This window comes from Sphaerisporangium sp. NPDC004334 (assembly GCF_053602655.1).
The window spans coordinates 280,847-338,517 of sequence record NZ_JBSGDZ010000001.1 but is presented as its reverse complement, the minus strand read 5'-3'; the positions used below and the strand labels follow the sequence as shown (position 1 = coordinate 338,517).

48 protein-coding genes and 1 pseudogene (2 of these 49 running past the window's edge) are annotated in these 57,671 nt (G+C 69.3%); 18 read left to right on the top strand and 31 right to left on the bottom strand.

What is annotated here, in order from left to right; all coding sequences use genetic code 11:
• The 3 genes from ACWEN6_RS01435 to ACWEN6_RS01425 all read left to right on the top strand — a co-directional run.
• On the top strand, window positions 1-599 hold the 3' portion of the coding sequence (locus tag ACWEN6_RS01435) for an ATP-grasp domain-containing protein (protein WP_452568411.1). It extends 652 nt beyond the left edge of the window; only the last 599 of its 1,251 coding nucleotides appear in the window; the start codon falls outside the window, past its left edge; it ends in the stop codon at window positions 597-599.
• Between the two features lie 79 nt (window positions 600-678).
• A complete protein-coding gene (locus tag ACWEN6_RS01430; protein ID WP_452568410.1) occupies window positions 679-1,221 on the top strand; it encodes a hypothetical protein in 543 nt (180 codons plus the stop codon).
• Between the two features lie 196 nt (window positions 1,222-1,417).
• On the top strand, window positions 1,418-2,773 hold the full coding sequence (locus ACWEN6_RS01425; RefSeq protein WP_452568409.1) for a PepSY-associated TM helix domain-containing protein: 1,356 nt from the start codon (window positions 1,418-1,420) through the stop codon (window positions 2,771-2,773).
• A gap of 107 nt (window positions 2,774-2,880) precedes the next feature.
• On the opposite strand, the gene ACWEN6_RS01420 is transcribed toward ACWEN6_RS01425, so the two are convergent.
• The 5 genes from ACWEN6_RS01420 to ACWEN6_RS01400 are packed head-to-tail and all read right to left on the bottom strand — an operon-like array spanning window position 2,881 to window position 7,936.
• Complete coding sequence (locus ACWEN6_RS01420; RefSeq protein ID WP_452568408.1) at window positions 2,881-3,540, bottom strand: ABC transporter ATP-binding protein; 660 nt, start codon at window positions 3,538-3,540, stop codon at window positions 2,881-2,883.
• Complete coding sequence (locus ACWEN6_RS01415) at window positions 3,527-4,495, bottom strand: ABC transporter ATP-binding protein (RefSeq protein ID WP_452568407.1); 969 nt, start codon at window positions 4,493-4,495, stop codon at window positions 3,527-3,529. The genes ACWEN6_RS01420 and ACWEN6_RS01415 overlap by 14 nt, the downstream gene beginning before the upstream one ends.
• Entirely contained in the window at window positions 4,492-5,376 is an 885-nt protein-coding gene (locus ACWEN6_RS01410; RefSeq protein ID WP_452568406.1) for an ABC transporter permease, read from the bottom strand. The genes ACWEN6_RS01415 and ACWEN6_RS01410 overlap by 4 nt, the downstream gene beginning before the upstream one ends.
• Window positions 5,376-6,374, bottom strand: coding sequence for an ABC transporter permease (locus ACWEN6_RS01405; protein WP_452568405.1), 999 nt, complete (start codon window positions 6,372-6,374; stop codon window positions 5,376-5,378). Before ACWEN6_RS01405 ends, ACWEN6_RS01410 begins: the two co-directional genes overlap by 1 nt.
• Window positions 6,356-7,936, bottom strand: a complete 1,581-nt coding sequence (locus ACWEN6_RS01400; RefSeq protein WP_452568404.1) for an ABC transporter substrate-binding protein — start codon at window positions 7,934-7,936, stop codon at window positions 6,356-6,358. Before ACWEN6_RS01400 ends, ACWEN6_RS01405 begins: the two co-directional genes overlap by 19 nt.
• A 153-nt stretch (window positions 7,937-8,089) precedes the next feature.
• On the opposite strand from ACWEN6_RS01400, the gene ACWEN6_RS01395 reads away from it, so the two are divergent.
• The 3 genes from ACWEN6_RS01395 (at window position 8,090) to ACWEN6_RS01385 (ending at window position 10,171) form a co-directional block, all read left to right on the top strand.
• Window positions 8,090-8,566, top strand: coding sequence for an N-acetyltransferase family protein (locus tag ACWEN6_RS01395; RefSeq protein WP_452568403.1), 477 nt, complete (start codon window positions 8,090-8,092; stop codon window positions 8,564-8,566).
• A 108-nt stretch (window positions 8,567-8,674) separates the two neighbouring features.
• Complete coding sequence (locus ACWEN6_RS01390) at window positions 8,675-9,250, top strand: hypothetical protein (protein ID WP_452568402.1); 576 nt, start codon at window positions 8,675-8,677, stop codon at window positions 9,248-9,250.
• 228 nt (window positions 9,251-9,478) lie between these two features.
• Complete coding sequence (locus tag ACWEN6_RS01385) at window positions 9,479-10,171, top strand: haloacid dehalogenase type II (RefSeq protein ID WP_452568401.1); 693 nt, start codon at window positions 9,479-9,481, stop codon at window positions 10,169-10,171.
• A gap of 10 nt (window positions 10,172-10,181) precedes the next feature.
• On the opposite strand, the gene ACWEN6_RS01380 is transcribed toward ACWEN6_RS01385, so the two are convergent.
• The 6 genes from ACWEN6_RS01380 to ACWEN6_RS01355 all read right to left on the bottom strand — a co-directional run bounded on the left by ACWEN6_RS01380 (window position 10,182) and on the right by ACWEN6_RS01355 (window position 16,819).
• Complete coding sequence (locus ACWEN6_RS01380) at window positions 10,182-12,479, bottom strand: SpoIIE family protein phosphatase (protein ID WP_452568400.1); 2,298 nt, start codon at window positions 12,477-12,479, stop codon at window positions 10,182-10,184.
• Window positions 12,480-12,834: 355 nt separating this feature from the next.
• Window positions 12,835-14,004, bottom strand: coding sequence for a zinc-dependent alcohol dehydrogenase (locus ACWEN6_RS01375; RefSeq protein WP_452568399.1), 1,170 nt, complete (start codon window positions 14,002-14,004; stop codon window positions 12,835-12,837).
• Window positions 14,001-14,894, bottom strand: coding sequence for an SRPBCC family protein (locus ACWEN6_RS01370; RefSeq protein WP_452568398.1), 894 nt, complete (start codon window positions 14,892-14,894; stop codon window positions 14,001-14,003). Before ACWEN6_RS01370 ends, ACWEN6_RS01375 begins: the two co-directional genes overlap by 4 nt.
• Window positions 14,895-15,190: 296 nt before the next feature.
• A complete protein-coding gene (locus tag ACWEN6_RS01365) occupies window positions 15,191-16,171 on the bottom strand; it encodes a cyclic nucleotide-binding domain-containing protein (protein WP_452568397.1) in 981 nt (326 codons plus the stop codon).
• Complete coding sequence (gene trxA, locus ACWEN6_RS01360; protein WP_452568396.1) at window positions 16,155-16,604, bottom strand: thioredoxin; 450 nt, start codon at window positions 16,602-16,604, stop codon at window positions 16,155-16,157. Before trxA ends, ACWEN6_RS01365 begins: the two co-directional genes overlap by 17 nt.
• 2 nt (window positions 16,605-16,606) lie before the next feature.
• The gene (locus tag ACWEN6_RS01355; RefSeq protein WP_452568395.1) at window positions 16,607-16,819 is read right to left on the bottom strand and encodes a hypothetical protein; all 213 of its coding nucleotides are present in this window, start codon (window positions 16,817-16,819) and stop codon (window positions 16,607-16,609) included.
• A 267-nt stretch (window positions 16,820-17,086) separates the two neighbouring features.
• On the opposite strand from ACWEN6_RS01355, the gene ACWEN6_RS01350 reads away from it, so the two are divergent.
• The gene (locus tag ACWEN6_RS01350; protein ID WP_452568394.1) at window positions 17,087-18,100 is read left to right on the top strand and encodes an aldehyde dehydrogenase family protein; all 1,014 of its coding nucleotides are present in this window, start codon (window positions 17,087-17,089) and stop codon (window positions 18,098-18,100) included.
• Between the two features lie 237 nt (window positions 18,101-18,337).
• On the opposite strand, the gene ACWEN6_RS01345 is transcribed toward ACWEN6_RS01350, so the two are convergent.
• The 3 genes from ACWEN6_RS01345 to ACWEN6_RS01335 all read right to left on the bottom strand — a co-directional run bounded on the left by ACWEN6_RS01345 (window position 18,338) and on the right by ACWEN6_RS01335 (window position 23,953).
• Window positions 18,338-20,392, bottom strand: coding sequence for a cellulose binding domain-containing protein (locus ACWEN6_RS01345; RefSeq protein WP_452568393.1), 2,055 nt, complete (start codon window positions 20,390-20,392; stop codon window positions 18,338-18,340).
• 87 nt (window positions 20,393-20,479) lie between these two features.
• Complete coding sequence (locus ACWEN6_RS01340) at window positions 20,480-22,519, bottom strand: lectin (protein WP_452568392.1); 2,040 nt, start codon at window positions 22,517-22,519, stop codon at window positions 20,480-20,482.
• Window positions 22,520-22,903: 384 nt separating this feature from the next.
• Window positions 22,904-23,953 (bottom strand): LacI family DNA-binding transcriptional regulator, encoded by a 1,050-nt coding sequence (locus tag ACWEN6_RS01335; RefSeq protein ID WP_452568391.1) that lies wholly within the window; start codon window positions 23,951-23,953, stop codon window positions 22,904-22,906.
• A gap of 500 nt (window positions 23,954-24,453) precedes the next feature.
• Between ACWEN6_RS01335 and ACWEN6_RS01330 the strand changes: the two are divergent.
• From ACWEN6_RS01330 to ACWEN6_RS01315, 4 genes and pseudogenes are all read left to right on the top strand, one after another.
• Window positions 24,454-24,810, top strand: a pseudogene (locus ACWEN6_RS01330) (cellulose binding domain-containing protein); the annotation flags it as partial.
• Window positions 24,811-25,026: 216 nt separating this feature from the next.
• Window positions 25,027-26,607 carry a cellulase family glycosylhydrolase gene (locus ACWEN6_RS01325; protein WP_452568520.1) on the top strand — a complete coding sequence of 527 codons (1,581 nt, stop codon included), beginning with the start codon at window positions 25,027-25,029 and terminating at the stop codon, window positions 26,605-26,607.
• Window positions 26,608-26,732: 125 nt separating this feature from the next.
• Entirely contained in the window at window positions 26,733-27,518 is a 786-nt protein-coding gene (locus ACWEN6_RS01320; protein ID WP_452568390.1) for a beta-L-arabinofuranosidase domain-containing protein, read from the top strand.
• A 534-nt stretch (window positions 27,519-28,052) separates the two neighbouring features.
• The gene (locus ACWEN6_RS01315) at window positions 28,053-29,504 is read left to right on the top strand and encodes an endo-1,4-beta-xylanase (protein WP_452568389.1); all 1,452 of its coding nucleotides are present in this window, start codon (window positions 28,053-28,055) and stop codon (window positions 29,502-29,504) included.
• Window positions 29,505-29,544: 40 nt separating this feature from the next.
• Here ACWEN6_RS01315 and ACWEN6_RS01310 read toward each other — a convergent pair whose 3' ends face one another.
• Both ACWEN6_RS01310 and ACWEN6_RS01305 read right to left on the bottom strand, forming a co-directional pair.
• Entirely contained in the window at window positions 29,545-29,856 is a 312-nt protein-coding gene (locus ACWEN6_RS01310) for a hypothetical protein (RefSeq protein ID WP_354852443.1), read from the bottom strand.
• A complete protein-coding gene (locus tag ACWEN6_RS01305; RefSeq protein WP_452568388.1) occupies window positions 29,853-30,668 on the bottom strand; it encodes a phytanoyl-CoA dioxygenase family protein in 816 nt (271 codons plus the stop codon). The genes ACWEN6_RS01310 and ACWEN6_RS01305 overlap by 4 nt, the downstream gene beginning before the upstream one ends.
• 60 nt (window positions 30,669-30,728) lie before the next feature.
• Here ACWEN6_RS01305 and ACWEN6_RS01300 point away from each other — a divergent pair, with 60 nt between their 5' ends.
• The gene (locus ACWEN6_RS01300; protein ID WP_452568387.1) at window positions 30,729-31,574 is read left to right on the top strand and encodes a helix-turn-helix transcriptional regulator; all 846 of its coding nucleotides are present in this window, start codon (window positions 30,729-30,731) and stop codon (window positions 31,572-31,574) included.
• Between the two features lie 55 nt (window positions 31,575-31,629).
• Here ACWEN6_RS01300 and ACWEN6_RS01295 read toward each other — a convergent pair whose 3' ends face one another.
• The 9 genes from ACWEN6_RS01295 to ACWEN6_RS01255 form a co-directional block, all read right to left on the bottom strand.
• Window positions 31,630-32,673: a LacI family DNA-binding transcriptional regulator gene (locus ACWEN6_RS01295; protein WP_452568386.1), complete on the bottom strand. Its 1,044-nt coding sequence runs from the start codon at window positions 32,671-32,673 to the stop codon at window positions 31,630-31,632.
• Between the two features lie 394 nt (window positions 32,674-33,067).
• Window positions 33,068-34,537: a glycoside hydrolase family 43 protein gene (locus tag ACWEN6_RS01290; RefSeq protein ID WP_452568385.1), complete on the bottom strand. Its 1,470-nt coding sequence runs from the start codon at window positions 34,535-34,537 to the stop codon at window positions 33,068-33,070.
• 55 nt (window positions 34,538-34,592) lie between these two features.
• Complete coding sequence (locus tag ACWEN6_RS01285; protein WP_452568384.1) at window positions 34,593-36,602, bottom strand: beta-galactosidase; 2,010 nt, start codon at window positions 36,600-36,602, stop codon at window positions 34,593-34,595.
• A 116-nt stretch (window positions 36,603-36,718) separates the two neighbouring features.
• Window positions 36,719-37,750 (bottom strand): LacI family DNA-binding transcriptional regulator, encoded by a 1,032-nt coding sequence (locus ACWEN6_RS01280; protein WP_452568383.1) that lies wholly within the window; start codon window positions 37,748-37,750, stop codon window positions 36,719-36,721.
• An 8-nt stretch (window positions 37,751-37,758) separates the two neighbouring features.
• Entirely contained in the window at window positions 37,759-38,721 is a 963-nt protein-coding gene (locus tag ACWEN6_RS01275) for a carbohydrate ABC transporter permease (RefSeq protein WP_452568382.1), read from the bottom strand.
• Window positions 38,718-39,617: an ABC transporter permease gene (locus ACWEN6_RS01270; RefSeq protein ID WP_452568381.1), complete on the bottom strand. Its 900-nt coding sequence runs from the start codon at window positions 39,615-39,617 to the stop codon at window positions 38,718-38,720. Before ACWEN6_RS01270 ends, ACWEN6_RS01275 begins: the two co-directional genes overlap by 4 nt.
• Before the next feature lie 32 nt (window positions 39,618-39,649).
• On the bottom strand, window positions 39,650-41,257 hold the full coding sequence (locus ACWEN6_RS01265; RefSeq protein WP_452568380.1) for an ABC transporter substrate-binding protein: 1,608 nt from the start codon (window positions 41,255-41,257) through the stop codon (window positions 39,650-39,652).
• An 899-nt stretch (window positions 41,258-42,156) separates the two neighbouring features.
• On the bottom strand, window positions 42,157-43,608 hold the full coding sequence (locus ACWEN6_RS01260) for an arabinofuranosidase catalytic domain-containing protein (RefSeq protein ID WP_452568379.1): 1,452 nt from the start codon (window positions 43,606-43,608) through the stop codon (window positions 42,157-42,159).
• Between the two features lie 425 nt (window positions 43,609-44,033).
• Entirely contained in the window at window positions 44,034-45,944 is a 1,911-nt protein-coding gene (locus ACWEN6_RS01255) for a cellulose binding domain-containing protein (protein WP_452568378.1), read from the bottom strand.
• 470 nt (window positions 45,945-46,414) lie between these two features.
• Here ACWEN6_RS01255 and ACWEN6_RS01250 point away from each other — a divergent pair, with 470 nt between their 5' ends.
• Entirely contained in the window at window positions 46,415-46,834 is a 420-nt protein-coding gene (locus ACWEN6_RS01250) for a cellulose binding domain-containing protein (RefSeq protein WP_452568377.1), read from the top strand.
• 308 nt (window positions 46,835-47,142) lie between these two features.
• On the opposite strand, the gene ACWEN6_RS01245 is transcribed toward ACWEN6_RS01250, so the two are convergent.
• Together ACWEN6_RS01245 and ACWEN6_RS01240 are read right to left on the bottom strand one after the other, a co-directional pair.
• Window positions 47,143-47,598, bottom strand: a complete 456-nt coding sequence (locus tag ACWEN6_RS01245) for a hypothetical protein (protein WP_452568376.1) — start codon at window positions 47,596-47,598, stop codon at window positions 47,143-47,145.
• Between the two features lie 237 nt (window positions 47,599-47,835).
• Window positions 47,836-48,159 carry a putative quinol monooxygenase gene (locus ACWEN6_RS01240; protein ID WP_452568375.1) on the bottom strand — a complete coding sequence of 108 codons (324 nt, stop codon included), beginning with the start codon at window positions 48,157-48,159 and terminating at the stop codon, window positions 47,836-47,838.
• A gap of 93 nt (window positions 48,160-48,252) precedes the next feature.
• On the opposite strand from ACWEN6_RS01240, the gene ACWEN6_RS01235 reads away from it, so the two are divergent.
• Together ACWEN6_RS01235 and ACWEN6_RS01230 are read left to right on the top strand one after the other, a co-directional pair.
• On the top strand, window positions 48,253-49,059 hold the full coding sequence (locus ACWEN6_RS01235; protein WP_452568374.1) for a TetR/AcrR family transcriptional regulator: 807 nt from the start codon (window positions 48,253-48,255) through the stop codon (window positions 49,057-49,059).
• Window positions 49,060-49,655: 596 nt separating this feature from the next.
• On the top strand, window positions 49,656-49,865 hold the full coding sequence (locus tag ACWEN6_RS01230; protein ID WP_452568373.1) for a hypothetical protein: 210 nt from the start codon (window positions 49,656-49,658) through the stop codon (window positions 49,863-49,865).
• 246 nt (window positions 49,866-50,111) lie between these two features.
• Here ACWEN6_RS01230 and ACWEN6_RS01225 read toward each other — a convergent pair whose 3' ends face one another.
• Entirely contained in the window at window positions 50,112-51,752 is a 1,641-nt protein-coding gene (locus tag ACWEN6_RS01225) for a discoidin domain-containing protein (RefSeq protein ID WP_452568372.1), read from the bottom strand.
• A 43-nt stretch (window positions 51,753-51,795) separates the two neighbouring features.
• Between ACWEN6_RS01225 and ACWEN6_RS01220 the strand changes: the two genes are divergently transcribed.
• The 3 genes from ACWEN6_RS01220 to ACWEN6_RS01210 all read left to right on the top strand — a co-directional run bounded on the left by ACWEN6_RS01220 (window position 51,796) and on the right by ACWEN6_RS01210 (window position 55,045).
• Window positions 51,796-52,749 carry an SGNH/GDSL hydrolase family protein gene (locus ACWEN6_RS01220; protein WP_452568371.1) on the top strand — a complete coding sequence of 318 codons (954 nt, stop codon included), beginning with the start codon at window positions 51,796-51,798 and terminating at the stop codon, window positions 52,747-52,749.
• A gap of 99 nt (window positions 52,750-52,848) precedes the next feature.
• Window positions 52,849-54,501: a glucuronyl esterase domain-containing protein gene (locus ACWEN6_RS01215; protein ID WP_452568370.1), complete on the top strand. Its 1,653-nt coding sequence runs from the start codon at window positions 52,849-52,851 to the stop codon at window positions 54,499-54,501.
• A gap of 331 nt (window positions 54,502-54,832) precedes the next feature.
• Window positions 54,833-55,045 carry a hypothetical protein gene (locus tag ACWEN6_RS01210; RefSeq protein WP_452568369.1) on the top strand — a complete coding sequence of 71 codons (213 nt, stop codon included), beginning with the start codon at window positions 54,833-54,835 and terminating at the stop codon, window positions 55,043-55,045.
• 994 nt (window positions 55,046-56,039) lie between these two features.
• Here ACWEN6_RS01210 and ACWEN6_RS01205 read toward each other — a convergent pair.
• The 3 genes from ACWEN6_RS01205 to ACWEN6_RS01195 all read right to left on the bottom strand — a co-directional run.
• The gene (locus tag ACWEN6_RS01205) at window positions 56,040-56,630 is read right to left on the bottom strand and encodes a substrate-binding domain-containing protein (RefSeq protein ID WP_452568368.1); all 591 of its coding nucleotides are present in this window, start codon (window positions 56,628-56,630) and stop codon (window positions 56,040-56,042) included.
• On the bottom strand, window positions 56,608-57,105 hold the full coding sequence (locus ACWEN6_RS01200; protein ID WP_452568367.1) for a LacI family DNA-binding transcriptional regulator: 498 nt from the start codon (window positions 57,103-57,105) through the stop codon (window positions 56,608-56,610). The genes ACWEN6_RS01205 and ACWEN6_RS01200 overlap by 23 nt, the downstream gene beginning before the upstream one ends.
• Before the next feature lie 343 nt (window positions 57,106-57,448).
• Window positions 57,449-57,671: the end of a family 43 glycosylhydrolase gene (locus ACWEN6_RS01195; protein WP_452568366.1), read on the bottom strand. 1,196 nt of this gene lie beyond the right edge of the window; 223 of the gene's 1,419 nt are visible here — the last part of the coding sequence; its start codon lies off the right edge, out of view — the gene reads right to left on this strand; the stop codon is at window positions 57,449-57,451.

Here is a 57,671-nt window from a genome sequence, read left to right as displayed (position 1 = left end):
CGCGCTGGTTCGGCCGTGAGGAATTGCTGTCGTTCCCCGCGATGCTGCCCGAGCCCGATCTGGCGGGCGTCGAGCAGTGGGTGGCGCAGGTACTCGATCTGGTGGGGCACACGCGAGGGTTCGCGCACGTCGAGTTCGTCTGGACGGTGAAAGGGCCCGAGCTGGTCGAGATCAACGGCCGGATCGGCGAGTGCCTCACGGGCGAGGCGATGTGCCGCTCCCTCGGGGTCAACGTCTATGAGGCGATGGTCGACATGGCCTTGGGCCGTGCACCCGCGCTGCTCGACGCCGTTTCGGACCTGGGCGCCATCTCGGCGCGGGGAGGCGGAACGGGGGCGACGGCGACCGTGCTCGTCTACCCCGACCGGCCCGGAACCTTGCGGAGGGTGGACGGACTGGAGGAGCTGGCCTCGCATCCCGGCTCACCGGAGTGGTATCCGACCATGACGATCGGGACGAGAGTGACGGATCTCGGCGACCAGCGGGCGTGCACGGGTCTGCTGCTGGCCGAAGGGCCGACGACCGAGCTGGCGGTGTACAACGCGATCAGCGCCGCCCACGCCGTCCGGCCGGTCATGGCGTCCGCCGGCACGCCATGACCGGGTCCCTACCGGATGCGGCGGCGACAAAGGCTTCAGCCACTCGGCATGATCATGGATTTCTGTCACGATGAGGGGCATGCCCGTTCTGCGCCTGTTGCGCGCCACCGTGTTCGCGGTGGTGTGCGTGGCGGTGTCGCTGGGCATGCATGCGCTGGCCGGCGGCGCCGCCATCGACGTGGCGGTCTTCGTCGGGGCGACGGCGCTGGTGACGGGTGGCGCCTACGTGCTCTCCCGGCGGCAGCGGGGCCTGGGCGCCCTGCTCACCGCGGCGTTCGTCACCCAATACGGACTGCACCACCTGTTCTCCGCGGCGATGCGGCCGCCACCGGTTCACGGTCACGGGCACGGCGGCCTGGCCGTGGGTGTGGCGATGCTGCTGGCGCACACCGTGACCGCGCTGCTGTCGGCTCACTGGCTGGAACGCGGGGAGACGGCGCTGGCCACGCTGCTGCGCCTGCTCGTCGCGGCCGTGGTGACCCTGCTGGTGCGGATGGCCACGCCGTCCGCACCACGCCTCGTGCCACGGCGCCGCGGAGACGGCGCGTCCTTGTTCCTCACCCGGCTGCTCGCCTCGGCCGTCTCCCGGCGCGGGCCGCCGGCGGGGGTCGTCGTCATCTGATCCGGGCCACGTGCCCGTGAGACCTTCACCGGCGCGGGCCGTCCCGGCCGGTGTCCGGTCGTCGCCTGCTCCGCGCCGCGTGCCGGCCGCCACCACGGCGGCCGTGCTCGCGGGCCAGGGCGCCGCGACGTCCCCATGACGAACCCCGCCGAGGCGCGCGTCCACCTGTGCGCGCCTCCGTGAACGGAGACCTTCCATGACCTCTGACGTGCGCGAGCTTCAGCCTGCTCCCGAACGCTCTCGTTCCACCGCCTGGCCGGCCACGCGAGCGCTGCTGCTGCGCCTGCACTTCTACGCCGGCATCCTCGTGGCGCCCTTCCTGCTGGTGGCCGCCACCACCGGCCTGCTGTACGCCTCCTCCTTCCAGCTGGAGAAGGTCGTGCACGCCCACGAACTCACCGCTCCGCTTCCGCCCGCCGGCCAGGCGCCGCTCCCCCTGGCGCGGCAGATCGCCGCCGCCCGGCAGGCGCACGCGCAGGGGGCGATCGGCGCCGTGCGGCCCGCCTCCGAACCGGGAGAGACCACCCGCGTCCTGCTCAACGCGGAGGGCCTGCCGGAGAGCACCCAGCTGGCGGTCTTCGTCGACCCGTACACCGGCCAGGTCCGCGGCGCGCTGCCGAGCTACGGCTCCTCCGGGGCGCTGCCCGTGCGCGCCTGGATCTCGAACCTGCACCGCCATCTGCACCTGGGCGAGCCCGGACGCGTGTACAGCGAGTTGGCGGCGAGCTGGTTGTGGGTCGTCGCGCTCGGCGGGGTCGTGCTGTGGCTGACCCACCGTCGCCGCACCCTGCGGCCCGACCGCAAGGCGAGGGGCCTGCGGCGGACCCTGTCCTGGCACGGCTCGGTGGGCCTGTGGATCACCATCGGCCTGCTGTTCCTGTCCGCGACCGGCCTGACCTGGTCGAAGTACGCGGGAGCGAACGTCGACAAGCTCCAGACCGCGCTCAGCTGGTCCACCCCGTCCCTGCCCGCCACCGCCCCGGGGCACGCCGGCCATTCCGGGCACGGCGACGGGCCCGCCACCGAGGCCGACGCCGACCGCATCGTGCGGGCCGCGGCGGGCGCCGGGCTGTCGGGGCCGCTGGAGATCGCCTGGCCCGCCAAGGCGGGCGGCGCCTTCACGGTCAAGGAGATGGACCGCCAGTGGCCTCAGCGCAACGACCAGGTCGCGGTCGACCCGGCGAGCGGCCAGGTGACCGGCGAGCTGCGTTTCGCCGACTACCCCCTGGCCGCCAAGCTGACCCGCTGGGGCATCGACGGGCACATGGGCGTGCTGTTCGGCCTGGCCAATCAGATCGTCCTGGCCGCACTCGCCCTCGCGCTGATCTCCATGATCATCTTGGGATATCGGATGTGGTGGCAACGGCGGCCCACCCGAGGCTTCGCCGCCCCTTACGCGCGCGGCGGCTGGCGCGCGGCGCCCGTGCCCGTACTGCCGGCCATAGGCGTGGTCGCGATCGCGGTGGGCGTGTTCATCCCCCTGCTCGGCATCTCGCTACTGGCCTTCCTGGCCATCGACGTCGTCCTCGGCCTGGTCAAGCGCTCCACCTGACCCACGCACCGCGACCACGCCCGGTCCGGCGGGGACACCATGACGTCCCCGCCGGACCACGCCGCTCGGAACCGCGGTCATCTACCGCGCGGCCCCGCCGGTCGGTCTCACCCGGCGGGCCGGACGGCCTGTGGAAGGTGGACGATGCCGCTGTGGCCGCTCCATCGGGCCAGGAGTTCCAGGTCGTGGCTGATGGCCAGGATCGCGGCGCCGGTGTCCAGGCGGTAGGCCTCCAGCCTGGCGACCAGGTGCGCCTGGGTGGAGGCGTCGAGCATCGTGGTCATCTCATCGCAGATGACGTAACCGGGACGCAGCGCCAGGGCGCGGGCGACGCAGGCGCGTTGCAGCTGGCCGTCGGACACCTCGTGCGGCCGGCGGGACAGCAGTTCGGGGGTCAGGCCCATCTCCTCGGCCAGTTCGCCGGCGCGTCCGGGGCCGCGGCCGGTGGCTCGCAGGGGTTCGGCGATGACCTCTCGCAGGGTGAAGCGGGGATCGACCGCCAGGCGAGGCTGCTGGAAGATCAGCGCGACGCGGACGCGCAGGTCGCGAGGGGCGCGGTTGCGCCAGCGGCGCACTTCGGCGCCGTCGATGGCGACCCGGCCGGTCGCGGGTCTCTGGACCAGGCCGAGGACGCGGGCGAAGGTCGACTTGCCGCAGCCGCTGGGCCCGGCGAGCCCGGTGACGGACCCCGGCGCCAGCGTGAGCTCGGCGTCGTGGAGGACGGCCCGGCGGCCGTAGGTGACGGTGACGCCTTCAGCGCGCAGCATGGCTCTCCACGGGATGGTGGCAGGCGACCCGGCTGTGCCCCGCGGACATCTCCGGCACCAGCTCGCACGCGGCGCCGGCCCGGGTGCAGCGGGGCCGGAAGGCGCACCCTCGCGGCAGGTTGGTGAGCTCGGGAGGCTGGCCGGGGATGGCGGTGAAACGCCGGGACGGCAGCGCGTCGAGCAGGCCCACGGCGTACGGGTGGCGCGGGGCGGCGAAGAACTCCTTCGCCGGGGCGAGCGACACGACGCGTCCGGCGTACATGACGGCGACGTGGTCGGCCACCTGCTCGGCGGCGCGCAGGTCGTGGGTGATGAGCAGGACGGCGCGGCCCTCATCGGCCAGGCGTCGCAGCTCGGCCATGGTGGCGTCGACCAGCGGGCGGTCCAGTCCGCTGGTCGGTTCGTCGGCGATGACGAGCCAGGGGTCTCCGGCGAGGGCGATCGCGTTGACCACGCGCTGGGCCATCCCTCCGGAAAGCTGGTGCGGGTACAGGTCCAGGTCGGCCGGGCGCAGTCCCGCGCGCGCGGCCAGTTCGTCCGCCGTCACGGAGCTTCCCAGTTCGCGCAGGGCCTCGGTGATCTGGGAGCGCGCGGTGCGGACGGGGGTGAGGTGCGCGGCCGGGCTCTGTGGGATGAGGCCGATGCGGCGCCCGCGCACGGTGCGGGCCAGCAGCCTTTCCGGGGCGCCGATCAGCTCGACCGGGGACGCGGCGCCGGTCTCCAGGCGCGCGGACCCGGTGACCGTGGCGTTGCCGGGAAGCAGTCCCATCAGGGCGTGTGCCATCACGGACTTGCCGCAGCCGGACTCGCCGACCAGGGTCAGGCACGCGCCTTGCGTCACCTCGAAGTGCGCGTCGGTGATGGCGTGCACGGTGGCGTCCGGGAGGTGGAAGCGGACCGACATGCCTTCGACGCGCAGCCGGGATCCCGCGGGCGCCGGGGATGCGGTGGTCACAGGTTGAGCTCCGATCGCCGGCGGGGGTCGACGCGATCGCGCCAGTACTGGGCGAGCGCGGAGATCGCCAGCGTGGGAAGCAGGATGAACAGGCCGGGAAACAGGGAGGCCCACCAGTTGCCGGCGAGCAGTGACCGCGCCCCGTCGTTAATCATGTTGCCGAGCGAGGCGAGGTGGGCGGGCAGCCCGAGGCCGAGGAAGCTGAGCGCGGTCTCGTGCCAGATCGCGTGCGGGACCATCAGGACCGCGGCCAGCGCGATGTGCGGCATCAGATGCGGCAGCAGGTGCCGGCGGACGATCCGTATCCTGCTCGATCCGCCGGAGATGGCCGCGTCCACGAACGGGCGGGCGCGCAGGGTCAGCACCTCCGAGCGGACGATGCGGGCGGCGGTCATCCAGTGGGTGAGCGCCACCGAGACCACCACGGCCGTGGCGCTGGGTGAGAACAGCGCCACGATGAAGATGCCGAACAGCAGGTGCGGCACGGAGTTGAAGCCGTCCACGACCCGCATGAGCACCCGGTCGGCCACCCCGCCGAGCGTCCCCGCGGCCAGCCCGGCCAGCGTGCCGATCGTGACGGACACCATCGCCGCCACCAGGCCGACGAGCAGGGACACCCGCAGGCCGTAGACGGCGCGCAGCAGCACGTCGCGTCCCACCTCGTCGGTGCCGAAGGGATGGGCGAGCGAGGGAGGCGACGAGGCCAGCCGCAGGTCCACCAGTTGCTCGTCCAGCCGGACGACGACCGGGACGATCAGCACGGCCAGGCCGAGCAGCACGAGGACGGCGAGGGCGAGCCGGTGGGAACGGCGCCGGGCGCGTCCCCGGCGGAGCCCGCCCGGCCGAGGCCGGGCGCCGGTCGCCTTCGGCCGGGTGAGCATCAGCTCACCCCCAGAACGCGCACCCGCGGATCGGCGATGACGTAGGCGGTGTCGGCCAGCAGGTTGCCGGCGACCACGGCCAGCGTGGCCAGCAGCGTGAGCGCCGCCAGCAGCGGGAAGTCGGCCGCGAGGGCCGCCTGGACGGACGCCGAGGCGACGCCGGGCCAGGAGAACACCGTCTCGACCAGGATCGCCCCGGTGACCAGTTCGGGGACCCGCGCGCCCAGCAGCGTGATGAACGGCAGCAGCGCCGATCGCAGGGCATGCCGGACGATCACCGTCCGCTCGCGCAGGCCACGGGCGCGGGCGCCGATGACGTAGTCCTCCCGCAGGGATGCGATGAGCGACTCGCGGACGAACAGCAGCAACCAGGACGACTGCGAGAACGCCAGGACGGCGACGGGCAGGATCATGTGGCGCAGCACGTCCCCGGGCTCCACCGTCCCGGCCGCCGCGTCGGTCAGCCCTCCCGCGGGCAGCCAGTGCAGCTTCACCGCGAACACCCAGATCACGATGAGCGCGGTCCAGAACACCGGGGCCGCCTCGTTGGCGTAGGCGGTGCCGGTGACCAGCCGGTCGGTCCAGGAGTCACGCCGCCAGGCGGCCACGGCCCCCACGACCAGACTGCCGGCGAGCATGAGCACCAGGGCGCAGCCCACCGCGAGCAGCGTCCAGCCGAACCGTTCGCCGATCACCTCGGCGACCGGCCGATGCATGCTGCGTGACTCGCCGAGGTCGCCGCGCAGTAGGTTGCCGAGCCAAGTCAGGTACTGCTCGGTGACCGGGCGGTCGAGCCCCCACGCCTGACGGATCTGACGTGCGATCTCCGGACTGGTGGTCAGCGCGCGGTCCCCGAGGTACTGGCGTACCGGGTCGAACGGGGAGGCCTTGGCCAGGGCGAACATGCCCAAGGTGACGACCAGGAGCAGCGGGGCGGTGAACGCCAGGCGCCAGGCCGCCATCCTGGCCAGGGCGCGCGTCACGAGCCGGGCTTCCATTCGGCCAGGTTGCGGAACAGTCCTCCGGTGGCGTGGTCGTGCGCCTCGACGCCCGGCGTGATGCCGGTCCATGTCCCCCGGATCACGTACACGTGCTTGAGGTACACCAGGTAGGCCCACACGGCGTCGTCATGGACGCGTCGCTGGAAGGCGTCGTAGGCATTTTTGCGCACGGCCGGGTCGGACTCCTCGCGCCCCTTCTCCAGCAGTGCGTCGACCTGCGGCACCTTGTAGTGGCCGGGGTTGAAGTACCCCTGGCCGGAGAAGCTCGAGTGGAACAGCTCGAAGTTGGTGTAGTCGGGGTCGAACGGAGTGCCCCATCCCATGATCAGGGCATCTTCGTCCATCCGGGTGTGGATGGCGTCCCAGTCCAGGCCGGCCAGCCGGATGTCGATGCCGAGCTTCTTGGCGTCGGAGGTGAACGCGAGGGCGAGTTCCTTGCGCAGGGAATCCCCCGCCGGGTACATCAGCGTGAAGCTCGCGGGCGTGCCGCCCTTGTGGCGGATACCGTCAGGCCCGCTCTTCCAGCCGGCCTCCTCCAGCAGGCGCACGGCCCGAGCCGAGTCGGGTGCGGGCGAGCCGTCGACGGCCGGGTTGTGCCAGGTGGTGTCGGGGGCGACGGGCCCGAACGCGGGTCGTCCGGCTCCGGCCAGGATCGTGTTCACCATCGCCTCGCGGTCGGCGCCGAGGCTCAGCGCCTGCCGGATCGCGTTGTCCCCGGTCACGGGCGCGTCCAGGGGGAACATCACGCCGCGGTAGTCGGCGCGGTGGACGGTCATGCCGGCTTGGCCGTCGAAGCGTGAGGCGGCCTTGGGCGGCAGCTCCGTGGCGTCGAACTCGCCCGCGGCCATGCGGGTCGCGCGCACGTTGTCGTCGACGGCGTACGCCATCACCAGGCGCTTGATCGCCGGGACGCCGCCCCAGTAGGACGGGTTGGCCTCCAGCACCACCTTGTCCCCCGGCGTCCAGGAGACGAACCGGTACGGCCCCGTGCCGACGGGCCTGGTGTTGAACGGCGCCTTCTCCAGGTTCTGCCCCTCGAGCATCCGCCGCGGCACGATGCCCAAGGTCGCGCGCTGCAGGAACGGCGCGTAGGGGTACTTCAGGTGGAACACCACCGTGGCCGGGTCCTTGGCCTCGACCGACGCGATGGCGGTGTAGTCCCCGCGTATCGTCGAGTTGTTGTTCGCGTCGAGCACGGCCTGATAGGTGTAGGCGACGTCCGCGCTGGTCAGAGGCGTCCCGTCGTGGAACATCACTCCCTGGCGCAGGGTGAAGGTGACGGAGGTGCCCGTCGCCTTGGGCAGGCGCTCGGCCAGCGCCGGCTTCAACGACAGGTCCGCGTTCCGGGTGACCAGCCCGTCGAACATCAGCGACCCGCCGTCGGGCGCGTATCCGAGTACGGGGTTCAGCGTGTCGGGCTCCGAGCCCAGGCCGAGGACGAACGTGCCCCGGGCGCCGCTCTCTTCCGTTGTGGAAGCGGGCGATCCTCCACCGGCGGAGCAGCCGAGCGTCACGAGAAGTAAGGCGAGCGCCACGAGGCCGAGCCGGGTGAGCTGCATGGGGCGAACGTAGAACGAATAATTCGCTGTTGCAATAGTTTGGCAATTGGGTCGGCGAGGAAGACTGCATGTGTGACCGCGGCGCCCGATGAAGCATCCTTGCAGCGCTATCCAGCCGGGCGATCGGGCGCCGCGCCTCCGCACATTCGTCTGGTGAGCGGGTCACAGGCCACGACCTACCAATCGATGGTGGCCGAAGTGGGCGGCCGGGTGTTCACCGGAGCACCCTGGCGTGAACCGCACAGCTTCGCCCGCAGCGTAGCGGTCCGCATGCTGGTCGACCTGCACCAACCGGGCTTCGTGCTCGCCCTCGCCGTGGACGGCGAACAGGTGTGCGGCTTCGCCTACGGGCACCTGGCCTCCCGCCTCGCCGCCCTGGCGGGGCATCCGAGCGCGGACGACTTCACCCTCAAGGAGCTGGCCGTACTGCCCGAGACGCGAGGACAGGGCATCGGCACCCGTCTGCACGACTCCCTGCTGGCGGTCGCGTGCGGCGGACCACGCTGGCTGGCCACCCATCCGGCCGCCACGGCGGCCCTCGGCCTCTGCCGGAAAAGGGGATGGCGAGAGGTGGCCTACCTCCCCGAGCGCGCCATGACCCCGCTCATCATGCGGAAGACACGCGAGTGAGCGCCACACGTGACGACGGCGACGACCGGGCGGCCGCATGCTGGCGTCCATGTCTGATGAACATTCCGGTCGAGGGTTCCTGCGGCGGCCCCGGCTACGCAAGGCGTGTTGCTCGTGCACGTCGCCGTCTCCGTCGGTTGGCTCGGCATCGCCGCCGCCATGATCATCCTGGGAATCGTGCTGCGGAACACCGAGGATCCGGCCATCACCAGGGGCGGCTACCAGATGATGACCGTGCTCGACGACGGGGTCGTCATCCCGGCCGCGCTGCTCACCTTGGTCAGCGGCATCGTCGGCGGGCTGTCCAGCAATTGGGGCGTGCTGAGGTACCACTGGGTCGTCGCCAAGCTCGGTCTGGTCTTGCTGGCCATGGCCAACGGCTTCTTCTTCCTGCACGAGTGGACCGGCCAGGCCCTCGTCCACGCCGCCGACGCTCACCCGGTCCGCGAGCTGCTCATCGCCGGCGACCTCGCCGCTTTCGCCCTGCTGGCCGCGGCGACCGTCCTATCGATCTACAAACCATGGGGAAGAACGCCCCGCGGCCGTCGGCAGGCCGTTCTCCGCCGGCGCCCCCAGGCCGCCCGCAGCCGGCAGCGCCTCTTCGAAGGGACATGGTGTCGATGCGCCGGACCGGCTTGCGGATGGCGTCGCAGGGCTGCCGCCGGTGTTGTCATCGGCGCGTGAGGTTTCCGCGCTGTTCCTGTCTCTAGTCTGGTCGCATGATCCCGACCCGCGGAGCCCGCGTGGCGATCGTCGCCCTGGCAGCGGCGTTGCCGGTGTCCGCGTGTGGCGGCCTCAACGGGAGTCGGGCATCCGACCAGTGGACGCCTCCCTGCCGGCGCGCCGCCGTCACGGCCGCGCTCGCTCTGCTACGCGCGTGACCACGTCGTCTTCGACCTTCGAGGAGAGATCATGACCGAGCCGTCCGTGACCAGGCCACAGGCAGTGATCTTCGATGTGAACGAGACCCTCACCGACATGGAGCCGCTGCGCGACCGGTTCGAGGAGGCCGGCCTTCCCCGTGATTCGATGGACACCTGGTTCGCGAGCGTGCTGCGCGACGGATTCGCGCTCACCGTGGCCGGGGGATACGCCGACTTCGCCGCCATCGCCGCCGAGGTGCTCAAGGAACTGCTCGTGAGCAGGGGTGCCGCGGACGGCGACGTCGACCCCGGCGCGGCGGTCGATCACGTGCTCGGCGCGTTCAGGCGGTTGCGGGTGCATCCCGACATCCCTGAGGGGATGCGCCTGCTGCACGAGAGCGGCATCCGGCTGTTCACCATGACCAACGGCGCCGCGGCGATGACCGAGGGCGTCCTCGCCCGCGAGGGGCTGCTCGACCTGGTGGAGGCGCGACTGGACGTCAGCGCTCCCCGCGCCTGGAAGCCGGCCCGGGCCGCGTACGAGTACGCGGTCGGCGCGACCGGCGTCCGGCCGGACCAGGCGGCCCTGATCGCCGTGCACCCCTGGGACATCGACGGCGCCCAGCGCGCCGGCCTGACCGGGGCGTGGCTGAACCGGCGCGGTCTGCCCTATCCGGGCATGATGACCACCCCGCGGGTGACCGCGCCCGATCTCGTGACCCTCGCGGGCCGGTGGGCTTAGGATCCGCCCGTCACGAGGCCGGGATGGCGATCTCCAGCCAGACCGTCTTACCGCGCCCGCTCGGCGAGCTGTTCCACGCGCCGGCCAGCGCGTCCACCAGGAACAGGCCGCGTCCGTGCTCCGCCTCAGCGCTGCCTTCCTCGGACAGGGAGAAGGGGGAAGGCACCGGTGGATCGCTGTCGGAGTCACGTACTTCGAGGCGGACGCGATCGGCGAACGCGCGCAGCCGCACGTCGACGTCGGTGCCCGCGTGGATGAGCGCGTTGGTGACGACCTCGGAGGTGACGAGCTGCAGGTCCTCCGACACCTCCGTCAGGCCCCACCGGCACAGCAGGTCATGCACGAGGCCCCGCACCTCCTTTGCCCCCCGCAGGTCGCGTGCCTCGATGTGCAGGTGACCTGTGCGGGGCACGTCTTCGGCGCCTTCGTAGCGGGCCAGGAGCAGTGCCGCGTCGTCGCGGCGGCGCCGCGGATCGGGTGCCTCGGCGAGGAGGCGGTCGGCCAGCTTCTCGAGATCGGCGCCCGCATCGAGGGCGGCGGAACGGAACGTCGCGGCCGCACCGTCACCGGGATCCTCGACGCGCGGGTCGACCAGCCCGTCCGAGTACAGCATGAGCACCGACCCCGCCGCCAGCGTGTGCTCCCGCGCACGGTACGGAGTCGGCGCGGCCACTCCGAGCGGCACGTTGGCCGGGGCCTCCAGGGTGTGGACGACCCCGTCGGAGCAGCGCAGGAGCGGTGCCGGATGGCCGGCGAGCGCCACCTCGGCGTGGCCGTCCGCCGTGTCCAGGGCGACGACGCAGCAGGTGGCGAGGAGGTCGGTGCCCAGCCGGGAGAGAAGCGCGCCGGTCCGCTCGAGGAGCGCCGCCGGCCCGTGGCCCTCCGTCGCGTACGCCGCCACCGCGCTGCGCAGCTGGCCCATGACCGCGGCGCTCTCCAAGGTGTGGCCTTCCACGTCACCGATGACCAGCACGACGCGCTCGTCCGGCGATTCGATCAGGTCGTACCAGTCGCCACCCACCTCGGAAGTGGCGGCGGCGGGCTGGTAGCGGGCCGTGGTGGTGAGTCTCGGCACGTCCGGCAGTACGGGCGGGAGCAGCCTCTTCTGCAGGCACTCGGCGTACGCCTGCCGCTTCCTGGTCAGTTCGATGCGTTCGACGGCCGAGCCCAGCCGCCCGGCCATCATGGTGAGGACGGCCCTCTCCTCGGGTGCGAAGCGCCGAGGTCCGCCGAAGGACAGGCAGCAGACGCCGACCACGTGGTCGCTCCCGGTGAACGGCACGTCGATGACATGTCTGCTCCCGATGAGCGGAAGGTAGGCGGCGGTGCACATCCCGTCACCGAGGCCGTCGGCGACGGCGACCGGCCGGTCCGGGTCACCCGAGACGAAGAGCGCGCGTCCCGCGACCGCCTGGGCGGCGGGCGTGTGCCCGTGCAGCCCTGAGCCGTGGAGCTCGTGCACGAGGTCGGAGGAGTCACCGCTGTGCCCGATGACCCACAGGCGCCCGTCGCCCACCGAGGCCAGCACCATGGCTCGGGCGTGGAACGGCGACATGACGCAGAACCGTGCCGCTCCGACGACGTGATCCATGGTGGTCGCCCGGTTCAGCATGTCGGCCAGCCGCTGCAGCGGATACATGAGGCTCAGGCCGGCCGATCCGGGGACCCCCGGCACTCCCCAGACGGCGAGGCCGGCCGATCCGGCCGGCGACTCGGCGCCCGGGGCGGCCTCACTGGCGTTCGCCGGATACGGCTGGGCCCTCGCCGCGTCGAACACGGGGACGAGCACGGGCAGGTGCCCGGGTGTGATCGGCACGCGACGGGCGTCGAGGGCGTCGAGGACGACGGCGAGCCGGTCGCCGATCGTCTTGAGCGCCGCGCGATCTTCGTCGGCGTAGCCGCCTCTGTCCTCGGGCCGGAGAACCGTCAGGGTGCCGAAGCGGTGCTCTCCTGCCCAGAGGGGGGCCGCTGCCACGGTGTACGGATAGGGCGTGACCCCCGGACGGTCCTCGGCCCGCGGATCCGGATCGGCCAGGACCGCCACCGTCCCGTCGGACAGGGCCCGTGCGGAGGCGTAAGGAGCGTCGAGCGCCATGCGGCCCGGGAGCGTGAAGATCGACGGGGGGCTGCCGCCGATCATCGCGGCCTTGAGTTCGGCGCCGTCGGCCGTCAGGAGGTAGACGGCCGCCGCGACGGCCTTCAGCCGGTCGGCGGCCTCGCACACGGCAGGATGCAGTGCCGCCGCCAGATCGCCCGGGATCTCAACGGGCCCGTCCTCGCGGGCGTCTCGCACGACCATCCCGCTCATCCGCAGGCCTCCGTCACGTCCTGCCGGCGTCTCCGACAACGGCGATCGTGTGCTTTCCTCCAGCCACCCCGGGGACGCCTGTCATCGCGCCGACTCGCGGTCGGCCGACCCCGTTGCGCATGGCCGGCTTCGCCAGGGGCTCTCACACCGCCTTCCGCCTTGACGGCGGGACACGCGTCCGTCGAGGTCAGGCGCCTGCGAGTCGTGCTCCCATACGTTCCATGCTACGACGCCGCCCACCGGCGGCCCGGAGGAGATGCCCGGAGTCCGTCAGAGCCTTTTTCCGCCCCCTCCGATGGCCTCCTGACCCCGGCGGCGATCGAATGGAAGTGGCTCTGGGCGACGAATTCATGCGCTACGGAGTGAGGACCACCTTGTTGCACTCGTCCTGCTTGTTCTTGAACAGCTCGAACGCGCGTGGCGCCTCGCTGAGCGGCATCCGGTGCGAGATGACGAAGCTCGGGTCGATCTCGCCCACGCGGATCCGGTCCAGCAGCGGCTTTGTGTGGCGCTGCACGTGGCACTGGCCGGTGCGGATGGTCAGGGACCGGTTCATGACGGCGCCCATCGGGAACTTGTCCACGAACCCGCCGTAGACGCCGATGACGGAGACCACGCCGCCGTTGCGGCAGGCCATGATGGCCTCGCGCAGCGCGTAGGGGCGCTCGGTCTCCATCCGGGCGGCCTGCTTGCCGCGGTCGTAGGCGTACATGGCCGGGGTCGGGTGGTGGGCCTCCATGCCGACGGCGTCGATGCAGGCGTCCGGGCCACGCCCGCCCGTCATGTCGCGCAGCGCGTCCAGCACGTTCACCTTCTCGTAGTCGAGGATCTCGGCGCCGGTCTGCTGGGCCCGCCTGAGCCGGTACGGGAACCGGTCGATGACGATGACCCGGTCCGCGCCGAGCAGGAACGCGCTGGCCGCGGCGAGCTGCCCGACCGGCCCCGCGCCCCAGATCGCGATCGTCTGGCCCGGCTTGATGTCGCACATCTCCGCGCCCATGAAGCCCGTCGGGAAGATGTCCGACAGGAACAGGACCTTCTCGTCCGGCAAGCCGTCCTCGATCTTGACGGGACCGACGTCGGCGAACGGGACGCGGGCGTACTCGGCCTGCCCGCCGGGGAAGCCGCCCAGCATGTGGGAGTAACCGAAGATGCCCGCGGGCGCGTGACCCATCAGCTTCTCGGCCATCCCGGCGTTGGGATTGGAGTTCTCGCACACGGAGTAGAGGCCGTCCTCACAGGCGAAGCAGGCGCCGCAGGCGATCGGGAACGGCACCACGACGCGATCGCCGGGGCGCAGGTCCCTCACGCCGGAGCCGACCTCGACGACCTCGCCCATGAACTCGTGGCCGAGCACGTCGCCCTTCTTGACGGTCGGGATGTACCCGTCCACGAGGTGCAGGTCGGAGCCGCAGATCGCGGTGGAGGTGACGCGGACGATCGCGTCGCGCGCGTTGAGGATCTGCGGGTCGGGGACGTCGCGGACCTCCAGGTGGTTACGGCCCGCCCACACGTTGGCCTTCATGCCCGTCCTCCGATCGGCTGTGCGGGACGCTGGCGGAGCTGGCGCAGGGCGCGGTGGCCCTCGGGGCTGCCCTCGGAGCGGACCACCTCGCCGGTCTCCATGACCTGCTTGAAGCGGCGCAGGTCGTCGCGGATCTGCTGCTCGGGGTGCTCGCCGCACATCCGGGCGACGGCGGCGGCGAGCTTGCGCCCGTGCATGCCGTACTCCAGCGAGACGTCCACGACGGTGCCGCGCCCGCCGGGCCCGTCGGTGAAGCTCACCAGGCCGGCGGTGGAGACGCCGGTGCCGGGCACGGACCGCCAGGCGATGAGGTCGCCGGCCCGCTCGTCGATGATCTCGGACTCCCACTCCAGGTCGACCACCGGGCCCTTGGCCCTCCAGCGGGAGCGGCGCTGGTCGAGGGAGCGCACCGAGTCCAGGTGGACCATGAAGGAGGGCAGGTTCTCCAGCTCCCGCCAGAAGCGGTAGACCTCCTCGCGCGGCTTGTTGATGGTGATGGAGGCGTGCACCTTCAGCGGGCCCTTGGCCTTGGCGGTTCCGCGCCGGGCGCAGACGGCGTCGACAGCGGAGATCCCGGCGACCGCGCCGAGCGCGCACAGCGCGCGGGTGCGGCGAGTGCCCGTGCGGTTGGCGGCGGCCCTGCCGAGGACGCCGAGGTCCATCGTGTCGCCGGCGACCCTGGTCCACGCCCACTGGGCGGGGTTCTTGGCGCCGAGCAGCAGCGCGGCGTGCAGGAGCTCGCGCCCGCCGACGAGCCTGGCGACGGTCGTGGCCCCGGGCGCGTCGTCGACGCCGCACAGGCGGGTCACGGCCCTGGGCGCCACTAGTTGCGCCGTACCGAGCGCGAGGCTGGCCCACCCCAGCGCACGGGCGAGTTCGTCGGTCATCATGAGTCCTGACACAGGTGCCGGTGGTACGTGGACACGCCGCGGGCGGCCCCTCGGCCTGCTGACGCCCCCGCCTTGTCTGTCCCGTACCCCTGACAAAACCGATGACACCAGCGGATCCAGGCACGAAATCGCACGTCACCTGGATGACCGTCCACGACGGGCCGTACATCCCGCGCCCTGCCCCGCCCTCGCGGCAGGCGGCACGGAACCGGCGACGGACCACCGTCAGCGGAGTGACCGACGGATGCCAGCAGACCGCCCGACAGCCACGCCGAACGGGTGGCGACATCGAATTCTCAGTCGCCGGGCGACGGCCGTCCCTCGCCCGCGGATGATGAGCGATCATTGAAGACGAGTTCGCCACCAAGCTGGCTGAACTTGCCGGCCTGGATCGCCGCCCGCTCCGCCAGCTCACCGCCGTAGATCCCGGACGGGAAGCCGAGGTAGTTCTCGATCCGTGAGGAGGTGCCCGCCTGGCCGCCCGTCGCGACATTGTCCAGGACCATCGTCGCGAGGCCCTCCGACGCCCCGTAGACCGCCGCCGCCAGCCCCGCCGGCCCGGCCCCGATGACCAGCAGGTCGCAGTGGGTCTCCTCCTGTACCCGTGGTGCGGGGAGCCCGATCGCCCGGGCAAGCTCCGCGTTGCTCGGGTTGCGGAGCACCGTCTCGCCACGCCAGATCACGACCGGGGTCTCCTCCGGAGTGACGCCCATGCTCCGCAGGAACCGCTCTGCCTCCTGGTCCTGCTCCAGGTCGATCCACCGGTGCGGCAGCCGGTTGCGTGCCGCGAACTCCCGCAGCCGCCGGGAGTCGGCCGAGAAGCGGGAGCCGATGACGCGGAAGCCGGCCCCCAGTCCGATGAGCATCGTGCGGCGGATGAGGTAGGCCCGCAGAATGAGGTCGCCGAGTGCCGGATCCCCGGCGACCAGGCGGCGCAGCGCATCCGCCGGCACGGCGAGGACCTCGCCGTCCTCGGCCACCACGCCGGTGACGAAGCCCACCTGGCCGGTGAGCACGTTGAGCTCTCCCAGGAACCGGCCTGCCCCGTGGAAGCCGATCACCTGATCGTCGACTCCGAATCCCTCGACCGTCGCCACCTTGCCGGCCAGGACCGCGAAGAACTCGGCGCACGGAAGGCCCTCCGCGTACAGAACCTCATCCTGGTGGACCCGGCGCCGCTCGCCGTGCGGGGCCAGCGCCTGGAGCTGCGCGTTGCTCAGCCGCGGGTAAGCCCCTTGCGGGTCCGGCGTCTCGCAGAGCTCAGGCGGCCAGCGCATGGTCCACCCATTCGCGCAGGGCGGGAGCCGGCGCCGGCGCCGCGCCCGATCGCCGGCTGAGGACCCGGCCCTGAGCGATCACGACAAGCGTCGGGATGGCCTGTACGGTGAAGCGTTCCGAGAGCCGGGGCGCTTCGTCCACGTTCACCTTCACCAGCTTCAGGCGACCGGCCAGATCGGCCGCGACCTGCTCCAGCGCCGGGCTGACCATGCGGCACGGCCCGCACCAGGGTGCCCAGAAGTCGACGACCACCGGAATCCGGGCCGCCTCGACGACCTCGCCAAAGTCACCGTCCCCGGCCTCGGTGACCCAGGGAAGCGGCTGATGGCAGTAGCCGCACTGCGGGATCCCCGCCGCAGCACTGGGCAACCGGTTCTTCCGCCCGCATTTCGGGCATGGGACGACGCTCGCGTTCTTGGTCTGTGACCGCATGGTCAGACCTCCGGATTCTCATAGGTCACCGAGAGTGCGCCGCCGGTCATTCCGACGCGGATGACCGCGCCGTCGAGAGCGTCGCCGGCGACCAGGGCGCGGGCGGCACGGGCCTCGACCTCGCGGGCGATGAAGCGGCGCAGCGGCCGTGCGCCGTAGACGGGGTCGTAGCCCTGCTCGGCGATGAAGCGCCCGCAACACATGCCGGGCCTCATCGGCCGACTCCGGGTTCACCAAGATCTCGTAGCTGCCCGCCCACGACCGCGGACAGCGACACCAGCGTCTGCGCTGCATGGCGTAGCCGATCGCGCCCCGAATCAGGCCGCGCTCGATCTCGGTCACGCGCCGTCAACCACAGCCCAAAGAGCAGCCCCCCGACCTCTGCATCCAGTCAATGGGCCCGGATCGCTCCCCCGAAACCCCCAAATACCCATTTTCGAATCAAACAACAAAGGCGGCAGGCGAGGGCCGGCTCACAGGCGATGTTGCCGGCCCGAGAGTGGAACTTCCCGTACTACCAGCTGGCGCGATTCGCGGTACCCAACGTCATGACGGGCAACGTCGTCATGGTCAAGCACGCGTCGGGCGTTCCCCGCTCCGCGCTGGCCTTCGAGGATCTCTACCGCGAGGCCGGTGCGCCGGACGGCGTCTACACCAACCTTTTCATCACCAAGGAACAGGTCGGGAAGGTGATCGACGATCCGCGCGTGATGGGGGTGGCCCTGACCGGCAGCGAGCAGGCGGGCAGTGTCATCGCCACACGCGCCGGCAAGACGGTCAAGAAGACCACCCTCGAACTGGGCGGCAGCGACCCGCTGATCGCCTTGCCCGACGCCGATCTGGGTCCGACGGTCCACTGGGCCGTGTGGGGCCGCCTCAACAACTGCGGGCAGTCCTGCGTGGCCACCAAGCGGCTCCTCATCCACGAGCAGATCGCCGACAAGTTCCTCGAGGAGTTCACCGCGGCCATAAGCGGATTGGTCGCCGGGGACCCGATGGACGAGCGGACCACCCTGCCGCCGATGTCGTCCCAGTCGGCCGCCGACAAGCTGAAGGCGCAGGTGGCCGAGGCGGTCGAGCACGGTGCCCGGGCAACCCAGGTCGGCCCCCCGGTGCCGGAGACCGGAGCGTTCGTCCAGCCGACGATCCTCACCGACGTCAGCCGCGACAACCCCGTCTACGGCCAGGAGCTCTTCGGCCCAGTGGCGATGTTCTTCAGCGTCCGGGACGAGGACGAGGCGATCGCCATCGCCAACGACACCGGCTTCGGGCTCGGCGGCGCGGTCTTCACCTCCGACATCGAGCACGGCAAGAAGATCGCCCACCGCATCGACAGCGGCATGGTCTTCATCAACCATCCCACCTGGACCGCGCCCGAGTTGCCGTTCGGTGGCATCAAGCGGTCCGGTTACGGGCGGGAGCTGTCCTGGCTCGGCATCCAGGAGTTCGTCAACAAAAAGCTGATCGACATCGTTCCGCTCGACGCCGCGCCATGAGCATGCCGGGCCACGAGCGCTACCCAAGATCGAAGACGCGCCGGGCCCGACGGAGAGTGCCGTCGTAGTAGCACCTATCGATCTCGATTCGCCGGTCACGGGCGGCCGTCCCGTTATCGCGTGCGACCGAACACCTCCGGTTCGGTGAAGGCCGCATCTCGACCGCGGCCGGAGTCTTCCTCCGCCCTCTCACGTCCGGTCGGGGGCGCCGCCGTCCGGCCGCGCCCCCGGTGCGCCTCAGTAGGAGTAGGTCGTGGCGCAGACGGTCCCGTTCAGGGTGAAGGAGGCGGGCGGTGGGTTGGCTCCGGTCTGGTTGCCGACGAATCCGAAGCCGACCGTGTTGCCGCCGTTCGGGGCGAGATAGGTGTTCGAGCCGGTGGGGGTGACGACCACGTTCTGGCCGTTCTTGGCGAAGACGGCGTTCCATGTGCTGTCGGAGAGGGACTCGGTGGTGACGGGGAAGGTGAAGGCCAGCGTCCATCCCGTGATGGGGGCGGGCCCGGTGTTGGTGACGCTGATGTTCGCCACGAAACCGCTCCCCCAGCCCGTGGCGACGTTGTAGGTGACGGCGCAGGTGCTGTCCCGCGGCGTGCCCGTCACGAAGGTGACCGGTTTCGAGGGCGTCGAGAGATGGCCCTTCTGGCCGGTGGCGAGCACGTTGAGCGTGTACGAGGTGCCCGGGACCAGGTTGCGCGCGGTGAACGAGGTCGAGGTCGACTCCCCCAGCAGGACGCTGTTGGTGCCGAACTGCCGGTAGACGGCGTACCGGATGACGTCGCCGCCGTTGGACGGCTTCCACGAGATCGTCGCGGTGTTCGCGGTGATGTCGCCGGCGGTCGGATCGCCGGGCGCGGTCAGCGCGGTGTCCACGGGGTTGGTGGCCGATGGCGTGAGCTTGAGGGTGACGATCGAGTACGGCCGGATGACCTGCGTGTTCGCGGTGCCCTGCTTGGAGGTGGCGATCGCGGTGTACCCGGAGCCCAGGGTGTGGACGGTGGGTGTGGCGCCGCTCGGCGTCCAGCCGTCGTAGTCGAGGTGGGCGGTGTAGGCGTTGCCGGGGTCCTGGTTGACCAGTTCGACGCTGAGGCCGCCGTCGGCGTTGCGGGCCGCGTGCACGGAGATGAGCCCGTTGTCCGAGCCGGCCTTGACCAGCGTGTCGCCGGGCAGCGCCACCTTGCTGAGCATCCGCAGCGCATGGTAGGGCGCGAACGGCGTGTTCAGCGGCGGTTCGCAGACGTTGTCGCCGTTGCAGTTGCCGCTCGATATCAGGCCCCCGTCGCCGTACGACGTCGTCCCGTCGGGCGCGGTGCTGACCTCGCCCATGCCGTTGCGGGTGTCCCAGTAGTCCACCGTGAAGACGCCGTTCTCCAGCGCGGTGAAGTAGACGTCGGCGGTGAACAGGCCGCCGACCTGCGTGTCCGATTGGTAGTTGGAGGAGGTCTCGGTCAGCGCGATGCCGATGTCCGGGCCCTTCGGGCCGGCGTACTGGTCGATCTGCCGCCGGATCTGCTCCAGCTCACCGGGAAGCAGCCGCACCTGCTGGAGGACGTCCGCGGCGGTGGTGTGGTTGGGGTAGTAATGCACGATCGCGAAGTCGATGTACGGTCCCGCGATCGACAGGACCGTCTGGTTCCACGCCGCGGCGTCGCCGGTCGCCACGACCCCGTCGGGCCAGTTGCCCGGGTCCGTGACCACCGCTCCGATCTTGATCGTGGGGTCGACCGCCTTCATCGCCCGGGCGTACTGCACGAGGTTGTTCGCGTACGCCGCCGGTCCTTTGGCGTCGTGGTAGTCGAGCTCCCAGTCGGCGCCGTAGTAGCCGTTGCCGAAGACCTCGTTGCCGATCTCCCAGTACTTCACGCCGTAGCCCTTGGTGAGGTTGGCGTACCTCACCCAGTCGGCGGCCTCCTGCGGCGTGCCGGAGCCGTAGTTGGCGATGAGGATCGCCTGCGCGCCGATGGCGTTGACCGTGCCCATGAAGGAGTCGAAGCCGGTTCCCGGCGCCACCCACCCGCCTCCCGAAACGGTGCTGGTCCGCCAGTGGAAGCCGTCCCCGTAGGAACCACCGGGATAGCGCATCATCTGCACACCGGCCGCGCCGAGGAGGTCCGCTGATGCCTCGGTGTTCATGTTCCCGTCCCATACGGCCTGGTTGAGGCCGTACGCAGTGCCGGGCACGGTGCCGAGCCCTTCGCGGGCGTTGACGGTGACGTTGACGGCCGGCGTCGCCGCCTGGGCCGCCGTCCCGGGGACCGCGAGGATGGCGCCGGCGAGGGCCGCGGCGACGCCCACGGCGATTCCGCGCCGCCGTCGGCACCCGCGGAGTGATGACAGGTTCACGGGTTCTCGCTTCCTGGAGTCGGGCCGCCGGTCATGTGATCAGGAGCGTGTCCACTTCTGGTTGTTCTGGCCGGTGCACGACCAGATCTGGACCTTGGTGCCGTTGGCGGTGCCGGAGCCGGAGACGTCCAGGCACTTGTTAGCGCCGACGGCGGTGATGGTGCCGTCGGAGTTGAGGCGCCACTTCTGGTTGTTCTGGCCGTTGCAGTCCCAGATGATGACGCTGGTTCCGTCGGCGGTGCCGGCGCCGTTGACGTCCAGGCACTTGTTGCCGTAGACCCGCAGCTCGTTCGCGTTGGTGGCCGCCCATTGCTGGTTGGCGCCGCCGTTGCAGTCCCAGATTTGCATCTGTGTGCCGTTGGTCTGGGAGGCGCCGTTGACGTCCAGGCACCGGCCCGACGCCACGCCCCGGATGGTGGAGGTGGACGGTGTGCTGCCGGCGGGCCGGAGGTACAGGCCGAACTCGGCGATGCCGGGGGCGGCCCGGGAGCCGGTGATGCGCAGCCGCACCCGGCTGGTGGTGACTGGGGCCGTCAGGCGGATCAGCTTCTTGTGGCCGATCGTGGTGTCGGCCGCGATCTGGGTCCAGGCGGTGCCGTTCCAGGAGTCCACGGCGAACGACCTCGTGCGCTGGCCGATGCGCAGGTCCTCCTGGGTGGAGATGACATCGAAGGTCCGCGAGGAGGGCAGGGTGAGCACCAGCGCGCCGGTGGTCCCGGTCGACTGCCAGGAGCTGTCGAGGTCGCCGTTCACCGCCAGGTCGGGGGTGTGCCCGGTGGTGGCGGAGGTGCCGCTGTCGTTGGCCGCGCCGGCACCGCTCGCGAGATTGGTGGCGAAGGTGGAGGACACGATGGCGCCGAACTGGGTCAGGGTGTCCACCGCCGTCTGGTCCAGCAGCCCCTGCCGATTCGGGGAGAGGTTCAGCAGCATGTTGCAATTGCGTCCCACCGACGCGTAGTACATCTCGAGCAGCTCGCTCGGGGGTCTCCAGGTCTCGCCGGGCTGCCAGAACCAGTTGTGGCGCGCCGACAGGGTGCCGTTGCACTCTCCGGGGAACCATCGCAGCATGTTCCACGCGCTGGTCCCGTCGGCTTTGCGCTGGGACAGCACGCTGTCGCTGCCGAGGTCACTGGCGCCGTTGCCGCCGGGCACGCCCAGCACCGAGTCGGCGCCGGTCGCGGGATCGCCGGCGGCGGGCACGATCGACCATTCCGAGGTGCGCGCGTAGCCGTTCTCGTTGCCGACCCAGCGCACGTCCGGCCCGCCGTCGTTCTCCATGACCGCGTTGGGCTGCAGCGTGCGGACCATGGTGGCCCAGTCCTTGAAGTTGTAGGGCTGGTTGCGGCCGGTCGGATTGGCGCCGTCCCACCACAGTTCGTCGATGCCGCCGTAGCGGGTCAGCAGCTCGTACAGGGTGTTCTCGAAGTAGGCGTTGTAGTCGTCGGAATTGAAGCGGAACGTCACTCCGTTGACGACCTCCGAGGGGTCGGAAGGAATCGTCACCTGCCTGGAGGCGCTGCCGTTGGCGAAGCGCCCGCCGGACAGGTTCTCGTGCAGGTCGGCGGGCGACACGTACAGACCGGCCTTCAGCCCGTACTTGTGCATGGAATCGGTGAAGCTCCTGACCACATCACCCTGTCGGCCCGACCAGGAGGACGACGCCACGCCGAAGTTGCTGTACTTGGAGGGGAAGAGCAGAAAACCGTCGTGGTGCTTGGCCGTGAGGATCGCCCCCTTGAACCCGGCGTTCTTGATCGAGGCGGCCCACTGGTCGGTGTTGAGACCGGTGGGCTGGAAGGCGTTGGGGTCCTCGGTGCCGGTGCCCCACTCTCTGCCGGTGAAGGTGTTGATTCCGAAGTGGAGGAAGTTGTACTGCTCCAGCCGCTGCCAGGCCAGCTGGCGCGGCGCCGGCACGACATCGGCGGCCTTCGCGATGATCGTCGCGGGTGAGTCCGACGCCGACACCGGCGCGACCTGCACCGTAGCGGCGTAGGACGCGTCGGCCGGCGCCAGGGCGACCGCGACCAGGCCGAGAACCGACATCACACTGAGCGCTCTTCTGACAACAGTGCGCATCATCGGCGCGAACGTACGCCGATCCGCAGTCCACATGTGTGGTCCTTTCTTCGACGCGCGGATGTTCGGTGGGCCCGGAGGTGAGCCCTGGGAGGTGAGCCGAGGAGAGGCCTGCGGTACGGCAGGCACGGGCGGTCATGGACGCGAGCGCGCCTCACGCAATCGATTCGATGGCGTTCGGCGCCACGATCACCGCGGACCGCCATGGTGTCAAGGAATCCCGCTGCGGTGCGGTCGTCGCCCGGCGCGGCCGAAGTGGCGCGCCACAGTGGCGCTTCACGGCTCAGGGACGGTCGGAGCTCCCCGATTCGACAGAAATTTTCGCGGTCAGCGATCTGAAAGTTTCAGCTCGATGCGCCCTGAGCCCGGTGAAGCCGGGCCGGCCGGTCACTGACCGGCCGGCGAGGAGGTGCTCTCCCGAACCATCAGGGTCGTGGCCAGCTCGAGGCCGGTCTGCGGCGTCTCCTCACCACGCCCCAGCGCGAGCGCCAACTCGGTGGCGGCGGCGGCCATCTCGGTGAGCGGCTGATGGACGGTGGTCAGCGGAGGATCGACGAGCGCGGCGACGGGCAGGTCGTCGAAGCCCACCACGCTCACGTCCGCCGGTATCCGCAGCCCCAGCTCGCGGGCGGCCTGGTAGACGCCGAGCGCCTGCAGGTCGTTGCAGGCGAAGATCGCAGTGGGCCGCTCAGGGCCGCTCAGCAGGCCGAGCGCGGCCACACGCCCGCCCTGTGTCGTCAGCTCGGCGCGTACGACGAGGTCGGTGTCCACGGACAGGCCCGCGGCCTCAAGGGCCGAGCGATAGCCGTCCAGCCGGGCCCGGCAACACAGGATTCGGTCATGTCCGGCGATCATCGCTATGCGGCGGTGTCCCAGTTGTACGAGATGGCGGGTCGCCGACCGGCCTCCCGCCCAGTTGGTCGCGCCGACGTACGGGACGCCGTCCGGCAGTTCGATCGTGGGGTCGAAGACCACGAACGGGATGTCCTTGGCCTGCAACTCGTCACGCTGCTCCTGCGACAGTTGGGCGACCGTGACGACGCAGGCCGGGCGACGGGCCAGCGTGTCGCCGATCGGATGTCCCGCCGGATCCTGCGGCGGCCCGAACTCGGTCAGCACGACTCCGACGCGCTGTTCACGGGCCACCCGCTCGACGCCGCGGATGATCTCCATGCCCCACATGTCCTCGAGCTCACCGAAGACGAGCTCCATCACGTTCCTGCGGTTGCTCTTGCGGTAGCCGTACTCGCTGACCAGCGCCTCGACACGGGCGCGGGTGTCGGCGGCCACGCCGGGACGGCCGTTGATGACCTTGGACACGGTCGGGATCGAGACTCCGGCCGTCTCCGCGATGTAGGAGATGGTCACGGGGCGGGTCGGGTCGCCTTTCTGGTGCTCCGGGTCGCTGACGGGTCCGCCTGACTCGGCGTAGGACAACCTGGCCCCTTTCGTCATCGCCCCCGCGGTCAGCACCGCGCGAAGGCCCGTTCACGGCGCAAGGATAACCCGTCACCCGCGACGGCGACTTGCGCGTTCAGGTCGAGGATCGGCCCCGGTCGGCCGGCCGGGGCGAGGTGGGACGCGGGCCGACCGTCATGCGCACAGTGGCTTTGAAACATTCAGGGAGACTCAGCGCAGAACTTTCTGCACATCCAACGGCCCCGGAGCCGACATCGACCACAAAGGCAATGGTCATCGAGTCATCCGACCGATCGACGGTCGGGCCAGGTGGAGGATTCAGGTTTCCGGGTCACTCGTGTAGGTCGACGGCGCCGATGGCGGGTGGACGGAGACATGGTCGACCCCTACTTTATGTTTCTGGATATCTGGCCAGGAACTTTCCATACTCAAGGTGGTTCGGCGGTTGGAGTCGACCGCTCCTCATCGAAGGACCGCCGATCGGCGCCGTTGAAGGCTGACGCCATCGAGGGAGAGCAATGAAACTGCACAGCTTACGGGGGGTCCGCCTGCGGATCGGCGCGGTCCTCGCCGCGCTGACCGCGATCGTGCCGACGGGGCTGATGACGGCCGTGAGCGCGAACGCCGCCGCGGGCTGCGGCGTCACCTACACCGTCTCATCACAGTGGCCAGGCGGATTCACCGCGAATGTTAGCGTTAACAACCTGGGTGATCCCATCAACGGCTGGAAGCTCGCGTGGACCTTCCCCTCGGGCCAGCAGGTCACCCAGGCGTGGAACGCGACGGTCACCTCCTCCGGAGCGCAGGTCACCGCGGCGAATGTGAGCTGGAACGCGACCATCGCCACCAACGCGACGGTCCCGTTCGGCTTCAACGGGTCGTGGTCCAGCGCCAACACCGCGCCGACGTCCTTCACGCTGAACGGGGTGAAGTGCACCGGCGGAGTGGCCAGCCCCTCACCGTCGCCCTCGCCCAGTCCGTCACCGTCGGCTACGCCGTCGCCCAGTCCGTCACCATCGCCGTCACCTTCGCCCAGTCCGTCGCCATCGCCATCGCCGAGTCCATCACCCTCGCCGCAGCCGGGTGACGCGATGGCCACCGTGGCCGCCATGCAGCCCGGCTGGAATCTCGGCAACACCTTCGACGCCATCCCGGACGAGACCTCGTGGGGCAACCCGCTCACCACGCAGGCCATGCTCCACCAGGTGCGCTCCCAGGGGTACAAGAGCATCCGGATCCCGATCACGTGGAGCAACCACCACGGCGCGGCGCCCGACTACACCATCGACTCGGCGTGGCTGAGCCGCGTCCGTCAGGTCGTCGACTGGTCTCTGGCCGAGGGCCTCTACGTGCTGATCAACCTGCACCACGACTCCTGGCAGTGGATCAACACCTACCCCACCGACTCCACAACGGTGATGAACCGCTACTCCGCCCTGTGGCGCCAGATCGCCGGCACCTTCCGCGACTACTCCCCGAAGCTGCTGTTCGAGAGCATCAACGAGCCGCAGTTCGCCGGCACGTCCGACGACGCCCAGGGCGATCAGCTGACCAACACGCTCAACACCGCGTTCGTCCGCCTCGTACGCCAGACCGGCGGAGCCAACGCCACCCGTGTCCTGGTGCTGCCCACGCTGCACACCAGCAGCGAACAGCCCCGCCTGGACGCGCTGAGCTCCACCTTCACCGCTCTTCATGATCCCAACCTCGCCGCGACGGTCCACTTCTACGGCTGGTGGCCGTTCAGCGTGAACATCGCCGGCGGCACCACGTACGACAGCAACGTCGAGCAGGACCTGACCGCTTCGTTCGACCGGGTCCGCACCACGTTCGTCTCCCGCGGCATCCCGGTGATCATCGGGGAGTGGGCACTGCTCAGCTATGACTACACCCGCCCGGGCATCATCGAGCGCGGCGAATTCCTGAAGTACATCGAGGCCGTGGGGTACAACGCCCGCACACGCAACCTCACCACCATGCTCTGGGACGCGGGCTCGTTCCTGGACAGGAACCAGTTGCGATGGCGGGACCAGGGCGTGTTCGACATGATGAAGGCGAGCTGGACCACCCGCTCCGGCACCGCCTCCTCCGACCAAGTGTACGTGCCCCACACCGGCACGATCCCGAGCCGGACGCTCACGCTCAACCTCAACGGCACCACGTTCCAGGGGTTGCGGCAGGGCAGCACCGCTCTGGCCCAGGGCACCGACTACACCGTGTCGGGCACGACGCTGACGCTCACGTCCGCGGCGCTCACCCGGCTCGCCGGTAACCGGGCGTACGGGGTGAACGCCACGATCGAGGCCCGTTTCTCCCAGGGCGCGCCGTGGCAGATCAGCATCATCTCCTCCGACACCCCCACGCAGACCGCCGCCACCGGAACGACATCGTCCTTCGCGATTCCCACCCAGTTCCGCGGTGACCAGCTCGCCACCATGGAGGCCAAGTACGCCGACGGCAGCGGGGCCGGACCGGCCAACTGGACGTCGTACAAGGAGTCCTGGAGCTCTTTCCAGCCCGACTACAGCGCCGGCACCATCCTTCTCAAGCCCGAATTCTTCGCCGAGGTCAACGACGGCCGCGTCACCCTCACCTTCCACTTCTGGAGTGGAAAGCAGCTCACGTACTACATCACCAAATCCGGCACCACCGTGACCGGCGGCACCAGCTGACGATCCGCACGAGCGGGTGCCGTGGCCATGCGGGCACGGCACCCGCCGAACCCGGTCGGGATTCCGCGCCGGCACGGGGGAGGGCTCTTGCGAGCGTGGGACTGCAACGGCCAACCCAACCAGCAGTGGACGCGGTGCTGACCGCCCTCGCCCAGGCATACGCGATCACGGGCGACTCGGCGTACAAGAGCAAGGGCGACCACATGGTCAACGCGCTCGCGAGCTGCCAGGCGGCCTCGCCCGGGCGCGGCTACCACGCGGGCTATCTGTCGGCGTTCCCGGAGAACTTCTTCGACCGGCTTGAGAGCGGCCAGACGGTCTGGGCTCCGTGGTACACCCTGCACAAGATCTTGGCGGGCCTGCTCGACCAGTATGCGCTGGCCGGGAACGCCCAAGCTCTCACCGTGGCCACGAACATGGCGGGCTGGGTCGACTGGCGCACCGGCCGGCTCAGCGCCTCGCAGATGCAGGCCGTGCTCAACACCGAATTCGGCGGCATGAACGCCGCGCTGGCGGACCTCTACCAGCAGACCGGTGACGCCCGGTGGATGACGGCGGCGCAGCGGTTCGACCACGCCGCCGTCTTCACCCCGCTCGCGGTCACCTACGGGCCGGTCGTACTGGCCGGGAACTACGGTTCCACCACGCTGTCCGCGCCGCCCGCCCTGGCCACCGCGTCCGTGACCCGGACCAACGGCACGGCCCTGACGTTCACGGCCACCGCGAACGGATCCACCGTCCCTTTGATCCCGTTCTACGACGCCCACACCGTGAACTACAACGTTTACTGGAACACCGGCGGCGGCCCAAGCGGGCGTCCCCACTGGCTGGGCACGGATCGCCAACGTCACCACGGGCTGGTCCTGGACAGTGGCGGCAACGTCGCCTCCGGCTCCAACCACAAGCTGTGAAACTACGACGGCAGCACCAACTGCAATGGCAGCTCGTCGAAAACCTCTGGACCATCACCTCCACCTGACCCCCGGTGAGGGGGCACGGCGATCACCGGCGTCTCGGCCGGCCCACCGATACAGTTCCCCCCTGGTCGGACGCTCCAAGAACTATTTCAAAGCCCCGGCGCCGGGAGGTGGCCGACGCACATGGTGAAAATTTCACGCCTTGTGGGCGGACGTGTACGAGCAGATATCCGGCGTATCTCCCGGCTGAGGTACGGAGCCGGGTCGCTCGGCTGAACTTCCTCGGCATCGGCAATAGAGGGCGACGTTGACGCTCGCGATCCGCCCCTCTTAACATCTGACGGCTCACGCCCGACCTCTTCAGCCCGGTGGCAGGCGTCTTTCACCGGCCGAAAGAATGGAGTGCTCGGCACCCATTTGTTAGCGCTAACAGCATTCAGTCGAGAATCGGGGCCGCCCCGGCGAAGGCTTCTATAACGAGTCGGTCGCCGGAGGTTCGGCGGTTCGAGAATGGAAAGGCCTGACACCTTGAGCAGATTCTCTTTTCGCCGGCCCGGCTCTCGCCGCCTGGCCGGCGCGTCGGTCGTCGCCGCGACCGCCGTCGTGATGATCGGCGCGGTCGTGCCCGCCGAGGCGGCGACGACGTTGAAGGCGGCGGCCGAAGCGAAGGGCCGGTACTTCGGCACCGCGCTGACGCGGGGAGACCTCGGCATCAGCAGCGAGATCGCTCTTGCGGCGGCGCAGTTCGACATGGTCACGCCGGGCAACGAGATGAAGTGGGACGCCACCGAACCCTCCCGTAACTCGTTCAACTTCGGCGCGGGCGACCAGATCGTGTCCTTCGCCCAGTCGCACGGCATGCGAGTGCGCGGGCACACGCTGGTGTGGCATGCCCAGCTCCCCGCCTGGGTGAGCGGCCTGGCGACGAACCAGGTGCAGGGCGCGATGGAGAATCACATCACCAACGAGGCCACCCACTACAAGGGCAAGGTGTACTCCTGGGACGTGGTCAACGAGCCGTTCAACGAGGACGGCACCCTGCGCCAGGACGTCTTCACCAGAGCCATGGGCAACGGCTACATAGCCGACGCGCTGCGCACCGCGCACACGGCCGACCCCAACGCCAAGCTGTACATCAACGACTACAACATCGAGGGCATGAACGCGAAGAGCAACGGCATGTACTCGCTCGCGCAGTCGCTGCTGGCCCAGGGCGTGCCGCTGAACGGCATCGGGTTCGAGAGCCACTTCATCGAAGGCCAGGTCCCCTCGTCCCTGCTGGCGAACATGCAGCGCTTCGCCGCCCTGGGCCTCGACGTGGCCGTCACCGAGCTCGACGACCGCATCCAGATGCCGGCCGACAACTCTGAACTGCAGCAACAGGGCACCGACTACGGCACGGTGGTGAACGCCTGTCTGGCGGTCCCCCGCTGCGTGGGCGTCTCCCAGTGGGGCGTGGACGACGGCCACACCTGGATTCCCGGCACGTTCCCCGGCTATGGCGCACCCATGATGTGGGACGCCAGCTACCAGCCCAAACCCGCCTATAACGCCGCCCTCAACGCCCTCAACAGCGGCACCCCCACCCCCACCCCCACCCCCACGCCGACTCCCACCCCCACCCCTACCCCGACGCCAACTCCCACCCCGACGCCCACGCCGACTCCTACTCCCACGCCGGTTCCGGGGGCGTGTTCGGCGACGGTCGAGACCACCAACAGCTGGCCGGGCGGGTTCCAGTCCACGGTGACCGTCCGTGCGGGCGGTTCGCCGGTCAACGGCTGGACCGTGAAGTGGACCTGGCCCGGCGGACAGACCATCAGCAGCCTGTGGAACGGCACCCAGACCGTGTCGGGCTCCACCGTGACGGTCCGCAACACCTCCTACAACGGCACCATCGCGGCGGGATCCTCCACCACCTTCGGCTTCACCGCCAACGGCACGGCCGCCACCCCCACCGCTACGTGCACCAGCCCCTGACACCGACCCGCTCCGGCGGCGGAAAGCGCGGCGGGACCGGTCAGACCGGAAGCGGGTGGACGTCGACGATCCGTTCGAAGAAGAACTCGTGCTTGAGGAAGGAGACATCGTATTCGTGGCCTGGGTAGGGCGGGATCAGCTGGGCGGCCTGGATGAGCCGCCAGCCGTCCAGCAGAGCCGCGATCCCCGACTCGTACGGCGGCTCGTCGCTGTCGCCTGTGGTCGGAGAGGTACGGCCGGTGCCGTCGTACCGCGCCCAGCCGACGACATGGGAGTCCAGGGCGGAGTTGGCCAGATACAGCACCAGCACCTGCTGCCGGAGCACCGGGGTGCGAGTCGGCGTGTCCGTCATGCCGTGACCTCTTCCGGGCGGTTGGAGACCCTGGTCACCCAGTAGTCGATGTCGAAACGGTCGTCGCCGGTCAGCGACCGCCAGAGCAGGACGCGGTTGTACCGCTCCAGCCGGCCCGTCGCCGGCTCGTACCAGGGGAACGTCGCGTCCAGTTCCGCGACGACCCGCGGATCGTCCAGGTCCGAGGTGTCCCACAGGCGCCGTTGCCGCACCGTCGGGTTGAAGCGGATCTTGAGCATGTAGCGGGGGATGCCGCTGGAGTTGCGCCGGCCGCCGTGCCACAGGCCGTGGTGCAGAAACACCACCGTGCCGGCGGGGCAGACCAGCCGGTCCTGGCCGCGCAGGTTCTGATAGCGGCCGGTGTCGGATTCGTTGATCCGGCGCAGGTGACTGCCGGGCACACTGAGGGTTCCGCCCATCTCCAGCGTCACCGCCTGCGGGTAGTACATGAGCTGCACGTCGAAGGCGTCCGGCCGGACGTCGATGATGGCGTCGCCGTGCAGCGGCTGCGCGTCCCCGCCGCCGGGTTCGCGGACGTGCACGAAGTGGTGGTCCACCGTCGGCTCAGGGCCCACCAGGCTGCGCAGCGCCCCCGCGACCTGCGGAATCCTCAGCAGTCGGCGGACGAACGAACCTTCCGCGTAAGCCTCGGACAAGGGGGTGCCGAAGGGCACCTGCGGCACGTCGTCCGCCAGCACCGACAGTCCCTCGGCGTTCATCTCCGCCGGCACCACCGCGTCCAGGCGCAGTGACCCGCGCGCCACGAACCGCGCCATCTCGACCGAGCTGAGCAGGGCTCGCCTGTTCCTCATGGCCGCCACTCTAGGCGCGAACCACGGCCCATCAGGTGGGCCCTGTTCACCCTCAAGTGGTTGATTCTCACCATCTGCGGCTCGTGGTACAACATGCCGGTGCACTCCGTCCTCGCGCATCTCGACGAGCCCCCCGCTCTCGCCGCCGTCGGCATCGGCGTACACGGCCCGGCGGGCCACGTGGACGTGTTCTCGCTGCCGGATCTGTGGCAGTTGCACCTTTACAGCTATGAAGCGGACCTGACGCTGAACGGCACCGCACACCTGATCCGTCCCGGCCGGGTCAGCCTCATTCCGCCCGGCACGCAGGTGCGTTATCACTACCGGGGGCGCTCCGAGCACCTCTACGTGCATCTGTGCCTGAAGCCGGCCGGCTCGCCGGCCCGCATCCCGGTGATCCAGGACGCGGGTGCCGAGCTTGCCGCTCTCACGGCGCAGCTTCGTCAGGCGTTGGCCGCCTGGCCGCACACTCCGGCACGAGCGGCCGCCGAGGTGTGGGCCGCCCTGTGGCGGGTCGCCCATCTGGCCCCGCCGAAGGCCCGGAGCACGCAGGCGGTTCACCGCGCGGTCGCGACGGCGCTGTCGCTGATAGAGACCCGGATGGCGGAGCCGCTGACGGTTGCGGAGATCGCGAAGGCCGCGGGCGTCTCGCACAACCACCTGACCCGGCTGTTCCGCGCCACCACGGGGGAGACCGTGGTCGGATACCTCCGTGCCCGCCGCATGGAACGGGCACGCCACTTCCTGCGTGCCACGACTCTGTCCATCCCCGCGGTCGCGCTCTCCGTCGGCATCCCCGACCTGCAGGCGTTCAACAAGGCGTGCCGCCGCGAACTCGGGGCCGGTCCGCGCAGCATCCGCGCCGCCCAGCCTGTCATCGGCGGTACCCCGATCAACCCTGGCTAGACCGCCTTGGCCATCTCGCGGCAGGCCGTGCCGCGCCGAGCTCCCGCTCGACGGCTCAGTCCTTCGGCGGCGCCGTGCTCTCGCGGATCGTAAGGGTGGTCGCGATCTCCAGGCCGACCTGCTGAGTCGGCTCCCCGCGGCCAAGAGCCAGGGCCAGCTCCGTGGCCGCGGCCGCCATCTCGCTGAGGGGCTGGTGGACCGTGGTCAGCGGAGGGTCCACCCATCCCACGACCGGGAGATCGTCGAAGCCCACCACGCTCAGGTCCCCGGGGATGGACAGTCCCAGCTCGCGAGCCGCCTGGTAGACGCCGAGCGCCTGCAGGTCGTTCGCGGCGAAGATCGCGGTCGGCCGGTCGGGCCTGGAAAGGAGCTCACGCGCCGCCGCACCCCCATGTTCGCGCGTGAGAAGGGTGCGGACCAAGAGCCCGGGATCGGCGGGGACGCCGGCCGTGGCCAGTGCGGAGAGATAGCCGGCCGTTCGGGCCCGGCAGAACGTATGATCTGGGCCGCTGATCATCGCGATGCGGCGATGTCCCAGTTCGAGTAGATGGCGGGTGGCCGCCTGGCCGCCTCGCCAGTTGGTGGTGCCCACGAAGGGCACATCGTCCGGCAGTTCGTCGATCGGATCGAAGACGACGAACGGGATCCCTTTCGTCTTCAGTTTCTCGCGTTCGGACGGCGACAACTGCGCCACCGACAGGACGCAGCGAGGGCGGCGGCCGACCGTGTCGTCGATGGACATCGCGGGCGTGTCATGGAGGCCGAGCTTCGAGATCATGACTCCGACGCGATTCTTGCGGGCAACCTGCTCGACGCCGCGGATGATCTCCACGGCCCACATGTTCTCCAGCTCGCGGAACACGAGCTCCACGACGTTGCCCCGGCTGCCCGAGGGTCTGCGGTAGCCGTACCGGTTGATCAGTTCCTCGACACGGGCACGGGTCTGCCCCGAGACTCCCGACCGTCCATTCAGGACTTTGGACACCGTGGGGATCGAGACACCGGCGGACTCGGCGATGTAGGCGATGGTGACCGAACCGGGGGCCTCGCCTCGTTCGTCCTGCTCGTCCGCCGGCTCGCCCGTTCGGTTGTCCGTCACGTTAACCCTTCCTCATCCACGGTGGGCCGCGAGAACCGTACCGTCGGCGACGTGCCCAGATGGACGACGCGCCCAGAAAGACGAGGGGCGGCAGGCTCACAGCCAGCACCTCAAGGGAACTATAAAGCAAGCCTGGAAAAGTTTCTTGCCTGGACCGAGGCCCGCGCCCGTCCTCCGGCACCGGCCCGAGTCGCCCGCGAGCACCGACGCGGACAGGGGAAGCCGCGTGTTCGGCGGAACGGCACGGCCGCTCGGCGCCGGTACGACACGGCTTCCGCAACGGATAGTCGACAGTACGATTTCGCGAGAAACTTTCACCCGGGGTTTCTGAGGAGCAGCATGGCCCCCCGCTACTTCGGCTGACCGACGCCTGGTCGGCCGGTGAAGGCGTTGTTCACGGCCTGCCCTCGTAGGCGAACCAGTCGAAGTGGGCCTCGCCGGTCGCGGCGTACATGCCGATCACCCGGCCGGTGAAGCCGCCCGCCACCTCGGTGGACAGGTAACGACCGTCTAGAGCGGCGAGCACCGTGAACGCGCCGTCCTCGGTCTCGATGCCGAACGATAGCGTGTCCGGTCCGGAGCGGGCGTCCTTGGGCGGCAGGTCGTCCGCGTGAACGCCCAGTGCCAGCGGCCCGGCGGGCACCGCCCGCTCGGCCGCCACGGTGCGCAGCGAGCCGATGCGGGCGATGACGCGCACCCGCCCATCGGCCGCCTCGATCTCGTAGTGGTGTCGCTCGTCGAGCCGGACGGCGAGGCCGCCGCTCCCTCGCGTGAGGTCGATCAGCGTGCGTGCGCGCCATCTCAGGTGCTGGACGCGGCGGCCGAGGAAGGCTACGTCGGCGTCGTCCAGGGATGCGCCTCGTGCACGGAGGGTCAGCCAGCCGGGCCGTTCCTTTGTGGTGCAGGAGTCCGCCGACCGGCTTCGCACGGAGATCCAGTACGGCCGAAGCTCGGCGAGGTCGAAGTCGTCCCTGCTCACCGCACCGGATCCGGCCGGTGCGCCGGAGACGAGCTCGCCGACGACGGGCCAGCCGTCCACCCAGGTCACCGGGGCGAGGAAGGTCTCGCGGCCGAGGACGTGCCAGCCGGGGGTCCCCCCGCGTGGCCGTACTCCGAGCAGGACCATCCACCACGATCCATCACGGGCCTGGACGAGATCGGCATGGCCGGTGTTCTGGATCGGGTGGCCGGTGCCGCGGTGCGTCAGAATCGGGTTGGCCGGGCACGGCTCGAACGGCCCGCCCGGCGCGGGACCGCGGGCGATCGACACGCCATGGCCGCGCTCGGTGCCGCCCTCCGCGATGAGCAGGTACCAGTACTCGCCGATCCGGTAGAGGTGCGGCGCCTCCGGGGCGGCGGCGCCCGGGGTGCCCGACCACAGCCTTCGCGGCTCCTCGGCCGTCCGTCCCGTCCACGGGTCGATACGGACCTGGCCGATCCCGGCGAAGGTGCACCAGCAGGCGCCGTCCTCGTCCCAGGCCAGATCGGGGTCGATGCCGGGCACGCCGGACAGCCGGATCGGGTCGGACCACGGTCCGGCGGGGTCCGTGGCGGTGAACAGCAGGTTGCCTTCGCCATCGCTCACGTTGGTGACGGCCAGCCAGAACCGGCCGTCGTGGTGGCGGAGCGTGGGCGCGTAGACCCCGCCCGAGGAGGACGTGCCGGCGGGCAGGCGCAGCTGGCCGGGCCGCTCCAGCGCGTTGCCGATCTGCGTCCAGTGCACCAGGTCACGGCTGTGGAAGATGGGCACGCCGGGGAAGTACTCGAAACTGGAGCAGGCGAGGTAGTAGTCATCGCCGACGCGGCAGACGCTGGGATCGGGATGGAATCCAGCGATGACCGGATTGGGGGTATGGTCTGACACCCCGCGGGTCCTTTCATCGGAGGCGAAGCGACACTGCCGACAGAGCGGTGACAGGTCACGGTGAGCTGCCCGTCCCATCCGGCTCTTGCCTCAGCACGGCACAGCCGCCCGGTGGCAGTTCGTCCACCGGCCCGTCCGTCAGCAGGTCGTGGCCGGGCCAGGGCAGGGCTACGGCCTGAGCCGTGTGGTTGATCAGGAACCGCCAGCGGCGGCCGTCGGCGGCGTGGCGGGTGACGGCTTCGACGCCGCGCGGCAGGCCGGGCGTCTCAGGGGCGACGCCGGCCTCGCCGAGCAGCCGGTTGATCAGTTCGGCGTAGCCGGTGTCGTCGAGGCGGGTGGAAAGATACCAGCCCTGGCCGCCGCCGAAGCGGTGCCGGGTGAGGGCGGGCGCGCCGGCGAGCATGCCGTGGGTGTAGGCCGCGATCAGCTCGGCGCCTTCGGCGCGCAGCGCCTCGCTCCACACGCTCGCGCGGGCGCCGTCGGACAGGACGATCTGCTCGTCCCGCCGCAGTGGCCGGTACTCCTCGACACGGATGCCCAGCGCCTCGCGCAGCGGCGGCGCGGGGTAGCCGCCGAGGCGGGCGTGCGGGCGCTCGTCGACGGCACCGCTGAAGTGCTGGACGAGCAGCGTCCCGCCGCCCTGGACGTAGCGGCGCAGGTTCGCGGCGCCCGCGTCGGAGAGCAGGTACAGGGCGGGGGCGATGACGAGCCGGTAGCGGCCCAGATCGTGTGCGGGGTGGGCGAGGTCGGCGGTGACGCCGTTCTCCCACAGCGCCTGATGCGCGCGGCGCAGTGCGTCATGGTAGTCGAGATCCGGCGAGGGCAGGCCGTCGCCGTCCATGGCCCACCAGGCGTCGGCGTCGTGGAGGACGGCCGCCTGAGCGGTGACGGTCGAGCCCGCGAGCTCGCCCAGGCGGGCGACCGCTTCGCCGAGGGCCCGGACCTCACGGAAGATCCGGCTGTCGGCTCCCGCGTGCGGGACCATCGCCGAGTGCCACTGCTCGGCTCCCGCGCGGGACTGGCGCCACTGGAAGAACAGGGCGCCCTCCGAGCCGCGGGCGATGTGGCCGAGGGTGTGCCGCAGCATGTCCCCCGGCTCCTTGGTCAGGACCCGGTCGGTGTCGTACACGGTGCTGGTGCCCTGTTCCATCAGCAGCCACGGGCGGCCCCCCGCCAGGGACCGGGCCCTGTCGGCGCCGAAGGCGGTGTCGGCGGCGGCCCCCATGCCGGGCGCGCTGGGGTAATGGTCGATGGCGACCAGATCGACCTCGCGGCCGAAGGCCCACAGATCCAGGTTCTGATACGCGGGGAGCATCAGATTGGTGGTCACCGGCCGGTCGCTGTGCGCGCGGATGGCATTGCGCTGCTCTCTGTAGGCGGCCACGACCTCGTCGGACCAGAAGCGGCGGTAGTCCAGGCACTGGCCGGGATTGCGATGCCACTGGGTGGCCCGCGGCGGCAGCACCTGCTCCCAGGAGGTGTAGTGCTGGCTCCAGAACGCCGTCCCCCACGCCTCGTTGAGGGCTTCGAGCGAGCCGTGCCGGGCGCGCAGCCATCTGCGGAAGGCGGCGGCGGCGTGGTCGCACCAGCAGAACGTGGCGTACTCGTTGTGCACGTGCCACAGGACGACCGCCGGGTGGTCACCGAAACGCTGCGCGAGCGCGGCGGCGATGCGCCGGGAGGCCCGCCGGTAGGCCGGAGCGGCCAGGCAGTAGGTGTCACGACTGCCGTGGGTGAGGCGGGCGCCGTCCGGTCCCACCGGCAGGGCGTCGGGGTGGGCCAAGGTGAACCAGGGCGGCGGGGAAGCCGTGGGCGTGGCCAGGTCGACGGCGACTCCGTTGGCGTGCAGGCGCTGGATGTGGGCGTCGAGCCAGGCGAAATCGTAGTGTCCCTCCTCCGGCTCCAGTAGCGCCCACGAGAAGACCCCCACCGTGGCCAGGTTGACTCTGGCCACGCGCATCAGATCGTCGTCCTGCTTCCAGACGGGCTCATCCCACTGTTCGGGGTTGTAGTCGCCGCCGAAGGCGAGGCCGCCGAGCCGGGCGGTCAGCCTGTCCGCGGTCATGCCTGCTCCTGGAGGGTGCGAAGCCGCGCGCCGTCGCGTGGGAAGAGCGGGACGCGCTCGGCAGACGTGGGCACCGGCCGGGGAAAACGGGGATGCGGGGACATGCGGAGGTGCTCCTAAGAGAGATCGCTGAGACGGACGGGACCGGTGCTCCCGCGGACGGTCAGGGTGGGGGCGAGTAGCACGAGTTCGTCGTCCGGCCGCCGGCCGCGCACGGAGGCGAAGATGCGTGAGATGACCTGTTCGACGGCGATGCGGCCGAGCTCTTTCGCGGCACCGGTGACCGCCGTGAGGGCCGGCGCATACTGATCGGCCAGGCGCTCGGGGCACAGAGCGATCACCGACGCCTTGTCGGGAACGATTCGCCCGCGGGTCCGCAGCAGGTGGAGCAGCGGCCCGAGCGCTCGTTCGTTCTGCACCACGAAACCGGTGGTGCCGGGCCGGTCGGACAGGATGCGGCCGAGGGCGCCTACAGTGCTCTCGTAGGTTCCCTCGCAGGAACTGTGCAGAAACCGCATTCGGAGCTCTTCGGCACGCGCGCGGAACCCCGCGAGCGTGCGCTCGGCGTATCCCGCGCGCCGCCGGTAGATGCCGGTTCCGTAGCCGATGAAAGCGATCTCCCGATGGCCCAGCCCGGCCAGGTGATCCACGCACAGGGCGCCCGCGGCGGAGAAGTCGTGGTCGACGCACGACAGCCCGGCCGGGTCGTCGGGCAGGCCAATGAGCACCGTCTGGGTGCGCAGCCCGCCCAAGGTGGAGACGCGTTCGTCGCCCAGCTCCACGTCCATGAGGATGACGCCGTCGGCCAGGCCGCTCGCGGCCAGCCGGCGGATCCCGTCAGGGCCCTCGTCGTTGGTGATCAGCAAGACGTCGTAGCCGTGCTTGCGGGCCGTCATGGTGACGTAGGTGGCTATCTCCATCATCACCGGCACATACACGTCGGGGCGCAATGGCACCACCAGCGCGATGATGTGCGAGCGTTTACTGGCCAGCGCCCGGGCGCCGGCGTGGGGATGATATCCGAGCTCGGCCACGAAATGCTCGACGCGGCGCCTGGTCTCGGCGGACACCGGGCGCTTGCCGCTGAGCACGTAACTGACCGTGCTCGTGGAGACGCCCGCCGCCCTGGCCACATCGCGTATGGTCACCGTACGGCTCATCCCTTGATGGCGCCCGTCAGCACACCGGTGCGGAAATGCTTCTGCATGAAGGGGTAGACGATCAGGAGCGGCACCAGGGTGAGCACCACCACCGCCATCTGCAGCGACAGAGGAGCGGTCTGCGCGTGTGCCATGCCGAAGCCGGAGTTGACCGTGCCAGGCAGGCCGACGCCACGATTGACGTAGGTCAGCAACACGTACTGCAGCGGCCACTTCTCGCTCTCCGTCGGCATGTAGAGCATGACGTTGAAGAAGGAGTTCCAGTAGCCGACGGCGTAGAACAACGCGATCACGGCGGTCACCGCCCGTGAGGTGGGCAGCACGACGGACCGGAGAATGCGCCAGTCTCCCGCCCCGTCCATCCTGGCCGCGTCGATCAGGTCGCCGGAGGTCTCGGCGTAGAAGGAGCGGAGCACCAGGATGTTGAAGACCGAGACCGCACCCGGCAGGATCAGCGCCCACCACTGGCCGTAGCCGCCCAACCCGGTCACGACCAGGAAGGTGGGGATCAGGCCACCGCCGACGAACATCGTGACGATCAGCAGCACCAGGATGAAGCGGTGCCCGAGGGAGTGCGGCCGGGACAGGCCGTAGGCGCACAGGATGGACACGACCATGGACAGCGCCGTGCCGATCACGGTGATGCCGAGGCTCACCACCAGTGCGGTGCGCACGGTGGGGTCGGTCAGCATCTCCCGGTAGGCCTGAAGGCTCAGGCCGTCCGGCCAGACCACCAAGCCGCCTGCCCGGTTGATGGCGCCGGGTGTGGACAGGCTGGTCACCACGATGATCCATAGAGGGCCCAGCACGAGCGCCAGGACACCACCGAGGGTGACGCCCTTGGCGGATCGACCGGTGATGGTCGGGGGTTCCTGCCAGGGCGGGCGTGAGGTCCTGCGTGCCCGGGGAGTCGCCGCTGCGGCGGTCCTGCCTCTTTCGATGGTGAACACCTTGGTCATTTCCGGTACAACCCGTCCTCGCCGAAGAAATGCGCCAGCTTGTTGGCGCCCCAGATGAGCAGGAGGGAGATCACGCTTTTGAAGAGACCGGCCGCCGCGCCGAAGCTGTAGTTGCCCGTGGAGATGCCGTAGTAGAAGGAATAGGTGTCGAGCACCTCAGCGGCCTCATGGCCGACCGCCGCGCGCTGGATGAGGAACTGTTCGAAGCCGACTGAGAGCGCTCCACCGAGCCGGAGCACCAGCATCAGCACGATCACTCCACGCAGGCCGGGCAAGGTGATGTGCCACATCCGCCGGAAGGGCCCGGCGCCGTCCACGGCCGACGCCTCGTAGAGGCCGGGGTCGATGGCGGCCAGCGCGGCCAGGAAGACGATGATCCCCCAGCCCGCTTCCTTCCACACGCCCTGGAAGGTGACCAGCAGTGCGAAGGTGTCCGCGTTGGTCATCACGTCCCAGGTCTGCAGGTCGTGCGAGCGCAGGAACTGATTGAGCGCGCCGGCGCCGCCCAGCATCTGCTGGAAGACCGTGATGACCAGCACCCATGAGAAGAAGTGCGGCAGATAGACGACGGACTGGATGAAGTTGCGCACCCGCTCGCTGAGAACCGAGTTGAGCAGGATCGCCAGCACGATCGGGACGGGGAAGAACAGGACCAGAGAGACGAAGCTCAAGTACAGCGTGTTGTTCAGCGCGCCCCAGAACAGCGGGTCTGCGAAGATCGCGCGGAACTGCTCGAAGCCGGCCCAGTCGCTGCTCCAGATCCCGATCAGCGGGTCGTAGTACTGGAAGGCGGTGACGACCCCGACCATCGGGACATAGTTGAAGATCAGCAGTAGGACGACCGCGGGTATAACCATGAACAGCACGGTCCGGTCGCGCCGCAGCTTCTCCCGCAATGTCAGAGACGCTCTCAGCGGGCCGGGCGTGCTCACTGACCCGTGCCGTACTTGTTCAGCACGTTGTCGGTCATCCACTGCTTGAGCCGGTCACCGCCGCCGGCCTTCCAGGTGGTGATGGCGGCCTGCACGTCGGAGGGCTTCTTCTTGCCGTGGTAGCAGTCCTTGATGGTGTCCTCGACCGCCTGCGCGGCACCGGCCGACGCCAGTTGCTGAGGCATGCTGATGTTCATGTTCCAGAAGACCGGCTTGTACAGAGCGTTGACATTGGCGGCCTCCCAGGCGGCGTAGTCCCTGGTGATGGAGTCGACGCCGGGGTTGCTGAGCACCGAGGGCGGCGAGGCCAGGAAAGGGAAGGTCTGCGCCTGGACGAACTTCTTGCCGTCCTCGGTCGCGGTCGGCACCCCGTCCTTCATCGTGTGATGGACGCCTTCGACACCGTAATTGACCAGCGTGTACTCAATAGAGCCGAACGGAGCGGCCAGGTAGTTGGCGACCGCCAGCAACTCCTCGATCTGCGCCGGCTTGAGGTTGATGTTGAGGTAGCTGATCATGCTCGTGGAGGCGCCCATGAACATGCGGGGCCGGCTCGTGCCGTCTGCGGCGATGTAGTCGAAGGTGCCGCGGCGGTAGTTCTTGTCGGCGGCGGTGCCCGACTGATGGTCGGTCAGGTTCCACGTGCCGAGACCGCCACCGTGCATCAGCACCTTTCCCGCATAGAAGCGGGTGGCGTCCTCCCGGCCGGCGATCGCGTCCGGGTGGAGGTAGCCGGCCTTCGCCAGCCGGTAGTGCCAGTCGAGTGCCTCGATAAACTGCGGCAGCTCGTACTTGTGGACCAGCTTGCCGCCTTGGACGTCCCAGCCCGAGGGGATGTTCCAGGCGATGGAGAGGTAGGTCCACACATCGTCGAAGGCCCACACGCCGCGCTTGGCGTCGGTCAGCTCCTTGCCCAGGTTCATCAGGTCGTCGGCCGACTTGACCTGGTCGGCGGTGATGCCCTTCGCGTCGAAGACGTCGCGCCGGTAGAAGATGGCGCCGGGGACGGCGAAACCCGTGGAGAACCCGGGGATGCCGTAGAGCTTGTCGCCCCACGCGCCGGCCTGCCACGCGCCGGTGGGAAGGGCGGCGAGGTTGGGATACTTCTTGATCTTGTCGCCGGCCAGGTAGGGCGTCAGGTCGGCGAGCTGGGTTCCGGCCAGTCCGCCGAGGTTGAAGTTGGAGTTCCACCAGTTCGGCAGCTGGATCCAGTCGGGTAGCCGCTTGGCGGCCGTCATCGTCGGGATGATGGTGGCGTAGTTGTTGCCGTCAGCGGGCTTCATGTTGAGCGTGACACCCAGGGCCTTGTTGACGGCCTCGTAGAAGGAGTTCCCCGCCGGCGGCACCGTTCCCCAGAGCGGGGTGACGGCGGTGTAGACACCGCCCTTGCCCGGAACTCCGCTGACAGTGGCGATCCGGTTAAAGGGGTACTTCAGAAAGCCGGGATCGGTCGCCGCTCCCGCGCCCCCCGTCACTGACGGAATGTCCGGCGTGACGGCGGTGCTGGGCACATGGGCCGGAAGCGCCGCCTGCAGTCCCGTCTTGGTGTTCGTTCCGGTCTTCTGCCGGGGTGCGCCGCTGCAGGCGGCGAGCAGCGGAGCCATAGCCGCGGCACCGATGAAGGCTCTGCGATTCAACTCGAGTCGCATGGGGGGATCTACCCTTCGAGGTCGTCGAAGCGCTTCTATGTGCCGCGAGACTAATGACATGTTTCAAGGCGACACAAGGGCAACTTCGCGCGAAAGTTTCTCTCAGCTGATCGTTGACACCCCAGCGGGCTCGTGACAGCGTCGATGCCCTTCGCCAACCCCCCTCCACCGACCCTTCAGAGGTTGGACACATGGGCTCACCATCTCCACCCGCCGCTGATCTGCGGACATGTCCCGCAGCAGGGAGGACGTGAGGTCCTTGCCGAAGTCCGTCCACTGCTCGAACATGTGATCCAATGGGGCGCGACCGCGCGACTTGGCGTGTTTCTTGAATTTGCAGTGGGCCGGCGCGGCAGTGACCGTTGACGGAGGCTGCCGGCCATTTCGGGCTCAAGAGCGACCACGACACTACAAACCAGCCCTGTAGGGCGGTGACCTACGACAACGCGACAGGTGCAGACAGGGCGCCAGTGCGAAATGACGCGTCGAACCGATTCACACATCGCGGCGGTACGGCTCCGGCAGCGCGGATCCGCGCCGGGATTGATGGAGGCTCTGATGTGCCTCGGGTTCCGTGGCGTCGGCTTGTCGGCCGTCCTGCCGGCCAGGTATTCGCGGAGGGCGACGGGATCGACATCACCGAGACGCATGGGCTCGGTGGGGTGCTGTGCGCAGCGCCGCCGCCGCCGACTATGCGGCCGAGCAAGGCCGACGACGGCCAGGGGGGCGGCCGGGCGCGGCGGCCGATGGGACGCCGCGCCGGCCGCCACGCGTGAATCCGAGCGTCAGGTGCCTGTCGAGAGGAACCCTGGTGAACGCCGCGTTCGCCCGCTCGGCGGATCAGGTGGTCCTGATCAGCTGCGCAGGGTCCACTGCTGGTTGGATCCGCCGTTGCAGGCCCAGAGGATGAGCTTGGTGCCGTTGGCCGTGGCCGCCGCGTTGGCGTCCAGGCACAGGCCGGACTGGACGCCGGTGATGGTGCCGTTGGAGTTGACGTTCCACTGCTGGTTGGTCTGTCCGTTGCAGTCCCAGATGATCACCTGGGTGCCGTTGGCGGTACCGGCCCCGTTGGCGTCCAGGCACTTGTTTCCGTACACCTGCAACTGCTTGCCCGAGGTGGAGGTGAACCGCTGGTTGGTGGCGCTTCCACAGTCCCAGATCTGCACCTGGGTGCCGTTGGTGGTGCTGGAGTTCGGCACGTCGACGCACCGGCCGGACTGGCCGCCCACGATCTGGACGCCCTGCTGCGGGTTGCCGCCCGACACCGCGTACCCGGCGGCGGTGATGTTGGCCTGGACGGCGTTCTCGGTGGCGTCGGAGGGATAGCCGGAGGTCATCACGCCTTCGTAGAAGGTGCCGGCGGCGCCGTTGCTGTTGTCGCCGCCGATGCCCAGGATGATCGCTCCTTCCTTCTTCATCGGGTTGTAGCCCGAGACGTTGGGCCGGACCCCGTTGTAGAAGGTGGACAGGCTTCCCGACTGGGCGTTGCCGCCGCGGATGGCCCAGTGGTTCGGCTCGCCCTTGACGATCGCGGTCAGGAACCGGTGGCTGATGGTCGGGTCGTTGGCGTTGTTCTTCTGGTTGACCCCGGAGAACAGGCCGTTCTCCAGGTCGGCCATGATCCACGGCCCGTTGCCGGCCCCCGAGCCCCACCAGTTGTTGTTGCCGAAGTAGATGGCCTCCATGTGGCCGTTGCCGTTGTCCAGATTGTTGGTCTCGGCGTTGCCGTAGTCGAAACAGCAACCACCGTTGTAATGCGTGCCGTCGAAGATCGCGTACATCCCCTCCGGCTGGTCGCCGGTCGCGATGCCCGAGGTCCGGTTGTTGCGGTAGCCGGTGCCCGGGTTGACGTAGACGCCGTAGGCCTTCTGCCCGCCCACCATGATCGGCGCCGCGGTCGCGTTGGCGAGGTTGTCAGGGCCGCCGGCCGCCCCGCCGCCGGGCGCCTGGGTGAGGTGGTTACCACGCCCTGACTGGTCGTAGATGACGGTGATCAGACAGGTGGTGCCGGAGCAGAACGCGTCCTGCGTGGCGGCGTTGGCCACACCCCCCGCGCTGAGCGGGGCGACGTCCCGCGTGGTGTTGTCCGACGAGCGCCTGACCTGGTACAGCGGGCCGCTGTAGGCGCCGTAAAGCGCACGGGTCGTGCTGTGCGCCGCCACACACGGCGTACCGCCCGCGGCGTAGATGTCACACGGGCCGGTGGTGGCGGCCCGGGCCGTACCACCGCCGACCAGGCAGGCGGTGGCGAGCAACGCGCTCGCCCCGGCCGTGAGCGCCCTTCTCAGGCTTCCGAACAGCATCATGCCCTCTTCTCTCCATCGGGATCGTCATCGGACACCACCGCTACAGCAGTCTGAGCTGGTAGATGTTAACGCTAACATCCACCCTCAATCGAACCGATTCGCTGTCAACGGGATAGTGCGCAGTCAAAGCACTGAAGGCCCCGGCGTCAAGAAGGCGGATCGAACATCCCGGACGCCTCGGGGGTGCCGTCAGCGCGCCGCCTGGGCTCTCACCCTGACGCCTTCGAAACTTTGCGATGAGATGTCCTGAAACTTCCACCTCGGGCCCGCCGGATGTGAGCCGCCGCCTGCCTCACCGGATCGCCATTGATCCCAGCGTCGACCGGCGTTGATCTTCTGTGGCGACCGGGCCGGCGCGTACGGCGAGAACGCGGGACCCCGCCTCGGAAGGTTCCGAGGCGGAGCCTGGCGTCATCGCGGCCGACTCAGCTCGCGGTGCAGGTGATGGGCGAGGGGACGGCGTTGGTCCCGTTGACGGTTCCGGTGAAGCCGAAGGTGGTGGAGGCACCGGAGCTCAGGGTGCCGTTGTAGTTCGCGTTCCCCACGGTGACGGCGGCTCCGGACTGGCTGAGGGTGCCGTTCCAGAGCTGGGTGATCGTCTGGCCGTTGGCGTACCGCCAGGCGGCCGTCCACCCGGTTACCGCCCGGTTCGCGGTCACGGTCACCTCACCCTGGAACCCGCCCTGCCAGGAGTTGACCACCTTGTACGTGGCCGTGCACCCCTGTCCCGAGCTCGGAGTCGGCGTGGGGGTCGGCGTGGGGGTGGGCGTCGGCGTGGGGGTCGGCGTGGGGGTGGGCGTGGGGGTGGGCGTCGGCGTGGGAGTCGGCGTGGGGGTGGGCGTCGGCGTGGGAGTCGGCGTGGGCGTGGGGGTCGGCGTCCGGGTGGGCGTGGGGGTCGGGCTGGGACCGCCCCCGCCGGCCTTCAGGACGGTGATGGAGTACGGGGGAAGGGTGATCGACGTCGCCGAGGAACCGGTGGTGGTGCTGATCGAAGTGTTCCCCTTCTGCCACTGCACGATGGTCGGGCTGCCGCCGGGCGAGAACCCCGAGTAGGACAGCGAGACCGTGGTGGAGTTGTTGAGGTCCTTGTTGACCAGCACGACGTTCAGGCCGCTGGAGGTCTTCACCGCGTGCGCGGCGAGCAACGCGTTGGACGAGGAGGCCTGCACGAGCGTGTCACCCGGAGATCCGGCCTTGCCGACCATGGCCAGGCCGTAGTACGGCGAGAACGGCGTGTTGGTCGCCGGCTCACCGGAGGCGCCGGAGGACAAGATGCCCTCGTCGTGGTAGTCAACGGTCCCGTCGTCGTTCCTGCCAGGGCTTTGGCTGGTCCCGTTGTGGAGATTCCACCAGTCCAGGTTCATCGCCCCGTTCTCGAACCAGGTCAGATAGCTGTCGGTGGCGAACAACGCGGCGGTGGCGCTGTTGAGCTGGTAGCTGGGGTTCAGCTCGGTGACCGCGATCCCGATGGAAGAGGCCCGGCTTCCGGCGTATCTGGAGATCAGGGAGCGGAGCGAGCCGGTGATCGTCGAGATCTGCGACACCTTGGTCAGGCTGTCGGCCGCCGAGGAGGCGCCCGGGTACCAGTGGACGATGACGAAGTCGGCCTTGTCCTGGACGATCGACATGACCGTGTTGTTCCAGTCGGCGCTGTCGCCCGACCCGACGATGCCGTCCGGCCAGCTCCCCGGGGTCGTGAGCACGACGCCCACCTTGATGGTGGAGTCGACGGCCTTCATCGCCGAGATGTACTGCACCACGTTGTTGGCGTATGTTCTCGGGCTCTTGTCGGAGTGGTTGTCCTGTTCCCACCCCGACCCGTAGTGGCCGTTGCCGTAGACCTCGTTACCGACCTCCCAGTACTTGACGCCGTAGCCCTTGGTGACGTTGGCGTACCGCACCCAGTCGGCCGCCTCCTGCGCGGTGCCGGTGCCGTAGTTGGCGATGACGACCGGCTGCGCGCCGGCCGAGCGCACCGTGCCGATATAGGTGTCGAAGTCGGTGTTGGGGGCGACGTACCCGCCGTCGGCCGTGTTGGTCTTCCAGTGGTAGATGTCGGCGTACGACCCGCCCGGGTAGCGGACGGCGGTGAAGCCGGCGTCCCGCAGCAGCCCAGGTATGGCCGAATGGTTCATGTTCCCGTCATAGACGGCGACGTTGACGCCGTGTCCGGCGGGCGGGATCGCGCCCCGAGCATTGTTAGCGCTAACATTCACGGTCGCGGTAGTAGCCGCCGATGCCGAATCGACCGTCACGGCGCTGATCACCGTAGCGGCCAGGGCCGTGGCGGCGAACAGCGCCACGACGGCCCGCCGACGGCGGAGCAAGCCAGGCATCCGAACTCCTCGAAAGTCGCGTGCGCGGGACGCACAGGGTCAGCGGAGCGTGATCGAGCCCCCTGCCTCCGGTCAAGCGAGCGGCCCGCACGTGACGGGCCAAGCGACCCCAACTGCACCGACGGCGGCCCACCGGGTGCAACTTTCACTCATTGAGCCGGCACGACCGTAGAGCGATCGGCCGGCTACTCTCACGTTCGCGAAGAACACGGCGAGTGCTGTGAAGGTCATGCTGGCGGGAGGGTTCCACGGCGAGGCGAAGACCGTCGCCCCGAGCTCGACGGCGCGCTTCGCCGTCGCCAGGTCACGGCTCCAATCCGACTGGTTCTCGTTGACGGGGATCCGCAGCACCGAGAACCCCAGCTACCACCTACTCCGGATGCCGAGCCGGCTACCCGGTCGTATGGGCCGCCTTCGACGAAGGCCACATCGCCGCTCCGCAGGACGGCGCCACCGGCGACAGCGGCTCCATGACCTGGGTTCCGGCCGAGGTGTGGAAGTTCTTCACCCAGTTCGCGAGCACCGACCCCAACCCCACTCCGACCCCCACCCCGACCCCCACGCCGGGCACCGGAGCCTGCCGGGTCACCGACACCCTCAACGCGTGGAACTCCGGTCTGACCTCGGACATCTCCATCACCGACACCGGCACCGCCGCGATCAACGGCTGGTCGCTGGTCTTCACCCTGCCCGGTGGCCAGACCATCACCTCCGGCTGGAACGCCACCTACTCCCCCACCAGCGGCCAGGTGACGGCGAAGAACGTCTCCTACAACGGCGCCATCGCCCCCAACGCCTCGGTCAGCATCGGCTTCCAGGCCACCCACACCGGCAACACCGGCAAACCCACGTCATTCACCCTCAACGGCGCGGCGTGCACCATCGCCTGACCAAGGACGAACCCTCAGGGGTGGAGCCCGGCCGGGCTCCACCCCTGAAGCTCACCCGCTCACCCGCTCACCCGCACCGGTGCGCCGGCTTCTCCGGTACGTGTCCGCCGTCGACTCCACCTGCGACTCGTCCGGAAACTGCAAGGCAACCCGTCGTCATCTCCAGCGGAATGAAGGCCTCAGCGATACTCGCGCCCGCGACGCGACCGAACCGGCAGCCCGATCTCGGGGCCCGCACCTGAGGGTATGGTGAGCCTTCCACGTCGACCATGAGACCAGCGCGTTCACCGCAGCCCACTCGACTCGCGTCACCCGGCCGAGGTCGCGGCCCCCCGGCCGCGGGCCGGCTCGGAGGCACCGGTTCGCCAACTGGTCCAGCCGCGGCAGAGCACGTACGCCACCGCGGTCGTCACCAGGACGAAGAGGTCGATGAACGCGGTCTGCGCCGCGTCGGGCTTGTCCCACATGACGAAGCAGTAGACGGTGATCGCGCCCTTGTGGAAGAGCAGAAGCTCCCACAGTCCCCATTGTCGGCGCGGCGCGACGGCGAGCACGGTCCACAGTCCCGCGAAGACGATGTAGGCGAGCGTCCGCCAGGCTTCGGTGATGACGCGGTCGTCGGAAACGCTGGTCATGATGAGGATCCCGCCCGCGAACGCGACGAGTGTCGCGGCCGCGTCGACGGCCATCAGCGTGCGCCCGATCCGATCCGCCCAGGGGGACGGACGGCCGGCGGGAGGAGACGCGTCGGCTCCAGTAGCCATGAGGACTCCTTGTGGTAAGGGGATACCGCTCCGGGGTGAGCGCCGGCCGGTCATGACCGCATGGCGTCCATGGCCCGGACGAGAGGCGCTGTACGGCGGCACCGGACGGCTGCCGCTGGGGATGGGGCCCACCTGAGTGGTGCCCTTTCTGGTCCCCGACGCGAACGTCAGGAATGGGGAACGGAGCGGCCGACAGCGGGCGGACGCTCCCGTCCCAGAAGCTTCGCCTCCTTACCGCTAGCGCGGGACGGCACCCGACATCGGGCTCCAGCCGCCCTCCTCGATCTGGGCGCTGATGACCTCAGGGGTGCTGGTGAGCATGTCCGGCAGTTCGGCGATCGCCGTTTTGAGGTGCTCAGAGTTCGTGTGTGCTTCGGCCGCCTCGGGGCTGGCATACCCCTCGACCACCACGTACTGGTGCGGGTTGTCCACGCTCTTGAACCACTCGATCAAGACATTGCCCGGCTCGGCCCGGGTGGCCTGGGTGATGTCCTCGACGAGCGAGAGCCATGCCGCGTCCCGCTCGGGGCGGACGGTGAACTTGACGACCGTGAAGTGCACGGATTCCTCCTTTGGACAGCGGGTAGCCTCGGTTCTCGATCACCGGCCGTGGCAGAGCCGGTGATCGGTGGGAAGCGGCCGGGAACGACGCTAATGACGTTCGCCCGAATTTGGCAGTGCCAGATTTGCTTAACAGTGTCAGGCAGACAGTACGGTGTCGGCATGACGGACGAGCCCACGGCGCCTGACGCCGGCCCGGTACCTCTGCGCCTGCGCCGGCGGGCCGCCGCCACCCGTGAGATCCTCGACGCGGCGCAGGAGCAGATCGCGCTGCACGGCCCCTCCGGCCTGTCCCTGCGATCGGTCGCCCGCAGCCTCGGGATGACCGTGCAGGCGCTCTACCACTACTTTCCCAGCCGCGATGAGCTGACCACAGCGCTGATCATCGAGGCGTACCACCACCTCGCCGACGCCGTCCAAGCGGCGCTCGACACCGCACCGCCGGACGGCGACCTGCCGAGGTTCATCACCGCCGCGGAAGCCTTCCGGGGATGGGGTCTCGACAACCCCGCACGGTTTCAGCTCATCTACGGGACACCGCTGCTCGACTACCAGGCGCCCTCCGATGGCCGCACGACCGCCGGTGCCCGCAGGATCGCGGCCGTCTTCCTCCGAGAGTTGTTCGGTGCATTCACCGATGAGCAACTGGCCCGCACCGAGGTTCCACAACTGAGCGTCGCACTCCGTGCCCGCTTCGAGGAACTGCCGCCCGAAGCGGTCGGCGGACTTCCGCCGCAGGCCGCCGCCCTCTTCATCAGCGTCTGGGGCCACCTGCACGGCCTCGTGGTCCTGGAAGTGTTCGGGCACACCGCCTTCATCGGCCCGTTGCAGGCGGAGGTCTTCCGCGGCGCCATGCACAACCTGCTCTCTGACGCGCATCGGCGAATACCCGCCGGCTGACATTGTCGACTCACGGTCAGCGGGGATACCGGTCTGCCGTTGACCAGTTCATATACGTAGGTATAAACGTTTCCCACAGACACTGGCGGGAGCTCGCCACTCGCAGTTGTTCCAGACCTTCGGCGCCCCTGCCACTCAGACCGTCGCCAAGAGCAGCCGGCAAGGCTTGTGGATGATCACGCTCATACCGGTCGCGCCCGCCTACGAACGTGAGACCACCGGAGACGGCGAACGGCGCAACACCTGGCGTATCAAATCAGGCCGGTCATCCAGGAGGGTGCGACAGCCATCGATGGCATCTTCCCGATGCCTGAGAACCCTTGGTCACTCAGTTCGTCACTCACGCCCCGTTTCTGTGATCAGGAGCGGGGCGTTTTCGCTGGTGGGCGCTACTGGGTTCGAACCAGTGACCCCTCGCTTGTAAGTCAAACCAGGCAGCGGCAGCACCTGCACCAACACCCACCCTGACCTGCGCACACACTCCCCACCAGTCCCCTACCGTCCAGCCTCGTCCACCCCTGTTGTCACCCAGTTTGACACCCACGATGTGCGACATGCCTTGCTGCGACCCCATATGTTCACCACACTCGAACGGCGTGGGAAGGTCCTGGACCGACATGGCCCGTTCGGCGTGGGCAGCGGACAAGCTCGAGCAGACCTCGCGTGCGTCGCTGGGTGCCATCGCCGACGCGCTGAAAGAGGTGTTCGGGCAACTCGGCAACCGGCGGATCGCCGGCGACCTCGTCAGCAACTACCCGCAGGTGGCCGGCGCAAGGAAGCTCGCCGCGGCTCTGGGCGCTGAATAGCGTAGGCCTGGTGGGAATGGGCGGGCGCCCGCGTCGTGCTGCTGACACTGCTCCTGCGCCATCACGACTTCCTCCGCGCCGACCGATGACGTGGCGGAGGAGGTGCGCACCTCTCCGCCACGTGGTGGCACCGTCTGACGAGGCGTCCTTTCAGAGGCGCCCCGTCACGGGTTCCTCCATCATCCGGCGAGCCTCCACGGGCGCCTCGTCATGAGGATCGCCGTCACGGGACATGGGCGGGCGGGATCAGGGGGCGAAGGCCTTGACTTCCAGGAGCCCGACCGACATGTTCGGAGCGCTCTGCAACAGCACCCGCAGCCGCGTTGTGCTGACCGTGGTGAAGTTCACGGTGTTGTACTGGCCACCGACGGTGGGGTAAGCGCTCGCGCCGGGCACGTCGGCGTAGGCGCTGCCGTTCCAGTACTGCAGCTTCCACGACGCGGGCAGGTCGATGCCGTGGTCGTCGTCGAAGAAGTACACCTGCGCCCGGTTGAGCGACACCGCCGAGGACCAGGTCAGCTCGGCCCACTGCTCGCCCTGCTCCGGCCAGGCGCCCCAGCGGGGGTTGACCGTGTCGTTGGACGAGGGCGGGTCGATGTCGTCGTTGATCGCCCCAACCGACTCCCAGGGCGAGGTGTACGAGGCGGACGGCGTCGCGGACGAGGCGAGGTTGCCGCCGGTCGGAGGAGGCGTGGTGCCGCCCCGGTTGTACATCTTGATCTCGGTGAGCCCGCTCTTGGCACCGGGGGAGTTGGTCATCAACACCCGTACCCGTTGTGCGGTGACGGGTGCGAACCGGACCAGGTTGTAGTTGCCGGCCGGGGTGGTGGGGGTCTTCAGCTGCCCGCTGACCGTCGTCCAGGTGCCGCCGTTCAGGTACTGGATCTGGTAGGCCGACGGCGCCCGGTAGGTGCCACTGGCCGGGCGGCTGTCCTCGAAGTACAGCCTGACCTCGTCCAGGGTCTTGGCGCTGCGTAAGTTCACCTCGTACCAGTCCTGGGCGTTGAGCGAGCCGCCCGCGCCCCAGAAGGGCTCGTTGGTCGGGTACCCGTCGACCGCTCCCCCGGTGCTGGTGCCGGAGGCGGTGTGCGAGGCGGAGACGGAGGCGCCCTGCGCGAGGTTGGGCAGGGTGGCGGTGAGGTCGACGCCGGTCTTGGCCAGCGCGTCGACCACGCGGGCGTCGCTCTGGACGACCTGCTGCGGCGCCTGCATGCCTGGGACGGCCTGGTTGTAGGTCACCGTGCCGCCCTGGCCGGTGAAGGAGACCGAGCCGGTGGCCGGGTCCCACACGAACGGCACGAGCTGGTTGACGGTCGCGGCCCGGTTGCCGTTGACGAAGATGGAGTACCCCTGGGGGACGCCCGGGTACTTCACGACGCCGTCGGCCGGGTCGTCCCACACGATGGACAGGTCGGCGTTGCGGTAGCGGATGTTGTTGACCGCGAAGTTGGCCCAGCCGATGTTGATCGGCGAGAGCTCCACCTTGTTGTCGTTGCGCGGCCGCAGGCCCGCGACGTCCTCGATCAGCGTCCAATTGCTGCTGCCGAGGATGTTGTGGTGGATCCAGGACCGGTAGGTGATGGAGGAGCCGTTCCAGTTGGCCCAGAACTCGTTGGCGTCCGGCCACTGGGTGTTGCCGCCGACGTACTGCGCCCAGGTGTTCCAGTAGAGCAGCTTCTTGTAGTCCTCGGTGGTGATGTAGGAGGTGGGGTAGTTGCGCAGCGCCGAGGAGAACAGGCGGAACTGCACGGTGGAGTTGATGGTGGAAAAGTTGTTGCTGCCCGGGCTGCCGGCCGCCGCGGCGGTGGCCTTGTCCCGCTGGTTGGCGGTGTAGAAGGGGAAGACCGGGTACTCGGCCGCGTCGGCGAACAGTGTCGCGCTGCCCATCACCAAGGTGGCCGTGGCCCTCCCAGCCGGAGGTGAGGCCGGGGTGAGCGGCATCCAGGCGGGCACGTCACGGCCGGTGACCTTCAGCGGTAGGCCCGGGGTGAGCATCCCGGTCGGAGCCCAGGCGGTGTCCGACCCGCTGGACCTGGCCGTGACCCCTCGGTCCAACCTGACCGTGACGATCTACCTGGCCCAGGGGCAGGCGTCCACCAACATCACCTCCCACCCCGGCTCCCGGACCACGTCCTACATGGTGAGCGGTGACCGCGTCGCCGACCAGAGCCTGTCGGGGGCGACGGCGACCGATCACTGGTACTTCCTCAGCGGGGTCGAGGTGTGGTCCCCCGCCCGGACCGTGGGCGTGGTCATGCTGGGCGACTCGCTGACCGACGGGCGCGGTTCCACCACCAACGGCAACAACCGCTGGCCCGACCAGTTGCTCGACCGCCTGCAGACCCAGCCCGCGACCCAGAACATCGCCGTCCTCAACCAGGCCGCCGGCGGCAACCGGGTGCTGAACGACGGCCTCGGGCCCAACGCGCTGGCCAGGCTCGACCGAGACGTACTGGCCCAAAGCGGTGTCATGTGGCTCGTGGTGTTCGAGGGCGTCAACGACATCGGCGGGGCCGGAGCCACCCAGGCCGCGGCCGATCTGATCGCGGCCTACGAGCAGATCATCACGCGGGCCCACGCCAAGGACATCCGCGTGTTCGGCGGGACGATCACGGCCTTCGGCGGTAACGGCTACGACGACGCGCAGGGTCTCCAGGAGAACACCCGGCAGACGGTCAACCGCTGGATCCGCACCAGCGGACGCTTCGACGCCGTTATCGACTTCGACCAGGCCACCCGCGACCCGGCGAACCCCCGCCGGTTGCTGCCCGCGTACGACACCGGCGACCACCTGCACCTCAATCCGGCGGGCTACCGGGCCATCGCCGACGCCGTCCCGGCCGGGCTGTTCCAGAGCACCGCGTTCCACGGGAGCTTCGAGTAGAAGCCCGACGGACTAGCCGTGTTCAACGGTCGACGTACTCGACGTCGATGATCATCGGCGCGAACCGCCGTCGATCGCATCCCCTGAAAAGGAGCACTTGTGATCATCAAATTGGGCCGAACCAAGATCCGATCGATGCTCGTCTCGCTGGCGACGGCAGCGGCGCTCATGGCCGCTGGAACGATGACAGTCCTCGCCGATGCGGCCATGCCCGCTGCCACCGGTACCGCCGTGCTCGCCGCCGGTGTGGAAGACGAGGGCGCCAACTGCGCCGTGCCCACCCTGCCGGACGCGGGATCATTGCCCACCAACTCCCGGCTGCCCGATCCGTTCAGGAAGCTGGACAACACGCGCATTTCCAGCAAGGCCGAATGGCGATGCCGGCGGCAGGAGATCAAGAAGCTGGCGCAGAGGTTCGTCTACGGCGAGAAGCCGCCGAAGCCGTCGAGTGTGACCGGGACGGTCTCCTCTACCCGCATCTCGGTGAACGTGTCCCACAACGGCAGGAGCTCGAGCTTCTCGGCAAGTGTGCAGCTGCCCAGCGGTAATGGGCCGTTCCCGGCCGTGTTCGTCCTCGGCGGGATCGGCGCCGACACCGCCACCATCAGAGCGACCGGCGCCGCCGTCATCAACTACGACCCCTACACGGTCGGGCGCGAGGGCACTCCCCGCAGCAACAAGCAAGGCGCGTTCTACAGCATCTACGGCTCCTCCAGCAGCACCGGCTTGCTGGCGGCCTGGGCCTGGGGGGTCAGCCGCATCATCGACGTCATCGAGCAGTCGGGCGGCGACATCCTCAAACCCGACGCCACCGGCGTCACCGGATGCTCCCGCTTCGGCAAAGGCGCCTTCGTGATCGGAGTGCTCGATCAGCGCATCGCGTTGACCATGCCGATCGAGTCGGGCAGCGGCGGTGTTCCCATCTTCCGCGGCATCCCCGGGGAGGGCGCCCAGAGTCTGGGCAGCGCCTACGGCGAGCAGCCATGGCTGGGGGACGCGTTCGGTTCCTTCACCAGCAGTCCGGCCAGGTTGCCGGTGGACACGCATGAGATGGTCGCCATGGTCGCGCCGCGAGGGCTGTTCATCATGGACAACCCGCACATCCCCAACCTGGGTCCCCGCTCCGCGAGCGTGGCGGCCCTGGGCGGAGCGGAGGTCTACAAGGCGCTGGGTGCGGGAAGCAACATCACCTACTGGTCCGACGTCCAGAACGGTAGCCACTGCGCCATCCGGCCTGAATGGCAGACCCCCTTGCAGCAGAACATCAGGAAGTTCCTGCTGAAGACCGGCAACGACCCCGGCACGATCAGGATCGCGTCGAAGGCGCTCGGGAACCTGTCCGAATGGCGGGATTGGCAGACCCCCACCCTGAGTGACGCCTCCCCCAACCCGACGCCGACACCGACCCCCACACCGACACCGACCCCCACACCGACTCCGACGCCGACCCCGGTGCCGGGTGGCTGCGTGGCGACGATGCAGACGGTGAACTCCTGGTCCGGCGGCTTCCAGTCCACCGTCACCGTCCGCGCCGGCGCCACTGCGGTCAACGGCTGGACGGTCAACTGGACCTGGCCCGGCACCCAGGCCATCACCCAGCTATGGAGCGGCGTCCGTTCCGGCTCGGGTTCCAGCGTCACCGTCCGCAACGAGACCTACAATGGCAGCCTCGCCGCCAACGCCACCACCACCTTCGGCTTCACCGCCGGTGGCGCCGCCGCCACCCCGGCACTGACCTGTAGCGCTACCTGACCAACAGGGTGCCGGTGCGGCGTAAGCCTCGCCGGCACCCGCACGCCCCCCGTGCCTATGGCCATCCCCATGGGCCCTTCCTCAAAGAATGCGATGACAAGGACATCTGGTCTGATCAGCACCGCGCGACAACGACATGGGCGCAGGCCGGACCGGACCTGCTGCCGAGATATGAGTACCGGGCATTGATCAAGTTCGGGGACCGTACCCTCTCCTTGCCGGAGCAGGCGATCGACGACGCCTACCAGCGCGTCTGCGTGGACCTGCGCACGCTGTCCTCGGACGGGTCATACAGGTACTACCAGATGCCGCCGCAGCATCGGTTGTGGATTTGGGAAAACCTGGCGCAGGTAGCTGCGGCAGGACGATCCGCGCCACCGCGCGCGACGACGGCTATGAACGTGCCGTCGCCTGCGCAGCGCGACTTCACCGCCCGCACCCCTACCAGCGCTGGGTCGCCGACATCACGCATGTCATGACGTGGGTGGGGTTGGTGTACGTCGCGTTCACCGTCGATGCGTACTCCCGGGCGATCGTCGACTGATCGGCTGCCATCAGCGAACACTCCAAGCTCGTCCTGAACGCCCTGGGCATAGGGCTGTGGTGGCGCGACCAGGGCGGCCACCCGCTGGGCCGGGGCTAGGTCATCACAGCTAGCCAGTAGCGCGTACACCTCGTTCGCCTTTACCGCCTGCCTGATGGAGACGGGCATCGACGCCTCCATCGGCACCATCGGCGCTGATGGGCTCGCAGATCGGCTTGCACAGGACCGAATTGATCAAACCCCGTAAGCCGTGGAAGGCCTGGCCGACGTCGATGCGTCGACGAATGGGTTGACTGGTTCAACCACCAGCGCCGTTCAGCGCGATCGGGCACATCCCGGCCGCCGAACACGAAACCAACTACTACTCAACAGCAGCACGGGTTGATCGCTGGAGTCAGTCATCGGTTGCTGTCCGTGAGGTGCCGAAGTGCGGGGCCGAGCCGGACGGGATATCGCTTACCGCCCGGGTCGTCCGCACGGGCCTATCTCGTTATCGCTGCCAATTGATGACGACTTTTGTTTCAGGGGCGGCGATGCCGGCCAGGTCGAAAACTCTCGCCACCGGGCCGTAATCCTCTTCATGGAGTAACGGTTGTCGGCGTTGACCGGCCATCTGCGATGTCGTGTGGCGGCGTAACGTTGCCGGGATGGTCCTGGGCCGGATTCACACAATAGTCGGCGGGCCGCGATAGATGCATCTTTCGGAGACCTGCCGGATATATTTCGAACGGCGTGAACGACTGAAAGTTCCACTATCTCGACTGAACCGGGACGAGCGTTATGCTGGAGCTCGCGTGTCATTTCCGGTCTGGAGATCGGCGTTGTCCCGCTGGTCGACGGGCGTCCCGAGATCGCCGGGGCCTATCAATCGATAGTGAACCCCGAGTGGCACGTGACGAACCGGCTCTTGGTCACCGCCCGGTCTGACCAACGAGAAGCCGGCGCTCGGCCCTATCTCCTCGAGTACGGTGCCTCTGCCGGGCGCCGCAGGACTTCACGTCGATCGCGGTCGTGTCCGGCTCGCGGCGGGGCCGGTGCTTTCCCGGATGATCAGTTCGGGCCGTATCAGGTGGCGCGGGGGCGGCCGGCCGCCGGCGACGTGCTGGCGTAGGAGCGCGAACGCGTGCCGGCCGACGTCGGTGAAGTTCTGTCGCATGGTGGTGAGCGGGGGACAGAAGTAGGCGGCCTGGGGGATGTCATCGAAGCCGACGACGCTGACGTCCCCGGGCACCCGCCGCCCGCTCTCCCGCAGCGCGCGCAGCAGGCCCATGGCCATCTCATCATTGGCCGTGAGGATCGCAGTGACCTCCGGCCGCCGGGCCAGGCCGCGGCCCAGCTCATACCCGGTTGCGGGGCTCCAGTCGCCGATCAGCGGCTCGGGGATCTGCCGCCCCTCGGCCTGCAGGGTGGCCCGCCAGCCGCCGGCCCGGTCCCGCGCGTCGATCCAGTTCGGCGGCCCCGCCAGGTGCCAGACCGTGTCGTGGCCCAGGCTGAGCAGATGGCGGGTGGCCCGCGCGGCCGCGGTGTGCTGATCGACCGTGACGGTGGGAACCGGGAGCTCCTCACCGCCGCCGACGTTGACCACCGGCAGGTCCGAAGGCAGGTGCCGAAGGCAGGTGCCGAAGGCCCTCGGCCGCCGACGCGTACGGTGCGATGATGATGATCCCGTCGACCGACTGGCGGCGCAGCCGCTCCACGCCCTCCTCGATCGAACTGCGGGTGAGCGCTTTGAGACTGGCGATGTTCACCAGGTAGTCGTGTTCGATCGCGGCGTGTTCGATCGCGCGCAGGATGGACGCCGAGCCGTAATGGGTGGTGTCGAAGCTCAGCACACCCAGCATCCCCGACCGGCCGGTGGCCAGCACGCGGGCCGCGAAGTTGGGCAGGTAGCCGAGCTCCCGTACGGCCGCCAGCACCCGGGCCCGGGTCTCGGACCGCACCTTTTCAGGAGAGTTGAGCACGCGCGAGACCGTCATCACCGACACACCTACCCGGGCGGCCACGTCGCCCAACACCGCCGCACGGGACCGTAAAGCAGGCTCGGGATCGACCGGCGTCACGACGAGGTCCTCATTTTGCGGGTTCCTACGGGACCGGCGCCTATTGCCGGTGAGAGTCTGCCGCCCCGTGGATGCCGTGGCAGGTAGGGCGGCCGAAGCGCCGCCGAGGACGGTGAGCTGGACCGATTTTGGCAGGTTCATGGTTCCCTTTAAGCGGAGGCTGCGCGGTGTGCTGGGGTGGGGAAGGGCGGCGTGCGTCATGGAGGTGTTCGCTCACGCCGGCGCCGGGTCTCCTCGCGCGGTTCTCAGACGTCCTCAGGTGAGCGGGCTACTCGATCCTCTGTGGGACCGGGCGCGGCGGCATCCTTTCTGCGTGATGCGATGCCGCCGCGGGGCCGCCATCTCAGTAGACGAAGGGCCAGCCGGCCGAGTCGTAGCCGATCTTGTTGATGCCGAGGAAGGACGCGCCGTTGTCGGCGTACCAGTGGTAGAACAGGACGTCCCCATCGTTGTCCGACAGGACGGCCTGGTGGCCCGGGCCGTGGACGCCGCCGTGGCCGGCCAGGATTTGAGTGCCTCCGCCGTTGTTCATCGGCACGCCGTTACGGTCCAGGTAGGGGCCGGTG

What these genes read in the sequence shown, in the direction of transcription:
- ACWEN6_RS01430 (WP_452568410.1), top strand. Translation starts at nt 679, where the DNA reads ATGCCCGTTCTGCGCCTGTTGCGCGCCACCGTGTTCGCGGTGGTGTGC.
- ACWEN6_RS01425 (WP_452568409.1), top strand. Translation starts at nt 1,418, where the DNA reads ATGACCTCTGACGTGCGCGAGCTTCAGCCTGCTCCCGAACGCTCTCGT.
- ACWEN6_RS01420 (WP_452568408.1), bottom strand. Translation starts at nt 3,540, where the DNA reads ATGCTGCGCGCTGAAGGCGTCACCGTCACCTACGGCCGCCGGGCCGTC.
- ACWEN6_RS01410 (WP_452568406.1), bottom strand. Translation starts at nt 5,376, where the DNA reads ATGCTCACCCGGCCGAAGGCGACCGGCGCCCGGCCTCGGCCGGGCGGG.
- ACWEN6_RS01405 (WP_452568405.1), bottom strand. Translation starts at nt 6,374, where the DNA reads ATGGAAGCCCGGCTCGTGACGCGCGCCCTGGCCAGGATGGCGGCCTGG.
- ACWEN6_RS01400 (WP_452568404.1), bottom strand. Translation starts at nt 7,936, where the DNA reads ATGCAGCTCACCCGGCTCGGCCTCGTGGCGCTCGCCTTACTTCTCGTG.
- ACWEN6_RS01385 (WP_452568401.1), top strand. Translation starts at nt 9,479, where the DNA reads ATGACCGAGCCGTCCGTGACCAGGCCACAGGCAGTGATCTTCGATGTG.
- ACWEN6_RS01380 (WP_452568400.1), bottom strand. Translation starts at nt 12,479, where the DNA reads ATGAGCGGGATGGTCGTGCGAGACGCCCGCGAGGACGGGCCCGTTGAG.
- ACWEN6_RS01375 (WP_452568399.1), bottom strand. Translation starts at nt 14,004, where the DNA reads ATGAAGGCCAACGTGTGGGCGGGCCGTAACCACCTGGAGGTCCGCGAC.
- ACWEN6_RS01370 (WP_452568398.1), bottom strand. Translation starts at nt 14,894, where the DNA reads ATGATGACCGACGAACTCGCCCGTGCGCTGGGGTGGGCCAGCCTCGCG.
- ACWEN6_RS01365 (WP_452568397.1), bottom strand. Translation starts at nt 16,171, where the DNA reads ATGCGCTGGCCGCCTGAGCTCTGCGAGACGCCGGACCCGCAAGGGGCT.
- trxA (WP_452568396.1), bottom strand. Translation starts at nt 16,604, where the DNA reads ATGCGGTCACAGACCAAGAACGCGAGCGTCGTCCCATGCCCGAAATGC.
- ACWEN6_RS01355 (WP_452568395.1), bottom strand. Translation starts at nt 16,819, where the DNA reads ATGAGGCCCGGCATGTGTTGCGGGCGCTTCATCGCCGAGCAGGGCTAC.
- ACWEN6_RS01350 (WP_452568394.1), top strand. Translation starts at nt 17,087, where the DNA reads ATGTTGCCGGCCCGAGAGTGGAACTTCCCGTACTACCAGCTGGCGCGA.
- ACWEN6_RS01340 (WP_452568392.1), bottom strand. Translation starts at nt 22,519, where the DNA reads ATGATGCGCACTGTTGTCAGAAGAGCGCTCAGTGTGATGTCGGTTCTC.
- ACWEN6_RS01325 (WP_452568520.1), top strand. Translation starts at nt 25,027, where the DNA reads ATGGCCACCGTGGCCGCCATGCAGCCCGGCTGGAATCTCGGCAACACC.
- ACWEN6_RS01310 (WP_354852443.1), bottom strand. Translation starts at nt 29,856, where the DNA reads ATGACGGACACGCCGACTCGCACCCCGGTGCTCCGGCAGCAGGTGCTG.
- ACWEN6_RS01305 (WP_452568388.1), bottom strand. Translation starts at nt 30,668, where the DNA reads ATGAGGAACAGGCGAGCCCTGCTCAGCTCGGTCGAGATGGCGCGGTTC.
- ACWEN6_RS01285 (WP_452568384.1), bottom strand. Translation starts at nt 36,602, where the DNA reads ATGACCGCGGACAGGCTGACCGCCCGGCTCGGCGGCCTCGCCTTCGGC.
- ACWEN6_RS01275 (WP_452568382.1), bottom strand. Translation starts at nt 38,721, where the DNA reads ATGACCAAGGTGTTCACCATCGAAAGAGGCAGGACCGCCGCAGCGGCG.
- ACWEN6_RS01265 (WP_452568380.1), bottom strand. Translation starts at nt 41,257, where the DNA reads ATGGCTCCGCTGCTCGCCGCCTGCAGCGGCGCACCCCGGCAGAAGACC.
- ACWEN6_RS01260 (WP_452568379.1), bottom strand. Translation starts at nt 43,608, where the DNA reads ATGATGCTGTTCGGAAGCCTGAGAAGGGCGCTCACGGCCGGGGCGAGC.
- ACWEN6_RS01255 (WP_452568378.1), bottom strand. Translation starts at nt 45,944, where the DNA reads ATGCCTGGCTTGCTCCGCCGTCGGCGGGCCGTCGTGGCGCTGTTCGCC.
- ACWEN6_RS01250 (WP_452568377.1), top strand. Translation starts at nt 46,415, where the DNA reads ATGACCTGGGTTCCGGCCGAGGTGTGGAAGTTCTTCACCCAGTTCGCG.
- ACWEN6_RS01245 (WP_452568376.1), bottom strand. Translation starts at nt 47,598, where the DNA reads ATGGCTACTGGAGCCGACGCGTCTCCTCCCGCCGGCCGTCCGTCCCCC.
- ACWEN6_RS01235 (WP_452568374.1), top strand. Translation starts at nt 48,253, where the DNA reads ATGACGTTCGCCCGAATTTGGCAGTGCCAGATTTGCTTAACAGTGTCA.
- ACWEN6_RS01225 (WP_452568372.1), bottom strand. Translation starts at nt 51,752, where the DNA reads ATGGGCAGCGCGACACTGTTCGCCGACGCGGCCGAGTACCCGGTCTTC.